Source organism: Pseudomonas sp. B14(2017) (assembly GCF_002113255.1).
In the GTDB taxonomy this organism is placed as follows: Bacteria; Pseudomonadota; Gammaproteobacteria; order Pseudomonadales; family Pseudomonadaceae; genus Aquipseudomonas; species Aquipseudomonas putida_Z.
Genome location: NZ_NEJY01000009.1, coordinates 115,344 through 171,296, shown reverse-complemented (window position 1 = coordinate 171,296; position 55,953 = coordinate 115,344). Strand labels below are relative to the sequence as shown.

General features: G+C 61.2%; 52 protein-coding genes, 1 tRNA gene and 1 pseudogene (2 of these 54 running past the window's edge). 30 read left to right on the top strand and 24 right to left on the bottom strand.

Annotated features, from left to right (window positions below):
• Positions 1–380 carry the 3' portion of a hypothetical protein gene (locus CAG34_RS11535; RefSeq protein WP_085590076.1) on the top strand. The gene continues 1 nt to the left of window position 1, outside the view, so 380 of the gene's 381 nt are visible here — the last part of the coding sequence; only part of the start codon is in view: it crosses the left edge, with 2 bases visible at positions 1–2; its stop codon occupies positions 378–380.
• Positions 381–519: 139 nt separating this feature from the next.
• On the top strand, positions 520–2,664 hold the full coding sequence (locus tag CAG34_RS11530; protein ID WP_085590074.1) for a TonB-dependent siderophore receptor: 2,145 nt from the start codon (positions 520–522) through the stop codon (positions 2,662–2,664).
• Positions 2,665–2,849: 185 nt separating this feature from the next.
• Here the strand turns inward: CAG34_RS11530 and CAG34_RS11525 are convergent.
• Positions 2,850–2,939, bottom strand: a tRNA-Ser gene (locus tag CAG34_RS11525).
• A 198-nt stretch (positions 2,940–3,137) separates the two neighbouring features.
• On the opposite strand from CAG34_RS11525, the gene CAG34_RS11520 reads away from it, so the two are divergent.
• From CAG34_RS11520 to CAG34_RS11510, 3 genes are all read left to right on the top strand, one after another.
• On the top strand, positions 3,138–3,827 hold the full coding sequence (locus CAG34_RS11520) for a crotonase/enoyl-CoA hydratase family protein (RefSeq protein WP_085590072.1): 690 nt from the start codon (positions 3,138–3,140) through the stop codon (positions 3,825–3,827).
• Between the two features lie 181 nt (positions 3,828–4,008).
• Positions 4,009–4,728, top strand: coding sequence for a 1-acyl-sn-glycerol-3-phosphate acyltransferase (locus CAG34_RS11515; protein ID WP_025338167.1), 720 nt, complete (start codon positions 4,009–4,011; stop codon positions 4,726–4,728).
• A gap of 64 nt (positions 4,729–4,792) precedes the next feature.
• Positions 4,793–5,764, top strand: coding sequence for a magnesium and cobalt transport protein CorA (locus CAG34_RS11510; protein WP_085590070.1), 972 nt, complete (start codon positions 4,793–4,795; stop codon positions 5,762–5,764).
• Between the two features lie 132 nt (positions 5,765–5,896).
• Here CAG34_RS11510 and CAG34_RS11505 read toward each other — a convergent pair whose 3' ends face one another.
• Complete coding sequence (locus CAG34_RS11505) at positions 5,897–6,628, bottom strand: amidotransferase (RefSeq protein ID WP_085590068.1); 732 nt, start codon at positions 6,626–6,628, stop codon at positions 5,897–5,899.
• Between the two features lie 219 nt (positions 6,629–6,847).
• Between CAG34_RS11505 and CAG34_RS27930 the strand changes: the two genes are divergently transcribed.
• On the top strand, positions 6,848–7,090 hold the full coding sequence (locus CAG34_RS27930; protein WP_128637193.1) for a hypothetical protein: 243 nt from the start codon (positions 6,848–6,850) through the stop codon (positions 7,088–7,090).
• A gap of 66 nt (positions 7,091–7,156) precedes the next feature.
• Positions 7,157–7,957, top strand: a complete 801-nt coding sequence (locus CAG34_RS11500) for a cytochrome c (RefSeq protein WP_085590066.1) — start codon at positions 7,157–7,159, stop codon at positions 7,955–7,957.
• 115 nt (positions 7,958–8,072) lie between these two features.
• On the opposite strand, the gene CAG34_RS11495 is transcribed toward CAG34_RS11500, so the two are convergent.
• The 4 genes from CAG34_RS11495 to CAG34_RS11480 form a co-directional block, all read right to left on the bottom strand.
• Entirely contained in the window at positions 8,073–8,405 is a 333-nt protein-coding gene (locus tag CAG34_RS11495) for a ribonuclease E inhibitor RraB (RefSeq protein ID WP_003260395.1), read from the bottom strand.
• Between the two features lie 176 nt (positions 8,406–8,581).
• Positions 8,582–8,818 carry a hypothetical protein gene (locus tag CAG34_RS11490; protein ID WP_025338164.1) on the bottom strand — a complete coding sequence of 79 codons (237 nt, stop codon included), beginning with the start codon at positions 8,816–8,818 and terminating at the stop codon, positions 8,582–8,584.
• A 207-nt stretch (positions 8,819–9,025) separates the two neighbouring features.
• Positions 9,026–11,101, bottom strand: coding sequence for an LTA synthase family protein (locus tag CAG34_RS11485; protein WP_085590064.1), 2,076 nt, complete (start codon positions 11,099–11,101; stop codon positions 9,026–9,028).
• Between the two features lie 241 nt (positions 11,102–11,342).
• On the bottom strand, positions 11,343–11,534 hold the full coding sequence (locus CAG34_RS11480; protein WP_012271091.1) for a PLDc N-terminal domain-containing protein: 192 nt from the start codon (positions 11,532–11,534) through the stop codon (positions 11,343–11,345).
• 124 nt (positions 11,535–11,658) lie between these two features.
• Between CAG34_RS11480 and CAG34_RS11475 the strand changes: the two genes are divergently transcribed.
• Positions 11,659–12,597 (top strand): ZIP family metal transporter, encoded by a 939-nt coding sequence (locus CAG34_RS11475; RefSeq protein ID WP_085590062.1) that lies wholly within the window; start codon positions 11,659–11,661, stop codon positions 12,595–12,597.
• A 122-nt stretch (positions 12,598–12,719) separates the two neighbouring features.
• On the opposite strand, the gene CAG34_RS11470 is transcribed toward CAG34_RS11475, so the two are convergent.
• Both CAG34_RS11470 and CAG34_RS11465 read right to left on the bottom strand, forming a co-directional pair.
• Positions 12,720–13,250, bottom strand: a complete 531-nt coding sequence (locus CAG34_RS11470; protein WP_075044091.1) for a hypothetical protein — start codon at positions 13,248–13,250, stop codon at positions 12,720–12,722.
• A gap of 60 nt (positions 13,251–13,310) precedes the next feature.
• Positions 13,311–13,835 (bottom strand): ankyrin repeat domain-containing protein, encoded by a 525-nt coding sequence (locus CAG34_RS11465; RefSeq protein ID WP_085590060.1) that lies wholly within the window; start codon positions 13,833–13,835, stop codon positions 13,311–13,313.
• Between the two features lie 265 nt (positions 13,836–14,100).
• Here CAG34_RS11465 and CAG34_RS11460 point away from each other — a divergent pair, with 265 nt between their 5' ends.
• Entirely contained in the window at positions 14,101–14,373 is a 273-nt protein-coding gene (locus tag CAG34_RS11460) for a DUF3509 domain-containing protein (protein ID WP_025338158.1), read from the top strand.
• A 123-nt stretch (positions 14,374–14,496) separates the two neighbouring features.
• On the opposite strand, the gene CAG34_RS11455 is transcribed toward CAG34_RS11460, so the two are convergent.
• The 3 genes from CAG34_RS11455 to aroC all read right to left on the bottom strand — a co-directional run bounded on the left by CAG34_RS11455 (position 14,497) and on the right by aroC (position 17,411).
• Positions 14,497–15,033, bottom strand: coding sequence for an oxidase (locus tag CAG34_RS11455; protein ID WP_085590058.1), 537 nt, complete (start codon positions 15,031–15,033; stop codon positions 14,497–14,499).
• Entirely contained in the window at positions 15,033–16,187 is a 1,155-nt protein-coding gene (locus tag CAG34_RS11450) for an MFS transporter (protein WP_085590056.1), read from the bottom strand. Before CAG34_RS11450 ends, CAG34_RS11455 begins: the two co-directional genes overlap by 1 nt.
• 132 nt (positions 16,188–16,319) lie before the next feature.
• The gene (aroC, locus tag CAG34_RS11445; protein WP_025338155.1) at positions 16,320–17,411 is read right to left on the bottom strand and encodes a chorismate synthase; all 1,092 of its coding nucleotides are present in this window, start codon (positions 17,409–17,411) and stop codon (positions 16,320–16,322) included.
• A 236-nt stretch (positions 17,412–17,647) separates the two neighbouring features.
• Between aroC and CAG34_RS11440 the strand changes: the two genes are divergently transcribed.
• Together CAG34_RS11440 and CAG34_RS11435 are read left to right on the top strand one after the other, a co-directional pair.
• Positions 17,648–18,610: an alpha/beta hydrolase gene (locus CAG34_RS11440; RefSeq protein WP_085590054.1), complete on the top strand. Its 963-nt coding sequence runs from the start codon at positions 17,648–17,650 to the stop codon at positions 18,608–18,610.
• 200 nt (positions 18,611–18,810) lie between these two features.
• The gene (locus CAG34_RS11435) at positions 18,811–19,593 is read left to right on the top strand and encodes a hypothetical protein (RefSeq protein WP_085590052.1); all 783 of its coding nucleotides are present in this window, start codon (positions 18,811–18,813) and stop codon (positions 19,591–19,593) included.
• A gap of 123 nt (positions 19,594–19,716) precedes the next feature.
• On the opposite strand, the gene prmB is transcribed toward CAG34_RS11435, so the two are convergent.
• The gene (gene prmB, locus CAG34_RS11430) at positions 19,717–20,625 is read right to left on the bottom strand and encodes a 50S ribosomal protein L3 N(5)-glutamine methyltransferase (RefSeq protein WP_015269350.1); all 909 of its coding nucleotides are present in this window, start codon (positions 20,623–20,625) and stop codon (positions 19,717–19,719) included.
• Positions 20,626–20,805: 180 nt separating this feature from the next.
• On the opposite strand from prmB, the gene CAG34_RS11425 reads away from it, so the two are divergent.
• From CAG34_RS11425 to CAG34_RS11405, 5 genes are all read left to right on the top strand, one after another.
• Positions 20,806–21,396: a cysteine hydrolase family protein gene (locus CAG34_RS11425; RefSeq protein ID WP_025338152.1), complete on the top strand. Its 591-nt coding sequence runs from the start codon at positions 20,806–20,808 to the stop codon at positions 21,394–21,396.
• Between the two features lie 86 nt (positions 21,397–21,482).
• Entirely contained in the window at positions 21,483–21,803 is a 321-nt protein-coding gene (locus CAG34_RS11420; RefSeq protein ID WP_024086500.1) for a hypothetical protein, read from the top strand.
• Between the two features lie 163 nt (positions 21,804–21,966).
• Positions 21,967–22,527, top strand: a complete 561-nt coding sequence (locus CAG34_RS11415; protein ID WP_024086499.1) for a Smr/MutS family protein — start codon at positions 21,967–21,969, stop codon at positions 22,525–22,527.
• 70 nt (positions 22,528–22,597) lie between these two features.
• A complete protein-coding gene (gene folE / locus CAG34_RS11410; RefSeq protein ID WP_013971502.1) occupies positions 22,598–23,143 on the top strand; it encodes a GTP cyclohydrolase I FolE in 546 nt (181 codons plus the stop codon).
• Positions 23,144–23,202: 59 nt separating this feature from the next.
• Entirely contained in the window at positions 23,203–23,574 is a 372-nt protein-coding gene (locus CAG34_RS11405; protein ID WP_075044087.1) for a glutaredoxin, read from the top strand.
• 130 nt (positions 23,575–23,704) lie between these two features.
• Here CAG34_RS11405 and CAG34_RS11400 read toward each other — a convergent pair whose 3' ends face one another.
• A complete protein-coding gene (locus tag CAG34_RS11400) occupies positions 23,705–24,307 on the bottom strand; it encodes a glutathione S-transferase family protein (protein WP_061302973.1) in 603 nt (200 codons plus the stop codon).
• 145 nt (positions 24,308–24,452) lie between these two features.
• On the opposite strand from CAG34_RS11400, the gene CAG34_RS11395 reads away from it, so the two are divergent.
• Complete coding sequence (locus tag CAG34_RS11395; RefSeq protein ID WP_084785075.1) at positions 24,453–25,643, top strand: benzoate/H(+) symporter BenE family transporter; 1,191 nt, start codon at positions 24,453–24,455, stop codon at positions 25,641–25,643.
• 144 nt (positions 25,644–25,787) lie between these two features.
• Here the strand turns inward: CAG34_RS11395 and CAG34_RS29435 are convergent, their stop codons facing one another.
• The 3 genes and pseudogenes from CAG34_RS29435 to CAG34_RS11385 all read right to left on the bottom strand — a co-directional run bounded on the left by CAG34_RS29435 (position 25,788) and on the right by CAG34_RS11385 (position 29,242).
• Positions 25,788–26,651: a methyl-accepting chemotaxis protein gene (locus CAG34_RS29435; RefSeq protein WP_371858040.1), complete on the bottom strand. Its 864-nt coding sequence runs from the start codon at positions 26,649–26,651 to the stop codon at positions 25,788–25,790.
• Positions 26,649–27,176, bottom strand: a pseudogene (locus CAG34_RS29430) (HAMP domain-containing protein); the annotation flags it as partial. The pseudogene CAG34_RS29430 and the gene CAG34_RS29435, both read right to left, overlap by 3 nt.
• A gap of 668 nt (positions 27,177–27,844) precedes the next feature.
• A complete protein-coding gene (locus tag CAG34_RS11385; protein ID WP_085590048.1) occupies positions 27,845–29,242 on the bottom strand; it encodes a PLP-dependent aminotransferase family protein in 1,398 nt (465 codons plus the stop codon).
• 226 nt (positions 29,243–29,468) lie between these two features.
• Here CAG34_RS11385 and CAG34_RS11380 point away from each other — a divergent pair, with 226 nt between their 5' ends.
• Positions 29,469–30,644: an MFS transporter gene (locus CAG34_RS11380; protein ID WP_085590046.1), complete on the top strand. Its 1,176-nt coding sequence runs from the start codon at positions 29,469–29,471 to the stop codon at positions 30,642–30,644.
• 59 nt (positions 30,645–30,703) lie between these two features.
• On the opposite strand, the gene CAG34_RS11375 is transcribed toward CAG34_RS11380, so the two are convergent.
• The gene (locus CAG34_RS11375) at positions 30,704–31,465 is read right to left on the bottom strand and encodes an SDR family oxidoreductase (RefSeq protein WP_025338144.1); all 762 of its coding nucleotides are present in this window, start codon (positions 31,463–31,465) and stop codon (positions 30,704–30,706) included.
• Between the two features lie 175 nt (positions 31,466–31,640).
• On the opposite strand from CAG34_RS11375, the gene CAG34_RS11370 reads away from it, so the two are divergent.
• Positions 31,641–32,648, top strand: coding sequence for an NADP-dependent oxidoreductase (locus CAG34_RS11370; protein WP_085590044.1), 1,008 nt, complete (start codon positions 31,641–31,643; stop codon positions 32,646–32,648).
• 464 nt (positions 32,649–33,112) lie between these two features.
• On the top strand, positions 33,113–33,388 hold the full coding sequence (locus CAG34_RS11365; RefSeq protein ID WP_038409084.1) for a DUF3077 domain-containing protein: 276 nt from the start codon (positions 33,113–33,115) through the stop codon (positions 33,386–33,388).
• A gap of 188 nt (positions 33,389–33,576) precedes the next feature.
• On the opposite strand, the gene pyrF is transcribed toward CAG34_RS11365, so the two are convergent.
• Positions 33,577–34,278: an orotidine-5'-phosphate decarboxylase gene (gene pyrF, locus CAG34_RS11360; protein ID WP_010952851.1), complete on the bottom strand. Its 702-nt coding sequence runs from the start codon at positions 34,276–34,278 to the stop codon at positions 33,577–33,579.
• A 181-nt stretch (positions 34,279–34,459) separates the two neighbouring features.
• Here pyrF and CAG34_RS11355 point away from each other — a divergent pair, with 181 nt between their 5' ends.
• On the top strand, positions 34,460–34,627 hold the full coding sequence (locus CAG34_RS11355; RefSeq protein ID WP_010952850.1) for a DUF2897 family protein: 168 nt from the start codon (positions 34,460–34,462) through the stop codon (positions 34,625–34,627).
• 245 nt (positions 34,628–34,872) lie between these two features.
• On the opposite strand, the gene CAG34_RS11350 is transcribed toward CAG34_RS11355, so the two are convergent.
• Entirely contained in the window at positions 34,873–35,208 is a 336-nt protein-coding gene (locus tag CAG34_RS11350) for a ComEA family DNA-binding protein (protein ID WP_085590160.1), read from the bottom strand.
• Between the two features lie 691 nt (positions 35,209–35,899).
• Here CAG34_RS11350 and wecB point away from each other — a divergent pair.
• The 9 genes from wecB (at position 35,900) to CAG34_RS11305 (ending at position 50,509) form a co-directional block, all read left to right on the top strand.
• Positions 35,900–37,042: a non-hydrolyzing UDP-N-acetylglucosamine 2-epimerase gene (gene wecB / locus CAG34_RS11345; protein WP_085590042.1), complete on the top strand. Its 1,143-nt coding sequence runs from the start codon at positions 35,900–35,902 to the stop codon at positions 37,040–37,042.
• Positions 37,039–38,301, top strand: coding sequence for a UDP-N-acetyl-D-mannosamine dehydrogenase (gene wecC / locus CAG34_RS11340; protein WP_085590040.1), 1,263 nt, complete (start codon positions 37,039–37,041; stop codon positions 38,299–38,301). The genes wecB and wecC overlap by 4 nt, the downstream gene beginning before the upstream one ends.
• A gap of 13 nt (positions 38,302–38,314) precedes the next feature.
• The gene (locus CAG34_RS11335; protein ID WP_085590038.1) at positions 38,315–43,645 is read left to right on the top strand and encodes a glycosyltransferase; all 5,331 of its coding nucleotides are present in this window, start codon (positions 38,315–38,317) and stop codon (positions 43,643–43,645) included.
• Positions 43,646–43,826: 181 nt separating this feature from the next.
• Positions 43,827–44,243: a hypothetical protein gene (locus tag CAG34_RS11330; RefSeq protein WP_085590037.1), complete on the top strand. Its 417-nt coding sequence runs from the start codon at positions 43,827–43,829 to the stop codon at positions 44,241–44,243.
• Between the two features lie 42 nt (positions 44,244–44,285).
• The gene (locus CAG34_RS11325; RefSeq protein WP_143516459.1) at positions 44,286–46,025 is read left to right on the top strand and encodes a hypothetical protein; all 1,740 of its coding nucleotides are present in this window, start codon (positions 44,286–44,288) and stop codon (positions 46,023–46,025) included.
• Positions 46,022–47,257: a glycosyltransferase family 4 protein gene (locus tag CAG34_RS11320; RefSeq protein WP_085590033.1), complete on the top strand. Its 1,236-nt coding sequence runs from the start codon at positions 46,022–46,024 to the stop codon at positions 47,255–47,257. Before CAG34_RS11325 ends, CAG34_RS11320 begins: the two co-directional genes overlap by 4 nt.
• Positions 47,258–47,264: 7 nt before the next feature.
• Entirely contained in the window at positions 47,265–48,482 is a 1,218-nt protein-coding gene (locus tag CAG34_RS11315; protein WP_085590158.1) for a glycosyltransferase family 4 protein, read from the top strand.
• A 70-nt stretch (positions 48,483–48,552) separates the two neighbouring features.
• Positions 48,553–48,936, top strand: coding sequence for a hypothetical protein (locus CAG34_RS11310; RefSeq protein WP_143516457.1), 384 nt, complete (start codon positions 48,553–48,555; stop codon positions 48,934–48,936).
• 484 nt (positions 48,937–49,420) lie between these two features.
• Entirely contained in the window at positions 49,421–50,509 is a 1,089-nt protein-coding gene (locus CAG34_RS11305) for a DUF6270 domain-containing protein (protein WP_085590028.1), read from the top strand.
• 167 nt (positions 50,510–50,676) lie between these two features.
• On the opposite strand, the gene rfbA is transcribed toward CAG34_RS11305, so the two are convergent.
• From rfbA to CAG34_RS11280, 5 genes are all read right to left on the bottom strand, one after another.
• Positions 50,677–51,558: a glucose-1-phosphate thymidylyltransferase RfbA gene (gene rfbA / locus CAG34_RS11300; RefSeq protein ID WP_085590156.1), complete on the bottom strand. Its 882-nt coding sequence runs from the start codon at positions 51,556–51,558 to the stop codon at positions 50,677–50,679.
• A gap of 5 nt (positions 51,559–51,563) precedes the next feature.
• A complete protein-coding gene (gene rfbD, locus CAG34_RS11295) occupies positions 51,564–52,460 on the bottom strand; it encodes a dTDP-4-dehydrorhamnose reductase (protein WP_061550844.1) in 897 nt (298 codons plus the stop codon).
• A complete protein-coding gene (rfbB, locus tag CAG34_RS11290) occupies positions 52,457–53,527 on the bottom strand; it encodes a dTDP-glucose 4,6-dehydratase (protein ID WP_085590025.1) in 1,071 nt (356 codons plus the stop codon). The genes rfbD and rfbB overlap by 4 nt, the downstream gene beginning before the upstream one ends.
• Positions 53,528–53,628: 101 nt before the next feature.
• Positions 53,629–55,626, bottom strand: a complete 1,998-nt coding sequence (locus tag CAG34_RS11285; RefSeq protein WP_085590023.1) for a nucleoside-diphosphate sugar epimerase/dehydratase — start codon at positions 55,624–55,626, stop codon at positions 53,629–53,631.
• 58 nt (positions 55,627–55,684) lie between these two features.
• Positions 55,685–55,953: the final stretch of a glycosyltransferase family 4 protein gene (locus CAG34_RS11280; protein ID WP_085590021.1), read on the bottom strand. It continues 745 nt past the right edge of the window; only the last 269 of its 1,014 coding nucleotides appear in the window; its start codon lies beyond the right edge, outside the window; it ends in the stop codon at positions 55,685–55,687.

The following is a 55,953-nucleotide window of genomic DNA, read 5'->3' as shown; positions in this document are numbered from 1 at the left end:
TGACAAGACTCACGGTGCAATCCGGCGATTTCTTGCAAGGCGAAGGCGAGTATCGCAACGGATCGCTCACACTCAAGACCCCGCGCAGCCCCTCCCCGGGCGAGCGGATTTCCCTGGCACGCATCAGCGAGCTGCGGCTGGCCAGCCTGGAATCCAGCCGTAGCCTGGGCAGTGCCCTGGGCTGGGGCGTGGCCGGGGCCCTGGTGGCCGGGCCGGTGGGGTTGCTGGCCGGGCTGTGGCTGGGTGGCAAGGAAGAGGAAGCCACCTTCCTGGCCACCTTCAAGGACGGGCGCAAGCTCATGGCCATTACCGATGGCAAGACCTGGTCGAAGATCGATGACAACTGGCGGCAGCACAGGCGGCCGGCCCGCAGAGGCTGACTGGATATCGCAGGGCCCGGATCGTTTTATGTTGAAGGCGGCTGTAAGATGCCGCCTTTTTCATGGCCTGTGCCGGCCTCTTCGCGGGTGAACCCGCTCCCACAGGGATATCACTGCACCTGAGGATAGTGATTTTCCTGTGGGAGCGGGTTTACCCCCGCGTCACCCCCGCCTGCCCCTGAGCCTGCTCAGCCTGGGCCTGGCCCTGCATTGCCCCCATGTGCTTGCCGAAGACAGCGTGCTACTGGCCCCGCTGCAGGTGTCCGACACCTACACCAACGACGGCTACCAGGCACGCCAGGCAGCAGTAGGCGGCTTCCAGCCCGCGCCCCTGCTCGACACCCCGGCCTCGATCAGCGTGTTCAGCCAGCAACTGCTGGAAGACCGCCAGGTGCGCCAGCTCAGCAAGGTGCTGCAAAGCGACGCCTCGGTGGGTGAAAGCTATGCCCCCATCGGCTACTACGAAAACTTCAACGTGCGCGGCTTCGAGCTGAATGCCGCCAGCAGCTACCGCATCAATGGCCAGACCATCGCCGGTGAGCAGAACGTGGCCCTGGAGAACAAGCAGCAGGTGGAGCTGCTCAAGGGTTTGTCCGGGCTGCAGAGCGGCGTGTCGGAGCCGGGCGGCCTGATCAACTACGTGACCAAGCGCGCCGAAGACGTGCGCAGCGTCACGGTCTCGACCAACGAACAAGGCGAACGCTATCTGGCCACCGACCTGGGCGGCTGGTTCGGCAACGAGCGGCAGTTCGGCCTGCGGGCCAACCTGGCCCATGAAGACATCCGCTCCTACGTCGACCACGCCGACGGCAAGCGCGACTTCGCCTCGCTGGCCTTCGACTGGCAGATCAACCCGGATGCCACCCTGCAGCTGGATGCCGAATACCAGCACCGCGAACAGCGCTCGGTGCCGGGTTACCAGCTGCTCGGTGGCAGCGAAGTACCCCATGGCATCGACCCCGACGACCGCCTGGCCTACCAGCACTGGGCCAAGCCAGTGCAGAACGATTCGCTGAACCTGGGTGGGCGCTTCGAGTACCGTTTCAACGAAGCCTGGACCGGGGCCTTGAGCGCCTCGCGCAGCAAGGTGGTGATCGATGACTACAGCTCGTTTGCCTGGGGCTCGGGCGAAGGCGCGTTCTTCGGCAGCAACGGCGACTACGACATCTACGACTTCCGCAGCCCCGACGACACCCGCCGTACCGACGAGGCGCAGGCCATGCTCAACGGGCGTTTCGATGCGCTGGGCGTGGGGCATGAGCTGACCGTGGGCACCAGTGCGCAGCGGCGCACACTGGATCAGCGCCCCAGCTATATGGAATGGGTAGGTACAGGCAACATCTACACGGGTGCACCGGCCTTTGACCCATCCGACAAGCCCATCAGGTCTAGCGAACGTCGCCTGGACAGCCGCCAGTACGGGTTGTTCGTGAGCGACCGCATCAGCTTCAACGAGCACTGGCAGACCGTACTGGGTGCCCGTGAAGTACGCCTGGACGAGAAAACCTGGAATGAGGACGGCGTTGCCGGTCGCCATACCCGGCAGTACGAGTTGCTGCCCAACGCCGCGCTCATCTACAAGCCGCAGCCGGATACCACGGTATATGCCAGTTATTCCAAAGGCCTGTCGGCAGGCGGCACCGCACCGTGGTTCGCCGAGAACAAATTCGAAATCCTGGCACCGACGACCTCGCACCAACTGGAACTGGGCCTCAAGCATGACTGGCAAGGCCTGAGCTTCAGCGCCGCACTGTTCCAGATACGCCAGGCATACCAGTACGCGCGCCCGGACGGCGCCGGCACTTTCACCTACGTGCAGCAAGGCCAGGAGAAGAACACCGGCCTGGAACTGGGCGCCAGCGGCTGGGTGACCTCGAACCTGCAGGTGCAGGCCAGCGCTGCGGCGATTCGGGCGCGGGTGCAGAACAGCGACACCGATGCCTATGAAGGCCACCAGGCGATCAACGTGCCCAGGTTCCGGGCGGCGCTGCAGGCGGAATACACCCTGCCGATACCGGGCTTGGCACTGCTGGGCGGGGCGCGCTACAGCGCCAGCAAGTATGCGAGCCAGGCGGGGAATGTGGAAGTTGGTGGGTATACGGTGTTCGATGTGGGTAGCCGCTACCGCACGCGCATTGGAGGGTATGACACGGTGCTGCGGCTGACTGTGGATAACGTATTCGACAAGCGTTATTGGCGTGATGTGGGGGATTACCTGGGGGATAACTACCTGTTCCAGGGGGCGCCGCGGACGGCTCGGCTGTCGGCTTCGGTTACCTTCTAGACTTTTTGGGGCTGCTTTGCAGCCCTTTCGCCGGCAAGCCAGCTCCCACCTCGACCGCATTGACCTTAAGCCATGCGCAACCCCTGTGGGAGCTGGCTTGCCGGCGATTGGGCCGCAAAGCGGCCCCAAAGGGCGTGAAAACAAAAAGCCCCCGGCTTCTCAGCTCGGGGGCTCTTCGTAGAATGTGGCGGTGAAGAAGGGATTTGAACCCTTGATACGATTTCTCGTATACACACTTTCCAGGCGTGCTCCTTCGACCACTCGGACACTTCACCGTTTCTCTTCAAGCCTTGCAGCCTGTCGAGGTGCGCTAATTTAGTGAAAGACTTTCCCTTTGGCAAGCATTTTTTTCAATTTTTTCATGCATTTGCACTTGAGCCCCGGCGAACGCTGACCGACCAGTCAGCCTTACTGCTTTACCTCGCCCCTGGCGCTGGGTAACGTCGTCGCCACGCCAACAAAAGGACTCTGCCATGAGCGAGCTGATTACCTACCACGCCGAAGACGGCATCGTTACCCTGACCCTGAACAACGGCAAGGTCAACGCCATCTCGCCAGACGTCATCGCCGCCTTCAACGCCGCGCTAGACCGCGCCACGCAGGAGCGTGCGGTGGTGATCATCACCGGGCAGCCGGGCATCCTGTCTGGCGGCTACGACCTCAAGGTGATGACCAGCGGCCCCAAGGAAGCAGTCAGCCTGGTCACCGCCGGTTCCACCCTCGCCCGCCGCCTGCTTTCGCACCCGTTCCCGGTGGTAGTCGCCTGCCCGGGCAATGCCGTGGCCAAGGGTGCCTTCCTGCTGCTGTCGGGCGACTATCGCATTGGCGTCGAAGGGCCGTACAAGGTGTGCCTGAACGAAGTGCAGATCGGCATGACCATGCACCATGCCGGCATCGAACTGGCCCGCGACCGCCTGCGCCGCTCGGCCTTCCACCGCTCGGTGATCAATGCCGAGGTGTTTGACCCGCAGGGCGCGGTGGACGCAGGCTTCCTCGACAAGGTCGTGCCGGCCGAGCAGTTGCAGGAAGCGGCACTGGCGGCGGCGCGAGAGCTGAAGAAGCTGAACATGCTGGCGCACAAGAACACCAAGCTGAAGGTGCGCAAAGGGCTGCTGGAAGCGCTGGACAAGGCGATCGAACTGGACCAGCAGCATATGGGTTAGCCGGGCCGGCCTCTTCGCGGGCTTGCCCGCTCCCACAGGGACAGCGCCAGAGCCGAGGGCAACGCTGTACCTGTGGGAGCGGGCAAGCCCGCGAAGAGGCCGCAGCAGGCTTGCACCAGGGTTTGCCCCAACCAGTGCACATCCGTACACTGCCCGGCGACTGTCTGGTGTGAGTCGTACCATGCTTTATTCATTGCGCATGTTCCTGCTGGCGCTGCATTTCCTTGTGGTTGGTACCCTGGGCCTGGTCATTGGCCTGTGCCGTCCCTTCAACCCCGACAACAGCCGCCTGTTCGCCCGCCTCTACAGCCTGCCGGCCACCTGGCTGATGCGTATCAGGGTCAAGGCCGAAGTCGGTCCGCTGTGGGATCAGCCGCCAGGCTGCGTGATCGTCGCCAACCACCAGTCCAACTTCGACCTGTTCGTGCTAGGCCAGGTGGTGCCGCAGCGCACCGTCGCCATCGGCAAGAAAAGCCTGGGCTGGATCCCGCTGTTCGGCCAGCTGTTCTGGCTGGGTGGCAACGTGCTGGTCGACCGCAAGAACGCCTACCAGGCACGCAAGGCCATGCAGAAGACCACCCGGGTGCTGCAGGACGATACCTCGATCTGGATTTTCCCCGAAGGCACGCGCAATCCCGGCGAGCACCTGCTGGCCTTCAAGAAAGGCGCGTTTCACATGGCCATCGAGGCCGGTGTGCCGATCGTGCCGGTATGCGTCAGCCGCTATGCCGGGCGCCTGAGCCTGAACAGCTGGCGCCAGCGCACGGTGATCGTGCGCTCGCTGCCACCGATCGCCACGGCGGGCATGACCCTGCAGGACCTGCCGGCGCTGATCGAACAGTGCCGCGGGCAGATGCAGCAATGCATCGACCGCATGGAAGGGGAACTGGCCAAGCGCTAGGTTGCTCTTGAGCCCACTACAGCCCAAGCTGTAACCCGTGTCCAACCGGAATAAGCGAACAACCATGGGTCGAGTCGTGGCATCGGCGGTGTACAGCGCCGGCAGAAAGGTCACCAACATCAGCATCGATGAAGGCAGCGAGTGGGCGCGCAAGCCGGGGCACTTTGTATGGATCGGCCTGGAGGAGCCCAACGCAGAGGAGCTGGCCAACCTGCAGTGCCAGTTCAACCTGCACGAACTGGCTATCGAAGACGCCCTGGAAAAGCACAGCCGGCCCAAGCTGGAAACCTTCGGCGACGCCCTGTTCATCGTCACCTACTCGCCGGTGCGCCACGAAGGCAAGCTGGAGTTCATCGAAACCCACATCTTCGCCGGCAACGGCTACATCATCACCTGCCGCAACGGCCACTCGAAATCCTATGCACTGGTGCGCCAGCGCTGCGAGGCGCGGCCGTTGCTGCTGGAGCACGGCGAAGACTTCGTGCTGTACGCCCTGCTCGATTTTGTCACCGAGAACTACCAGCCGGTCAGCGAGGCCATTCATGGCGAGATCGAAGAGCTGGAGCAGAGCGTTCTGGGCGGTTCGCTGCAAGAGGACGATATCCGCCGCTTGCACAGCCTGCGCCGCGACATCCTGCGCCTGCGCCGCTACGTGGCACCGATGGTGGAAGTGAGCGAGGAACTGCAGCGCCTGAGCTTCCCGTTCATCGACAAGAACATGCGCCCGTACTTCCGTGATGTGCAGATCCACGTGACGCGGCAGATGGAGGACCTGGCAGGCATCCGCGACATCGCCAGCCAGACCATCGAGATCGGCATGCTGCTGGAGTCGTCACGGCAGAGCATCGTGCAGCGCAAGTTTGCAGCCTGGGCGGCGATCCTGGCGTTCCCCACGGCAATTGCCGGGGTTTACGGGATGAACTTCGAGAACATGCCGGAGCTGGGGTGGCACTATGGGTACTTCGGGGTGCTGGGGGTGATTGCGGCGGGGTGTTCGGGGTTGTATGCCAGCTTCAAGAAATCGGGCTGGCTTTGAGATTGTCGGGGCGCTTTGCGGCCCTTTCGCCGGCAAGCCAGCTCCCACAAGGACCGCACAAGTCTCAGGCCTGTGATGCCCCTGTGGGAGCTGGCTTGCCGGCGATTGGGCTGCGAAGCAGCCCCCGGCCCCTCACGCCGCGTCGTGTTTGCTCACCGGCTGCTGGATAAACCGCAACATCCACTCCCCCACCAGGTCGCCCTGGTGCTCGGTGGCCAGGCTGGCCACGGCCTTGTGGTACACCTCATCACCCAGATACTGCTGGCGCGCATCGAGCAGTGCGCGGGAGTAGTCGTGCACGAACTCGGGGTGCCCCTGGAAGCACAGCACCTGGTCACGAATGTGGTACGCAGCGTTCGGGCAGAAATCGCTGGAGGCGATCACCGTGGCGCCTTCCGGCAGCTCGGTCACCTGGTCCTGGTGGCTGATCAGCAAGGTCAGCTCCGACACCTCCGGGTCCATCCACGGCGCATGGGCCGCCAGCGAATAGCGGTGGATACCCACGCCCCAGCCCTGCTCGGCACGCTCGGCCTTGCCACCCAGGGTCAACGCCAGCAACTGGTGGCCGAAACACACACCCAGCAGCTTCTCGCCACGCTCGTACAACTTCAGCAGGTAGGCCTTGAGGGTCTGGATCCACGGGTCGGTACCAAACGAGTCGGCCTTGCTGCCCGTCACCAGGTAGGCATCGAACACTTCGTTGTCGGCGGGGTAATCGCCATTCATCACGTTGTACACACGAAATTCGGCGGCGATCGGCTGACGCGAGAAGAGCTGCTCGAACATCCTGCCGTAGCCCTGGTACTGCGCGGTCAACTCCGGTCGCAGGACATCGGTTTCAAGGATGCAGATGCGTAACGACATAGGGGTAGTCCTGAACGACATGGGTGGGAATCTGCTGTAGAGACTGACGCGAAAGGCACGTACAAGCAAGTAGGCCGCACTGACGAACGGTCACATTTCGTCGGTGCCCTGCTGGCACTTGCGCCACCGTCTAGCCAGAGCATGCCAGCTGGCTGGCACTTGGCCTCATAGCCAGACGAAATCAACGAACTACAGTATTAGAACAAAGGGTTCTCAAACATGGATGACGCACACCCTACTGTTGGTTGTATATCCACTTTCAAGAGGCAGGCAGTTCAGGCGTCACGCAACGCCACTGCGATCGACCCGAAGCGCGACAGGGAAGCCAACGGGTATTCAGGAATAACAACAAGAAGGCGGTCCGCCATGTTCAGACAATCGAAAATTCGCCAAGCTGGGCTCATTCTCTTCGCCACGACTTTGCTGCTGATCCTGCCGAACCTCACACGTTTGTTCGGCTGACTGCCGCTGTGGCGCCAACAGGCAACGCACAGGTAACCTGCTGGCCTTGATGGTCGGAGATTATCCATGCGCCACTGCCTTGCACTGTTAGTGTTGCTTCTGAGCCTGCCGCTGTCGGCGGCGCAACTGCACCTTGAACTGGGCTCCACGACGCGCCAGTGGAGCAGTGCCGAACTGCTCGACCACCCGCAGGCCCGGGACATCAGCATCGACCAGGACGTTTCCTACAAGCAGCCCATGCATTATCGGGCGGTGCCGCTGGCCGCGCTGCTGGATGGCGTGAACGCCAGCGACCACCTGCAGGCGGTGGCGCTGGACGGTTTTGCCGCCGAAATGCCGGCGGCGCCACTGTTGCAGCACGGGCCGGCACAGGCCTGGCTGGCGGTGGAGGAGCCGGGCCGGCCGTGGCCACCACTGGGCCAGGGCAAGCCGAGTGCGGGGCCGTTCTACCTGGTGTGGACTGCACCGCAGGCAGGCGGCATCCGCCCGGAGCAGTGGCCGTTCCAGATTTCCACGATTCGCAAGCTGGCTTCTGTCGAGGCGCGTTTTCCGGCGCTGCTGCCCGACCCGAAGCTGCCGGCCGACAGCCCGGTGCGCCGGGGCTTTGCCTTGTTCCAGCAGAACTGCCTGGCGTGTCACCGGCTGAACGGCGCGGGGGATGCCCAGGTGGGGCCGGACCTGAATGTGCCGCATAACCCGACCGAGTATTTTCGGCCTGAATATCTACGCCAGCTGATTCGTGACCCACAGAGCCTGCGGCAGTGGCCGCAGGCGAAGATGCCGGGGTTTGCAGAAAGTGTCTTGAGTGAAACGGAGCTGGATGAATTGCTGGCCTATTTGAGGCATATGACTGGGCGCAGGCCTTGAGGGCCGTGTGTGCTTCTTCGCGGGCTTGCCCGCTCCCACAGGATCACCACAGGCTTGAAGGCCGTGAGATACCTGTGGGAGCGGGCAAGCCCGCGAAGAAGGCAACACAAAACTCTCAGGCTATGGGCCGCTCCTGCTTGACCCCCCACCCTTCCACCTCACCGCCATAAGGTGTCACCAGCTGCTCGAAGGCCTCTTCGAAGTCGCCAATACCGCCATGGGTGGCATACATGACCTTGCTCAGCTCCAGATGCCAGGCACCGTCGCCCAGCTCCTTCACCTGGGCATTCAGCGATTCACCGCGAAACTGCCCGGCCGCGCGGCGGGCCCCTGCTTCGTCGGGGAATATGGCGTAGAACTCGATGGGGTGGATCTGGGTGAAGTCGAAACCGCCTGCCTTCATCTGGCGCAGGACGTTGCTGCTGATATCGTCGTTCTGGCTGCTCATGAAACGTCCTCCTGAATAATGCGATGGATAGACTTTCCGTGCACTACGCACCTGCCGGCAGCGGCCGGGCAGTTCGAGCTGATGCAAGACGCGAAGGGATGCGGTGCCGACCCGCAGAATAGGCCGGCACCTTCTTGCAGCGTAGTGCCTGCCAGGGCACCACGCAAACGTGTGGTTCAGGGCGTTTCGTGGATGCTGGTGATGGTCACGCCACTCTGTTCCTTGAGCCAGCGTGCGGTGGGTGAAACAGTGCGGTCCTGGAAGTCGTTGAGGTCCAGCTCGTCCATCACCGGGAACAGGTGCGAACGGATGGCCCGCGCGGCGTCCTCCTCGCTGGGGCACTGGTCGCCGTGCAGCGTCAGGGTGGTGAGCACGCCCTTCTGGTCGGCAAAGATGACTTCCCACTCTTTCATTGAACGAACCCTCTAAGTCAACGAACACCGGGTGTGTGATGCCTGAAACAAGTGACCTTGAGGTGGGGAGAATGTTCAGTCTGAGGGATTTGTGTTGGGCCCATTCGCGGGCACGCCCGCTCCCACAGGGCCACCACAAGGTCCGAAACCTGTGCTGTACCTGTGGGAGCGGGCGTGCCCGCGAATGGGCCGTGAAACGGCCCCGATCTACTTCGGCGTGCCGTGCACTACACCGGCAGTGTTATCCAGCAAGCTCTTGGTCGCGGTCTGGATATACGCTTCCAGCTTCTTCAGCATTTCCGGCTGGTCCGGGCTTTCGATCAGCTCGGCCTTGAACTCGCTGCCCAACTGGTAGCGGTACATGCGCGGGGTCATGTCCTTGGACTCGATCAGGATGCGGTCGCCCTGCACCAGGCCGACGATCTGCTCGCTGCCCGATGGCTTGATCATGCCCACGCCCTGGTCGCCCTCAGGCAGGTTGAGCAGGTCGCGACCCCAGCACTGGTGACGGGCCTGGCCACCCAGGCGGCCCATGATGGTCGGCACGATGTCGACCTGGGTACCCACGGTGTGGTTGACCGCACCGAACTTCTCCTGGATGCCCGGGGCAATCAGCAGCAGCGGCACGTTGAAGCGGCCCAGGTCCAGCTCGGTGACCTGCTGGTGGTTGCCAAAGCCATGGTCGCCAACGATGACGAACAGGGTTTCCTTGAAGTACGGCTCCTTGCGCGCCTTCTCGAAGAACTGCCCCAGCGCCCAGTCCGAATAGCGCATGGCGGTCAGGTGCTCGTCCAGGCGGCCCTGGCCGGTTACCGGCTCTACCGGCAGGTCCTTGGGCAGCGCGTACGGGGTGTGGTTGGACAGGGTCTGCAGCAGCGCGTAGATCGGCTTCTTGCCATCGTGCTTGGCCAGCTCTTCGGCGCCGCGGTCGAACATGTCCTGGTCGGACACGCCCCAGGTCGGGTCGGAGAACACCGGGTTGACGAAGTCGTTACGGCCAATGAAGGTGGTCATGCCTTGGTTGCCGAAGAACCCGGACTGGTTGTCCCAGGCAAAGTCGCCGTTGTAGACGTACACGTCGTCGTAATCGCGGGCGCTGAGCAAGGCTGGCAGGCCGGACAGCTTGTGGCCGCCTTCCGGGGTCTGCATCAGGTATTCGAAGCCTGGCAGGTTGGGGAAGCAGGCCATGGTGGCGAACATGCCCTGGTGGGTATGGGTGCCGTTGGAGAAGAAGCGGTCGAACAGCAGGCCCTCTTTGGCCAGCTTGTCGAAGTACGGGGTGATGTTGTTGGGGCTGCCCAGCGCGCCCACCGAGTGGCCGGCGAAGCTTTCCATCAGGATCACCACCACGTTCTTGATCGGCAGGGTGCGCTCGGCCGGCGGCACGAAGTCGCGGCGGATGGCAGCCTCGTCGGCATCGACCAGGGTGTCGTTGGCGGTCAGCAGCTGCTCGCGCACGCTCTGCGTGGCCACGTCCTGCTCCAGCACCGGCTTCCAGATGTTGGCGCGGTCTTCGCCGAAGCGGCTCTTGGCAGCATCGATCAGGGTCAGGGTGCCGTTCAGGCCCAGCTGGTTGACGAAGTTGGAATCGGTGGTGAAGGCATCACCCCAGCGCATCGGCGGGCCCTGGCGCAGGGTGCCACGGGCAGCGACCACGGCCACCAGCAGGATCACCATGAACACCGCCAGGCGGTTGTACCACGGCGCCGCGCGGCGCTGCAGAGTGACCTCGCCTGCGCCATTGCCCCGGGTCATGCGGTCGATGCCCTTGAACAGCAGGCTCAGCAGCCAGGTGCCGAACAGCCAGGCCAGCAGGTAGCGCACCACCGGGAAGCCGTACCAGAGCATGCTCAGCACGGTTTTCGGGTCTTCCTTGATGTACTGGAACACCAGGCCGTTGAGGCGCTGGTGGAACTCGCGATAGAAGTCCATCTCCATCAGGCCGAGGAACATCACCACGCTCGACGTGATGGTCAGCCAGAAACGGAACAGGCCACGCCGGGCCATGGCCCAGGGGCTGAGGATGGCCAGCAGCAGCGGAATGCTGATGTACACCACCACCCGCAGGTCGAAGCGCAAGCCGTTGAGGAAGCCTTCGGCGACGGTCGCGTTGGGGGTATCGCCGATCATGTCGCTGTTGTAGACCAGCAGCGCCAGGCGCACGAGGCTGAGCATCAGCATGATCACCAGGCCGCTGAGCAGCGTGTAGGCCAGGTGGGATTTCAGGGTGGGCGAGAACGACGCTCGCGCGCCCCGTTGCTTCAAGGCGTCCGGGTTAGCCATGAATGGGAAGGTCCTAGGATTGCGGGTTTGCGGAGATGGCGCAGGTGTATACCAACGCAGCATTGTGCGGGTGCGGATTCTGTTTAAACCAATGTGAAAATTTTGTCACGGGGGTGTTGCCGCTTTTGTCTGTTACGGCCTCTTCGCGGGCACGCCCGCTCCCACAGGGGGATCACTGCCCTCGGTGCCGGTGATATCCCTGTGGGAGCGGGCGTGCCCGCGAAGAGGCCAGCACAGCCATTCAGATCCGCACATTCCCCCGCGGCCCGGCGATCGCCCAGATCACCAGGCCCACCACCGGTAGCAAGGCGATCAGCAAGATCCACAACACCTTGATGCCCACTTCGCTGCCACTCTTGATCACATTGAGGATGGCCCAGATATCCAGCGCCAGGATGATCAGCCCGACAAGGCTGTTGAACGTCGACCCCATGCCTAAACTCCTGTCCAGAGGCTTTGCCACAGCATAGCCAGCTATCACGTCGATAGAAGGGAATCCTTGGCCGTTTGCGCGGGTCACTGCTTAAACTGCTGTATCCATCGATTTCGAGGTTGCCATGCCCCCCGCTCATACCCACCCCGTTGCCCTGCCCTCGCCCGTCAGCGCCTGGCGCCAACAGATGCACGACAATCCATGGATAGGCGCCGGCCTGGCCCTGAGCCTGCTGGTGGTACTGGTGCTGCTGGGGGCAAGCCTGTGGAACGCAGTGAACGGCGACCACGCCGAGAACCTGCACCTGGCCGCACTGGGCGGGTTGTCCGGCTTTGGCGCCACGGCGCTGGGCGCGGTGCTGGCGGTGGTGCTGCGCGATGTCAGGGCGCGCACCCAGGATGTGATGCTGGGTTTTGCCGCCGGCATGATGCTGGCGGCCAGTTCGTTTTCGCTGATTCTGCCGGGCCTGGATGCCGCCCGCGAAATTACCGGCAACGGCCCGGCCGCGGCCTTTACCGTGGTGCTGGGCATGGGCCTGGGCGTGCTGCTGATGCTGGGCCTGGACCGCTTCACCCCGCATGAACACGAAAGCACCGGCCCGTGCGGCCCGGAGGCCGAGCGCATCAGCCGGGTGTGGTTGTTCGTGCTGGCGATTACCCTGCACAACCTGCCTGAGGGCATGGCCATTGGCGTGAGCTTTGCCAATGGCGACATGAACATCGGCCTGCCGCTGACCAGCGCCATCGCCATCCAGGACATCCCCGAGGGGCTGGCCGTGGCGCTGGCCTTGCGCGCTACCGGGTTGTCGAACCTGAAGGCTGCACTGGTGGCGATCGGGTCGGGGCTGATGGAGCCGCTGGGTGCGGTGATCGGCCTGGGGATTTCAACCGGCTTTGCCCTGGCCTACCCGGTGAGCATGGGGCTGGCGGCGGGGGCGATGATCTTTGTGGTTAGCCACGAGGTGATTCCCGAAACCCACCGCAATGGGCACCAGACAGCGGCGACCCTGGGGTTGATGGGTGGGTTTGCGGTGATGATGTTCCTCGATACCGCGCTGGGCTGAAGTTCTGGGCTGACTGTACCGGCCATATCGCCGGCAAGCCAGCTCCCACAGGTACAGCACAGGTTTCGAACTCTGTGGTGATCCTGTGGGAGCTGGCTTGCCGGCGATAGGGCCATCAGCCTTTAGATGTGTACAGCCACTTTCAATGCCTCCAGGGCAGGCTCGACCTTGATCCCCACCTCTGCCCCCAGCTCCAGCACCCGCGCCAGGTCTTTCTGCCCCACCATCACCATCTGCAGCTCGTCATCCAGCAACTGGCTGAAGTTGAGCAGCACATAACCACCGGCCTCTTTGTTCAGAGCGCCCATCTGCACCTGGATGCGGTTGAGTGCGGTCAGCGGCTCGGTGCGGGCCAGTTGCTTGGGCTTGAGGGTGAACGGCACACTCTGGTCGAACGAATCGCTGATCTGCTGGAACAGGTCCTGGTAGCTGTCGGCCTGGAACACCACGGTGTCCGGCAGGCTGCCCAGCACCACCCATTCGCCCAGCGGGATGGGGAAGCTGTCGTCGTAGTTGATGTCGGGGTTGGCGGCCAGGAAGGCGGCGGGGTCGGCGTAGGCCTGGGCGGCCTCGTCGGCGATGCGCTCGATGTCTTCCTCGCGCATGCAGCCAGCGCCAATGAGGCTGATGAATTCGAGCAACTGAGTTTTCATGAAAGGGGGCCTGCGACGGGTGAAAAGTCGCCAAGGATAGCCGCAAATGCCCCCTTGCGGTTAGCCGGCCAGCACTTGCAGGCGCGCTGCGGCGTCCACGGCCCCCATGGTTTGCGCTGCCATCAACGCGGTGGTACCACGGGCATCCTGACGGGCCGGGTCGGCCCCCTGGGCCAGCAGGTAGTCGAGGATTTCGCTGCGGTTGAACATGGCCGCCAGCATCAGCGCGGTGCGGCCATCCTGCGCGGCGGCGTCCACCGGTACGCCGTGCTCCAGCAACAGGCGGATCATGGCCAGGTCGCCCTTGAACGCGGCACCGGCGATGGGTAGCTGGCCGTTATCGTTGGCAATCAGCGGGTCGGCGCCATGCGCCAGCAGCACGCGCACTGCGTCGTGGTGGCCGTGGTAGCTGGCCAGCATCAGCAGGGTGTCACCCTTGTGGTTGCGCAGGTTGGCCGGCATGCCGCTGGCAAGCAGGCGCCCGAGCATCTCGGCATCGCCTTGGCGAGCACGTTCGAACACCTGCTCGGCGAAGGCGGCGGTTTCGTCGTCAGTCATGGTGGCAGGCGTGGGTTGGCTGGACATTTGGAACCTCCTGGCAGAAATCGTTGCCCAAGTCTTTGTCAGGCAAGGCTGCCGGGTCAAAGGTTCAGATTCTATCGGGCCGATAGCTGGCCACGGGTCGTGCAATATGCACTGTGCAAAATGCACGACCGTGCAGCTTGCACGACAGCGTTTTGGAAAAAAATGCGTAAACAACTGAATTTAAAGGGATTTTTCAGAAAAAAATTCCTGGCACGGTCACTGCAACAATCAACTCACGTCTGCCACGCAACAGCCAGGAGTTGATATGGACCTCATCCAGGAAAAGTTCGTTTCGGTATTTTCGGCCTACCAGGTAAATACCCAGGCCCGGCCCGACGGCGGTGTGCTGCTGACCCTGCGCGCTGCTGATGGCAAGGTCACCCGCCGGGTACTGACCTATACGCAATTGCACAGTGCCGAACAGCTTTCGTGGGCGATCAGTGCGATTCGCCGGGATCTGGCCGAACAGGCCAGTGAACTGCCGGTGATTTCGATGCTGCAGAGCCAGCAGCGGTTTGCCTTGCCGACTTATCGCTGAGTTTTGTGTTGGTTTATCTGGCCTCTTCGCGGGCTCGCCCGCTCCCACAGGGATATCGCCGAGCCTGAGGGCAGCGCTATCCGTGTGGGAGCAGGCGAGCCCGCGAAGAGGCCGGCAAAGCCATCACAACTCATCAATGCCCAGAAACGCCCGCGCAGTCACATCCCCGGTAAACCTCGGCTGCATCCCCTGCTCGCTGCCATACAACCGCAACGCCAGGCAAAACGGCGCATCGCCCAGCTCGACCCAGCGCCGGGTCCCCGCTGGCACCACCAGCTGGTCACCCTTCTCGCACAGCACCGAATACACCCAATCCCCCAAACGCAGGCCAACCTGCGCCCGCCCGCTGATCACGGCAAACACCTCGTCGGCGTCATGCACATGCTCATCGCGCACATCCACCTGCGCCGGGGCCTCGCCGTCACGGTTGAGCACCACGAAGGCTTTGCTGCCATGCGCCGTCATCAACTGGTCCAGGTGCCCGCGGCAGGCCTCCAGCACCTCGTCCTGGGCCGTGCCCGGGCGCACCCGCAGGCCATGCTCGGCCTGGGTAAAGCGCACGCCCTGCTCGGCCAGGGTGGCGGCGATGTCGTCGTGGTGGGTCAGCACCTTGTTCGGCAGTTCCGGGCTGGAGGGGTGGAAAACGCTGAGAATGCTCATCAGGGGCGGGTCCTGGTCGGTTGCGAACAAAGGGCAATGATAACGGCTGCAGCCAAGGCTGCGGCACTGGCCATACCAAAGGTGAAGGTGGGCCCCAGCAGTTTCCAGCTGTAACCCGAATACAACGCCCCCAGCGCACCGCCAGTGCCCGACAGCGCCGCATACAGCGCCTGGCCCTGGCCCTGCTGGCGGGCGCCGAAGCTTGCCTGGACGAAAGCGATGCTGGCGGCATGGAAGCAGCCGAAGGTGGCAGCATGCAGCACCTGGGCGAACACCAGCACCGCCGGCTCACCGGCCAGGTTGCCCAGCAACAGCCAGCGCAGCGCCGCCAGCACGAAGCTGGCCAGCAGCACCTGCTGCACCGAAAAGCGCGCGAAGATGCGGCTCATGGCCATGAACACCAGTACTTCGGCCACCACCCCCAGTGCCCACAGCAAGCCAATGGCACCCCGGGCATAGCCCAGGTGTTCCAGGTGCAGGGTGAGGAAGGTGTAGTACGGCCCGTGGCTGAGTTGCATCAGTGCCACGCAGGCGTAGAACGCGATCACCCCGGGCGCCCGCAGCTGCTGCAGGAAGCCGCCCGCGCCGCTGCGCTCGCCCTGCTCCACCGGCTGGGCATTGGGTACCCACAGGCTGGCGGCGACGATGCCGGCCATGATCGTGACCAGCGCCACCGGGTAGATATCCAGGCTCAGCCACTCGAACAGCCGGCCCAGGCCGACCACGGTAAGGATGAAGCCGATCGAGCCCCACAGGCGCACCTGGCTGTAGCGCGCGGTTTGCCCGTGCAGGTGGGCCAGGGTGATGACCTCGAACTGCGGCAGCACCGCATGCCAGAAGAACGCGTGCAGGGCCATGACCAGCGCCAGCCAGGCGTAGCTTTTGCCAAGGAAGATCAGGGCGAAGGTGGCCAGGGTCGACATTGCGCCCAGGCGCACGATCAGCAGGCGCTGGCCGGTGCGGTCACCCAGCCAGCCCCACAGGTTGGGGGCGATGCAGCGCATGAGCATGGGGATGGCCACCAGCTCGCCGATGCGTGCTGGAGAGAAGCCCAGGTGGTCGAAGTACAGCGCCAGGAACGGGGCGGTGGAACCGAGCAGGGCGAAGTAGAACAGATAGAAGCTGGACAGGCGCCAGTAGGGGATTGGTTGCATGGGGTGGCCTATGGGGTTGCCGGTACTGGCCCTATCGCCGGCAAGCCAGCTCCCACAGGTACCCCACAATGTTCAGGCTTGTGGTAATCCTGTGGGAGCTGGCTTGCCGGCGATAGGGCCAGTGCAAGCGAATCAGAGCTGGCCCAGCACCGGGGTATTCACCTTCACATCGGCATTCTGCGCGCGGTGGCGCAGCAGGTGGTCCATCAGCGCGATGGCCATCATCGCCTCGGCGATCGGCGTGGCGCGGATGCCCACGCACGGGTCGTGGCGGCCTTTGGTGATGACGTCCACCGGGTTGCCGTCGATGTCGATGGAGCGGCCCGGGGTGGTGATGCTGGAGGTCGGCTTCAGCGCCAGGTGGGCAACGATCGGCTGGCCCGAGGAAATACCGCCGAGGATGCCGCCAGCATTGTTGCTGAGGAAGCCTTCCGGGGTCAGTTCGTCACGGTGCTCGGTGCCGCGCTGGGCCACGCTGGCGAAGCCGGCGCCGATTTCCACGCCCTTGACCGCGTTGATGCTCATCAGCGCGTGGGCCAGTTCGGCGTCGAGGCGGTCGAAGATAGGCTCGCCCAGGCCCGGCATGACGCCTTCGGCGACCACGGTGATCTTGGCACCCACCGAGTCCTGGTCACGGCGCAGCTGGTCCATGTAGGCCTCCAGCTCCGGCACTTTGCTCGGGTCAGGGCTGAAGAAAGCATTCTGCTCCACCGACTCCCAGGTCTTGAACGGGATTTCGATCGGGCCCAGCTGGCTCATGTAGCCGCGCACGGTAATGCCCTGGGTGGCCAGGTATTTCTTGGCGATGGCACCAGCGGCCACGCGCATGGCGGTTTCGCGGGCCGAGCTGCGGCCACCGCCGCGGTAGTCGCGGATGCCGTACTTGTGGTGGTAGGTGTAGTCGGCGTGGGCCGGGCGGAACAGGTCCTTGATCGCCGAGTAGTCCTTGGACTTCTGGTCGGTGTTGCGGATCAGCAGGCCGATCGAGCAGCCGGTGGTGCGGCCTTCGAACACGCCGGAGAGGATCTCCACCTCATCGGCTTCCTGGCGCTGGGTGGTGTGCCGGCTGGTGCCGGGCTTGCGCCGGTCGAGGTCGTGCTGCAGGTCGGCGAGGGAAATTTCCAGGCCCGGTGGGCATCCATCGACAATGGCGACCAACGCCGGGCCATGGCTCTCGCCAGCGGTGGTGACAGTGAACAGCTTGCCGTAGGTATTGCCGGACATGGACGCTCCGCGAGATCTGCCTGAAGTGAACGAAAGCGGCAGTATACAGATGGATTGATCGCCTGTGCTGGCCTCTTCGCGGGCTCGCCCGCTCCCACAGGTACCCCACACGACTTGGGCCTGTGGTAAACCTGTGGGAGCGGGCGAGCCCGCGAAGAGGCCGAACCTGCCAGGCAAGGCCCGAGAACCTTCCCGCAAACACTGGGTCAAACCCTCATCTCCCCATGTAGTACCGCATGATGTCGCGCCTCGTCGCCCTCTTCTTTCTGCTGTGCACCGGTCTGGCCCAGGCCGCCGCCCCCACCGTGCTGCAACGCCCGATCGACCTCGACACCGACCAGGGCGTGCTGCACGGCAGCCTGCTGCTGCCGCAACAGCCCACCCCGCCACCGGTGGTGCTGATCATCGCCGGCTCCGGCCCAACCGACCGAGACGGCAACAACCCGGCGTCAGGCCGGGTCGACAACCTCAAGCGCCTGGCCCTGCTGCTGGCCAACGAGCACATCGCCAGCGTGCGCTACGACAAGCGCGGGGTGGCCGCCAGCCAGCCGGCCACGCCCGACGAGCGTGACCTGAGCGTGGAGCGCTACGTGGCCGACGTGGTCGCCTGGAGCCACAAGCTCAAGGCCGACCCGCGCTTTGGCCCGTTGATCCTGATCGGGCATAGCGAAGGCGCGCTGATCGCTAGCCTGGCCGCCGAGCAGGCCGGCGCCAGCGCGGTGATTACCCTGGCCGGCAGCGGCCGGCCGCTGGCCGAGGTGCTGCGCGAACAGCTGGCCCAGCGCCTGCCGCCGGCACAACTGGCCGGTGGCAGCGCCCTGCTCGACCGCCTGCAGGCCGGACAGACCAGCCTGGAGGTGCCGGCGCCGCTGCGCCAGGTGTTCCGCCCCAGCGTGCAGCCCTACCTGATTTCGCTGTTCCAGCAGAACCCGGCGGCGGCCTTTGCCCGCCTGCCCATGCCCGCGCTCATTGTGCAGGGGCGCAACGACGTGCAGGTGGGCGTGGTCGACGCCGAACGGCTGAAGGCTGCCAAGCCGGATGCCCAACTGGTGCTGATCGATGGCATGAACCACATGCTGCGCATCAGCCCCAAGGCGATGAGCCAGCAGCGCGACAGCTACCTCAACCCTGAACTGCCGCTGGCAAGGGAGCTTGGCGAGCAGATTGTGACGTTTATCCAGCATTTGCCTTCTGCCTGACCCTCAGGTCTTGGCCGGTACGGCCGATATTTCAGTATTAGCGGAATTTTGGGGCCGCTGGCGCGCCCCATCGCCGGCAAGTCAGCTCCCACAGGAACACAATAGGCCTGAATGCCCTGCGGTCCCTGTGGGAGCTGGCTTGCCGGCGATGGGCTGCGCAGCAGCCCCTGCCGCATGCCCGTACCCAAGGACAAGCCCTGATGACAACCGCCCCCGCCGCCGTAGAGCCGGCCGAAGAGCCCGAGGAAAGCACCGCCCTGCCCTGGGCCGAGCTGGCCGCCGAACATTTCCAGCTGTTGCGCCTGGCCGCCCTGCCCACCGACCGCAACACCGGCGCACGGCCGCTGCGCTTTGTGCAGTTCGGCTATGCCGAACGCCACGACAAGGCCCACAGCCTGTTGCGCATGGAAATCCAGCTGCCCGGGCAGAAGGTGCACAAGGAACAGAACCGCCTGGACATTCGCGTCGACCACACCGCGCGCCTGGTGCGCATTGGCAATGAACATGGCCTGCAACTGGAGCCGCTGAACCGTGGCATCGGCCGCTTCTTGCTGGCCCAGGCCGCGCAGTGGCTGCAGCGCAAGTGGTCGCACTACCAGATCGAGGGCATGGCGCTGCCGAGCAAGGATGCGCTGAACGAAGACTCGCGCCTGCGTCGTGACCACTGTCTGCGCGGGATGGGTATCGAGGTGGAGTACGAGGACAGCCAGCATCTGAAGGGCCGTACCGTGGAAATGACGGTGGGCCAGCTCAAGGGCGCGTGGAACAGCGAGCGCTTGCAGCGAGTGGGGATACTGGACGCTGCCGGCCTGCTGCAGCAGGCTGACCAGCTGTTGCAGGAGAAGGAAGGGCAACTGCGTGAGCGGGATGAACGGGTTGCCAAGTACCAGCGTGAAGATAGTGGGTTGCGCTTTACCATTACCTGCCTGGTGGCGTTTGCGGTGTTCCAGGCGGGGTTGCTGATCTGGATTGCCACGCGCTGAGACCGCGTTGCGGCCATCGCCGGCAAGCCAGCTCCCACAAGTCCACCACGATGCTCGGGCCTGTGATATTCCTGTGGGAGCTGGCTTGCCGGCGATTGGGCTGCAGAGCAGCCCCTTTCAGGTTCAGACCCGGGCCTTGAACAGTTCCTGATGCTGGCGGCACTGCTCGGCAGTCAGCATGAACACCCCATGCCCGCCGCGCTCGAACTCCAGCCAGGCAAAGTCCACTTCGGGGTACAGCGCCTCGACATGCACCTGGCTGTTGCCCACCTCGACAATCAGCAAGCCCTTGTCAGTCAGGTGATCCGCCGCTTCGGCCAGCATGCGCCGCACCAGGTCCAGGCCATCGTTGCCGCAGGCCAGGCCCAACTCGGGCTCGTGGTGATACTCGGCCGGCATGTCGTCGAAGTCCTCGGCATCGACATACGGCGGGTTGGACAGGATCAGGTCGAAACGCTGCCCCGGCAAACCGCCAAAGCCGTCGCCCTGCACGGTGTACACGCGCCCGTCCAGGCCGTGGCGTTCGATGTTCTGGTTGGCCACTTCGAGCGCTTCGAACGACAGGTCGGCCAGCACTACCTCGGCCTCGGGGAACACGTCGGCGGCAACGATGCCGATGCAGCCAGAACCGGTGCACAGGTCGAGAATGCGCGCCGGCTCGCTCGCCAGCCACGGCTCGAAGCGTTTCTCGATCAGCTCGCCAATCGGCGAACGCGGCACCAGCACGCGCTCGTCGACGATGAACGACATGCCGCAGAACCAGGCCTCGCCCAGCAGGTAGGCGGCCGGCACGCGTTCTTCGATACGGCGCTTCAGCAGGTGCTGCAGGCGTACCCGCTCGTCGTCCTCGAGCATGCAGTCCAGGTAGCTGTCGGCCACCTCCCACGGCAGGTGCACCGCCCCCAGTACCAGCAGGCGGGCCTCGTCCCAGGCGTTGTCGGCACCGTGGCCGAAGAACAGGTCGTGCTCGTGGAAGCGGCTGACCGCCCAGCGGATGTAGTCGCGCAGCGTGCGCAGGCGGGATGTGATCACGGGGTACTCCTAATTCAGACCGGACAAAAGTCTAACAGCCCCACCCGCACATTTGTTCCTTTGCCTTACCCAATGGCTAGCCACAAGCCAGTAACCATGCCGCTTGCGTTGTCAACCATTCCCATTGGCGCCAAGGCAGGGGAGAATAGGTATACAAAAGCCCTATCCAAGGAGCCCTTGATGTCCGTTCCAACCACGATGTTTCGCCTCACTGGCCGCGACTACCCGCCGGCCAAGCTGAGCCACGCCAGCCTGATCATCATCGATGCGCAAAAGGAGTACCTCAGCGGGCCCCTGGCGCTGTCGGGCATGGACGAGGCCGTGGCCAACATCGCCAGGTTGCTCGACGCCGCGCGCAAGAGCGGCCGTCCGATCATCCACGTTCGCCACCTGGGCACTGTCGGTGGCCGCTTCGACCCACAAGGGCCGGCCGGCCAGTTCATTCCGGGGCTGGAGCCGCTGGAAGGCGAAATCGTCATCGAAAAACGCATGCCCAATGCATTCAAGAACACCCAGCTGCATGAGACCCTGCAGGCGCTGGGCCACCTGGACCTGATCGTCTGCGGCTTCATGAGCCACTCCAGCGTCAGCACCACGGTACGCCGCGCCAAGGACTATGGTTACCGCTGCACCCTGGTGGAAGACGCTTCGGCGACCCGCGACCTGGCATTCAAGGATGGGGTGATCCCGGCCGCGCAGATCCACCAGTGCGAAATGGCCGTGATGGCCGACAACTTCGCTTGCGTGGCCCCCACCGCCAGCCTGATCTGATCGGCTGGGTACGACCGCCCGGCAGCCGGGCGGAACCCGATGGGCGGCTCCAGGTCGAATTCCGGATATCCACAGAGGAGAGCGGAATGAAGCTCAAAGGCAGTTTCGACGCCAAGCGCCTGCGCCCGCGCGAACCGCGTAACTGGGGCGCCCGCCTGGCGGCCGGCCTGTCGGCCATGCTGGCGACCCTTGGCGTGCTGCTGGCGATGGCCGGGGTCGCCGGCCTGCTGGGCAACTACCCTGCCCTGGCGGAGCTCAATGCCAACAAACCGCTGGCCGGCATCCTCACCGTGGCCGGCCTGCTGCTGCTGTGGCTGGGCGTGCGCTTCTGGCGGCGCAGCCGCATTCGCCTGCGCCGCGGGCGGGAACTGAACCTGTCGCCGCACCTGATGAAGAAGCATGACTGAAACCTGTGCCGGCCCTATCGCCGGCAAGCCAGCTCCCACAGGTACCCCACAAGTCCTCAGGCCCTTGGTAATCCTGTGGGAGCCGGCTTGCCGGCGATAGGGCCCACACAGGCTGCACAAGGCCCCACAGTCGCGTAAACTACGCCGCCCACGTGGAGGCATCATGCAAGACGACGATTTTTCCCTGTTCAAGGCCGAAGTGCGCGGTGTCAAACCGATCACGCACGACCGCGCCGAAGTCGGCAAGCCCAAGGCCGACCGCCAGAAGCTGGCCGGCCTGCGCCAGGCGGCGACCGTGCGCAGTGACAAGGCGCTGGTTATCGACGGCATGTCCGACCAGTTCGTCATCGACGTTGGCGCCGAAGACGAGCTGCTGTGGCGCCGCGACGGCGTGCAGGAAGGCCAGCTGCGCAAGCTGAAGCTGGGGCAGATCCCGTTCGAGGGCAGCCTCGACCTGCATGGCATGACCGTGGAAAAGGCCCGCGAAACCCTGTGGGACTTCATCGCCGAAGCCACCAAACTGGAAGTACGCTGCGTGCGGGTTACCCACGGCAAGGCCGCGCGCCTGGACGGCAAGCGCCCGATGATCAAGAGCCACGTCAACACCTGGCTGCGCCAGCACCCGCAGGTGCTCGGTTTTGCCTCGTGCAACGCCCGCCACGGCGGCACCGGCGCGGTGTATGTGATGCTCAAGCGAACCATGCTCGAAGGCCGCGACGAGTAACGCCGCGCTTGCAGCGCCGCCCTCACCGCCGTACCCTTCGTTTTTGCGATTTTTTCCCACAGGTAGATCCATGTCCCTGGAACAGAACTACACCGAGATCCTCAGCCAGATTGGCGAGGACGTCTCCCGTGAGGGCCTGCTCGACACGCCCAAGCGGGCTGCAAAGGCGATGAAGTACCTTTGCCGCGGTTATGAGCAAACACTGGAAGAAGTCACCAACAACGCGCTGTTCAGCTCTGACAACAGCGAAATGGTGCTGGTCCGGGACATCGAGCTGTATTCGATGTGCGAACACCACATGCTGCCGTTCATCGGCAAGGCGCACGTGGCCTACCTGCCCAAGGGCAAGGTACTGGGCCTGTCGAAGGTGGCGCGCATCGTCGACATGTACGCTCGCCGCCTGCAGATCCAGGAAAACCTCAGCCGCCAGGTTGCCGAGGCCGTGCAGCAGGTAACCGGCGCCGCCGGCGTTGCCGTGGTCATCGAAGCCAAGCACATGTGCATGATGATGCGCGGTGTCGAGAAGCAGAACTCGACCATGATCACCTCGGTGATGCTGGGTGAGTTCCGCGAAAACGCCGCCACCCGCAGCGAGTTCCTCAGCCTGATCAAGTGATTGGCTGCTGACCCCGAGCCGACCCTGCCGGGTCGGCTTTTTCATTTCAGGAGTTGCCCATGATCGTCAAAGCCCTGCGGGTTGGCCTCGGCCAGCTCATCGTGTTCGGCGACTGGATCAGCCGCCCGGCCAAGCGCAAGCGCGACGCCGCCGCCCAAGCCCGCGTCGAGCAAGCGGCCCAGGGCCTGGCGCTGTACCAGTTCCACGCCTGCCCGTTCTGCGTCAAGACCCGCCGTACCCTGCACCGTTTGAACGTGCCGGTGGCGCTGCGCGATGCCAAGAACGACCCGACGCACCGCCAAGCCCTGCAGGAAGGTGGTGGCCGGGTGAAAGTGCCGTGCCTGCGCATTGAAGAAGCGGGCAAGGTGACCTGGATGTATGAGTCCAAGGCGATCATTGCCTACCTGGATGAGCGGTTCGCTTCGGCCTGACAGTTTGCAGGTTTCCTGTACCGGCCCTATCGCCGGCAAGCCAGCTCCCACAGGGATCCCACAGTATTCAGCCCTGTGGTGAACCTGTGGGAGCTGGCTTGCCGGCGATAGGGCCAGTACAGGCTAAAGATCAGCCCACCATCGGCACATGCCGTGGATGGCTGCTGACCCGCTCCAGCCAGGCCCTCACTGCCGGGTAGTCGGCCAGGTCGAACCCGCCCTGCTGCGCCACATGGGTGTAGGCATACAACGCCACATCGGCAATCGAATACTGCTCGCCGACCAGATACGGCGTCATCTGCAGCTGGCGCTCCATGACCCTCAGAGCCTTGTAACCGCCCTTGTGCAGCTTGCGGTACTCCTCCAGGCGCTCGTCTGGCAACCCCAGGTAGAACTGGATGAAACGCGCCACGGCAATGTACGGCTCATGGCTGTACTGCTCGAAGAACTGCCACTGCAACACCTGGGTGCGCAGGCGTGGCTCGGTGGGCAGAAACTCGCTGCCATCGGCCAGGAAGTTGAGAATGGCATTGGACTCCCACAGGTAGCTGCCGTCTTCCAGCCCCAGCACCGGCACCTTGCCGTTGGGGTTCATCGCCAGGAACTCGGGCGTTTCGGTCTCGCCCTTGAGGATGTCCACCGGGTGCCATTCATATGGCCGGCCCAGCAGGCTCAACATCAGCTTGACCTTGTAACAGTTGCCCGACTGGTAGTCGCCATAGACCTTGTACATCACCCCTCCACTCCCAAGCAGTTCTGCATTTGCGCCCAATAGTTGGCGACTGTACGGCTAAAAGCAATGGCCGCTGTATGGCAAGGATCAACCTTGCTCGCTGTAGTCTGAAAAAACTGCTTACACCTTTACAAGGATTTTGTTCATGACCGATGCCACTTCCGCACGCCTTCGGCCCCTGGCAGACAGCTCCCCGTCGGCGGTGGTCGCCGGCTTCATCGCCATGCTCACCGGCTATACCAGCTCGCTGGTGCTGATGTTCCAGGCCGGCCAGGCTGCCGGGCTGACCAGCGCGCAGATTTCGTCATGGATCTGGGCGTTGTCGATCGGCATGGCGGTGTGCAGCATCGGCCTGTCGCTGCGTTACCGCACGCCGATCACCGTGGCCTGGTCCACCCCCGGCGCCGCCTTGCTGATTACCAGCCTGGGCGGAGTCAGTTATGGCGAGGCGATCGGCGCCTACATCACCTGCGCCGTGCTGGTGCTGATCTGTGGCCTGACCGGCAGCTTCGAGCGCCTGGTCAAGCGCATCCCGGCCTCGCTGGCCTCGGCGCTGCTGGCGGGCATCCTGTTCAAGATCGGCAGCGAAATATTCGTTGCCGCCCAGCACCGCACCTTGCTGGTACTGGGCATGTTCTTCAGCTACCTGCTGGTCAAGCGCCTGTCGCCGCGTTACTGCGTACTGGCCGCGTTGCTGGTGGGCACGGTGCTGTCCGGCGCCCTCGGCCTGCTGGACTTCAGCGGCTTCCGCCTGGAAGCGGCCACGCCGGTGTGGACCACGCCAAGCTTCTCGCTGGCGGCGACCATCAGCATTGGCATTCCGCTGTTCGTGGTGGCGATGACCTCGCAGAACATGCCCGGTGTGGCCGTGCTGCGCGCGGACGGCTACCAGGTGCCGGCCTCGCCGCTGATCTCGGCCACCGGCTTTGCCTCGCTGCTGCTGGCACCGTTCGGCTCGCACGGGGTCAACCTGGCGGCGATCAGCGCGGCGATCTGCACCGGGCCACATGCCCATGAAGACCCGGCCAAGCGCTATACCGCGGCGGTGTGGTGCGGGATTTTCTATGGCATTGCCGGGGTGTTCGGCGCGACCTTGGCGGCGTTGTTTGCGGCGCTGCCGAAAGAGCTGGTGCTGTCGATTGCGGCGCTGGCGCTGTTTGGCTCGATCATGAACGGGCTGACCGTGGCGATGAGCGAAGCGCGGGAGCGGGAGGCGGCGGTGATCACCTTCATGGTTACCGCTTCGGGGCTGACCTTGTTCTCGATCGGCTCGGCGTTCTGGGGGATTGTGGCGGGGGTACTGGCCTTGATGATCCTCAACCCGCGCAGGGCCTGAAGGTATTTGTTGCCTGTACTGGCCTCTTCGCGGGCACGCCCGCTCCCACAGGTACACCACTGCCCTCAGGTTCAGTGATATCCCTGTGGGAGCGGGCGTGCCCGCGAAGAGGCCGGTACAGGCAACACAAGCCCCGGACCCAGATCACAACCTGAAATGCCCCACCATCCCCTTCAGGTCGGTACCCAACTGCGCCAGCTCGATACTCGACCGGGCATTGTCCTGCATTGCCAACGCCGCCTGATCGGCACTACCACGGATCTGCGTGACGCTGCGGCTGATCTCTTCCGCCACCGAACTCTGCTGCTCGGCCGCCGCGGCAATCTGCTGGTTCATCTGCTGGATCAATGACACCGCCGCCGCGATGCTGCCCAGCGCGCTTTCCGTCTGCAGTGCATCAGCCACCGCCAAACGCACCAGCTCGGTACTGCCGCGAATCTGCGCCACCGACTGCTGGGCATTGCCACGCAGGCTGGCGACCAGGGTCTCGATCTGCTCGGTAGACTGCCGGGTACGCCGCGCCAGCGCACGCACCTCATCAGCGACCACGGCAAAACCACGGCCCTGCTCACCCGCCCGGGCGGCTTCGATAGCAGCATTCAGCGCCAGCAGGTTGGTCTGCTCGGCCACGCTCTTGATCACTTCCAGCACGTCGCCAATGGTGTGGATCTCGGCACTGAGGCTGTCGATGCCGGCGCTGGCCGTCTCCGCCGCCGACGCCAGTTGTTCGATGCGCTGCATGCTCTGGCGCACCACCTGCTGCCCGGAATCAACCTTCTCGTCCGCAGCCTGGGCCGCCTGCGCCGCCTCTTCGGCATTACGCGCCACATCGTGCACGGTGGCGGTCATCTGTTGCATGGCGGTGGCCACCTGCTCGGTCTCTTCCTTCTGGCTGCCCACCTCGCGGTTGGTCTGCTCGGTCACCGCCGATAGCGCCTGCGCATTGCCGGCCAGTTGCTCGATGCCCTGCTGCAAACCGCTGACAATGCCCGACAGGCCCGCCGCCATCTGCTGCATGGCCTGCATCAGCTGCCCTACTTCGTCACGCCGTGGTGCCTGGGCATCAAAGCTCAGCTCGCCGGCAGCGATGCGCTGGGCGCGGCCAATCACATGCTTGAGCGGGCCGACCACGGCGCGGGTGATCAGCCAGGCGGCCAGCACACCTACCAGCAGCGCCAATGCCGTAGCCAGGCCGATGGCCACGGCATTGCGTTGCAGTTCGCCCTGCAGGGCCTGCTCCTGCCCCAGGTAAGCCTGGTCGACCCGGCTGGTGACTTGTTCGGCACTGGCCTGCAACTGCGCCTTCAAGCCCTGCTCGCGGGCCAGCTGGTCAGTGTATTCGTTGAGTTTTTCCGAGAAGCTGCCGATGTGCCCCGCCACTTCGCCCAGCACACTCTGGTAGCCGGCATCGCTGACAGCTCCCTGCAACTGGCTGACCAGGCTGGCGGCCTCGACGGTCTGGGCGATGCGTTCCTGGCTGACGCCCTCTTCGCCCTTGCGGCTTTTTTCCAGGCGTACCCGCGCTTCGTCCATGGCCTGCAGCATCAGCCGCGACACCTGTGCCACCTGCCCGGCCTGCTCGAGGAACGCGCCACCCTGCTGGCCCTGGGACTGCTTGAGGGTATACACGCCGTCGTCTGCCAGGCCGGCCTGCAGCACATCGAGGTTGTTGGCCACGCTGGACACCGACCAGCTGGCCATGTCCAGCGCCAGCTCCTTGGCCTGCACCGCTTCGACAAAGGCCTCGAATGCCTGGCCGTAGGCGGCCAGGTCGGTTTCCGCCGCCGCCAGCGCCGGCAGGCCACGGGCGCGTTCGGCCAGGCCCTGCAGGCCACTGCGCAAGGCCTCGGCCTGCTGCAGGTCGGAGCGCAGGGCAAAGGCCTGCTCGTGCTGGCGCAAGCGCAGCAGGTCGGTATTGAACTGAGCCAGTTGGCGCAAGCTGTCGAAGCGCTGGCCAACGCTGTGCAGCGCGGCAATGCCAATGGCCGCCACCGCCAGGGTCAGCACCAGCACCAGGGCAAAGCCCAGGCCGAGTTTGCGGGCCATGCCCAGGTTGGCCAGCACACCGTGCTTGCTCGCGCCCATGCCGATTCCCCTTCTGCGTGCGAGGTTATCCCGAAGGCCAAGGGTGGCAACGTTGCCAGCCGATGAACAAGGGCCTGACGTCAGAATAGTGTCAAATAGCTATGAGCATGTCGCTATCAGCTTGGCAGAGGTCGCCCTGCGTGCTGAAGGAAGGCCTGGGCGCGAGAGTCCTGCCCGTAGGCGACATTGATGCGCAGCCAGGTGCTGGCCGTGCCCTGGTAATCGAAGGCGCTGCCGGGGGTGAGCAGCACATCGTGTTCCAGCGCCAGGCGCTCCAGGCTGGCGAAATCCCGGCCCGGCACGCAGGCCCAGACGAACATGCCGCCGTAGGGCTCGCAGAACACCTGCCAGCCCGCCTGCTCCAGCTGGCCGAGCAGCCTGGCCATGTGCTGCCCCAGGCGCACACGCAGCCGCTGCACGCTCTTGCGGTAGCTGCCGTTGGCCAGCATCTGCCCCACCACCTGCTCGGCAAAGCGCGAGGTGCCGATGCCGCTGACCATCTTCAACTCGGCCAGGCGCGCCAGCAACGCGGGGTCGGCGACCAGGTAGCCGACCCGCAGCGAGCTGCTGAGGGTTTTCGAGAAGCTGGCCATGTAGATTACCCGCTGTTCGCTGTCGAGGGTGGCCAGGCGGGTGGCCGGGCCTTCCTGGAAGTCGGCGTAGATATCGTCCTCGATGATGCGCAAGTCGTGCTCGCGGGCCAGCTCCAGCAGGCGATACGCCACCTTGGGCGTCAGGCTGGTGCCGGTGGGGTTCTGGTACAGGCTGTTGATGAACAGGCAGCGCGGCTTGTGCGCCGCCAGCAGGGCTTCGAGGGTGGCCAGGTCCGGGCCTTCGGCGGTGCGCGGCACCGGCAGCATGTGCACTTGGTGCTGGCGCAGCAGGTTGTACAGGTTGTAGTAGCCGGGGTTTTCCACCAGCACCGTGTCGCCCGGGCGCAGCAGGGTGCGCACCAGCAGGTCGAGGCCGTGGCTGGCGCCGTGGGTAGTGAGGATACGTTCGGGGCCGGCGGCGATGCCCAGCTGCGCCAGGCGCTTGTGCAACTGCTGGCGAAGGCTGGCCAGGCCCAAAGGTGGGCAATAGTCGAACAGGTCCTGTGGGTTGCCGCGGCTGACCTGGCGCACTGCCTGGGCCAGTTCGGTGGCGGCGCGCCAACTGCTGGGCAACCAGCCGCAGCCCAGCTTGAGCAACTCGTCATGGCCCTCGCGAAACTGCCGCCAGCTGCCGTCGCCGGCCTCGCCCCAGGGTTGGGCGTCTTCCACGGCCAGGCCGGGTTTGCGCTCGGCGACGAAAAAGCCAGTGCCGTGGCGAGCCTCCAGCCAGCCGCTGGCGACCAGGCGGTCGTAGGCTTCGATCACACACGACGCACTGACCGCCTGGCTGCGGGCCAAGGCCCGGATCGACGGCAGGCGCGCGCCGGGGCGCAGGCGTTGCTGGTCGATCCAGGTTTGCAGGTGGTCGGTGAGTTGCTGTACCAGCGGGGTGGTGCTGGTGCGGTCGAGGGGCAAGTGCATGGGGCAAGTGTTCGCTGGTTTTGAGCGAACAGTTAAGCATAAAAGGGGTGGCGGTGTGTCTGGTGATGGGAATGGGCTGGCATCAGAGTGGGCAGGCCCGGCCCTTTCGCGGGTGAACCCGCTCCCACAGAGATCGCACCCAACCCGAGAGCGGTGCAGTACCTGTGGGAGCGGGTTCACCCGCGAAAGGGCCGGTACAGCCACTACAGAACCAGGATCCCTACCCATGCCCTCCGCCCCGGCCCGCCTGGCCTTCGCCCTCTGCCTGATCACCCTGGCCGTCAACCTGCAGGCCCCGCTGTACATCACCTACGCCGACCTCTCCGGGCAAGGCGCCGCCGCCACCGCAGTGGCCTTCTCCGGCTATGTGCTCGGCGTACTACCCGTGCTGCTGGCCCTGGGCGGGCTGGCCGACCGGGTTGGGCGCCGGCCATTGGTGCTCGCCGCACTGGCCCTGTCGATGGTCGCCACCATGCTGATGCTGCTGGCCCCCAGCCTGCAAACCCTGGGCCTGGCGCGGCTGTTCCTCGGCCTGGGTACCGGCCTGGCCTCGGCCACAGCCACCGCCTACATGGGTGAACTGATGGGCGGCGCGGACAACACCCGCGCCGCCAATTGGGTTACCGCCAGCACCTCGCTGGGCTTTGGCCTGGGCGCGGCGCTGACCAGCCTGTTCCTGCTGCGCGGCCCCAGCCTGACCCCAGGCAGCTTCCACCTGCAACTGCTGCTGGCGGCGCTGGCCATGCTGCTGGTGTGGCGCCTGCCGGACCCACGCCCGGCAGCACGCAACCCCATGCTGCGCCTGCCCTGCTACCCCCGTGGCAGCGTGGCCTATGGCCTGGCCATTTTGCTGGCGTGGGCCTGCGTGGGGCTGGTGATCGCCCTGCTGCCGGGCATCCTGCGCCAGCATGGGCTTAGCGCCTGGTCGGGGTTCTCGACCTTTTGCGTGATCAGCTGCGGGTTGTTGTTCCAGCCCATGGCACGGCGCCTCAGCAGCCGTACGGCCACGTTGCTGGGGCTGGTGATATTGCCGTGCAGCTATGCCGTGCTGGCTTGGGGTGCGGACAGCGGCCAGCTGGGCGCGGTATTGCTGGGTGCGGTGGCGGCCAGTAGTGCGTGCTACGGGTTTATCTACCTGGGCGGGCTGGCGGCGGTGAACGAGCTGGCCGGCAGCGAGAAGATACGAGCCAGTGCCGGATTCTTCCTGCTGGCGTACCTGGGGTTCAGCCTGCCGGTGATCTTTACCGGGCTGTTGAGCGACCGGCTGGGATCACGATTGGCGTTGCTGGTATTTGGTGGGGTGTTGATGGTGGGGTGTGTGGTTGTAGGGCTGGCATTGTGGTGGTCTGCCAGGGCCTCTTCGCGGGTAAACCCGCTCCCACAGGGACATCACAGGACCTGAGGGCAGCGGGGTACCTGTGGGAGCGGGCAAGCCCGCGAAGAAGGCCACGCGGTTTCGGCTCAGATCGCCGTAGCCCCACCATCCACCGCCAGGCAATGCCCAGTAGTGAACGCCGCGCCATCACTGCACAGGTACAGCACGGCACTGGCAATTTCCTCGACCTTCCCTATGCGCCCCACCGGATGCATGGCAGCGGCAAACTCGGCCTTGCGTGGGTCGGCCTCATAGGCACGGCGGAACATGTCGGTGTCGATCACCGCCGGGCACACCGCATTCACCCGGATGCCCTTCTTGGCGTACTCGATGGCCGCCGACTTGGTCAGGCCGATCACCGCGTGCTTGGAGGCGCTGTAGATGCTCATCTTCGGCGCCGCGCCCAAGCCCGCCACCGAAGCGGTATTGACGATGGCCCCACCGCCCTGGGCCAACAGCAACGGCAGCTGGTACTTCATGCACAGCCACACACCCTTCACGTTGACGCCCATGATGGCATCGAACTCCGCCTCGCTGCCCTCGGCCAGGCGGCCCTGCTCTATCTCGATACCTGCGTTGTTGTAGGCATAGTCCAGCCGGCCGTAGGCAGCGATCAGGCGCTCGTGCAGTTGGCGCACCTCGGCGTCACGGGTAACGTCGCAGGCAATGAACAGCGCCTCCCCGCCCGCAGCGTGGATCAGGGCCACAGTGGCCTCGCCACCGGCCGGGTCGAGGTCGGCCACCACCACCTTCAGGCCCTCCCGGGCGAAAGCCAGGGCGGTTGCCCGGCCGATGCCGGCGGCGCCGCCAGTGACCAGGGCTACCTGGCCGGAAAAGGTCATGCTCATCGCGTGCTCCAAAGCGTGCTTGGTGGGGTTCAGAGCATAGTCAGCCACCACCCGCCCGGGCAGCATCATCACCCCACCGGTTGGGCTACCATGCTTGTCAGTGATGTTAAGGACCTGCCTACATCAACAGGGTAGATTTGACGCCTCCCCCTTCCATTGCCCACAAGGACCCGCCATGACCAACACCAACCGCCGCTTCCTGCTCGCCAAACGCCCGGTCGGCGCCGTGCGCCGTGACGACTTCAGCTTCGAGACCGTGCCCGCCGAACAACCCGGCGAAGGCCAGGTGCTGGTGCGCAACCTGTACCTGTCGTTGGACCCGGCCATGCGTGGCTGGATGAACGAAGGCAAGTCCTACATCCCGCCCGTGGCCCTGGGCCAGGTGATGCGCGCGCTGGGTGTTGGCGAAGTGGTTGCCTCCAACCACCCTGCCTACAAGCCGGGCGACCATGTAAGCGGCGCCCTTGGCGTGCAGGACTACTTCACTGGCGAACCCCAGGGCCTGCACAAGATCGACCCCAGCCTGGCGCCCCTGCCGCGCTATCTGTCGGCGCTGGGCATGACCGGCATGACCGCCTACTTCGCCCTGCTGGACGTCGGCCAGCCCAAGGCCGGTGACACCGTGGTCATTTCCGGCGCGGCCGGCGCGGTGGGCAGCATTGTCGGGCAAATTGCCAAGATCAAAGGCTGCCGCGTGGTCGGCATTGCCGGCGGCGCCGAGAAGTGCCAGTACCTGAAGGACGAACTGGGCTTTGACGGGGTGATCGACTACAAGGCCGAAGACGTGCTGGCCGGCCTGAAGCGCGAATGCCCCAAAGGCGTGGACGTGTACTTCGACAACGTCGGCGGCGACATCCTCGACGCCGTGCTGACCCGCATCAACTTCAAGGCACGTATCGTGATTTGCGGCGCGATCAGCCAGTACAACAACAAGGAAGCGGTAAAAGGCCCGGCCAACTACCTGTCGCTGCTGGTAAACCGAGCGCGCATGGAAGGCTTCGTGGTGATGGATTACGCCAAGGATTACGGCAAGGCCGCGCTGGAGATTGCCGGGTGGCTGGCCAGCGGGCAGGTGAAGAGCAAGGAAGATGTGGTGGAAGGGCTGGAGACCTTCCCCGAGACCTTGCTGAAGCTGTTCAGCGGGGAGAATTTTGGCAAGTTGGTGCTCAAGGTTTCAGATTGAGGTAGCCAACACTGGCCTCATCGCCGGCAAGCCAGCTCCCACAGGTACAGCGCCACCCTTGAGCCCGACGCTGTACCTGTGGGAGCTGGCTTGCCGGCGATTGGGCCGCACAGCGGCCCCGGCGATAACTGCCGCACCTCGCTCGCAGCGCGTCAGACTTTCCTGAACCTTGCCCCCACCGCTTCAGCTTGAAGCAACAAGCGAACTATCCTACGCAGCGGTCGGAAGCAGCTGAATTGTCGGGGAAATCCCTCACGGATAACTTCACCGGGTCGCCATGTTGGTGACCGGGTGTGAGAACCTGTTATGCACTGCTGCTCCACTGTTCAATGGCAGCCATTCGCGGGCAGGCTTTGGCTTGGCCGGCGTCAGTGCACCGGTTTCTCACCCCGCGCAATGGCTGCCACCTTTGTCCGTGAGAAAGATCCGGGTGGTTGCTCCTCGTCACGCACTGGATTTTCACCATGAAAAAGAACACCCCCTCCCCCATCCTCACCGCAGGCCTCGAAACCTTCCTCGAAGCCGGCAACCCCACCCTCGACCTGCTCCGCGTACAGCCCGGCGTGCCGATCGATGATGCCTACGAGCACGTGTCAGTGCTGCTGGGCTACATCAAGCACCTTGTGCGCGAAGGCGACATGGAAGATGACCACAAACTGCTGGGCTCCGCCGATTACCTGCTGGCCATGGCCAAGGCCCTGATGAACGACATCGAACTGGCCAAGAACAAGCTGCACTGACAGGCTTTGAGGGAACAACCCAAAATCCAAAAGCTGACTCACCCGCTCCCACAGGTCCAGCTCTGCCTGTGAGGCTGCGCTCTTCTGTGGGAGCCGGCTTGCCGGCGATCACCGCCAAAGGCGGTGCCATGTACCAAACAAAAAAGGCCAGCACTCTCATGCTGGCCTTTCTCTACAACGCGGGCTACTTACCCTCGAATCTCCGCCACCACCGCAGCCAACGCCTGCGCCGGATCGGCAGCCTGGCTGATCGGCCGGCCGATCACCAGGTAATCCGAACCCGCATCCAGTGCCTGGCGCGGGGTGAGGATACGGCGCTGGTCATCCTGCGCACTGCCCGCCGGGCGAATGCCTGGGGTCACCAATTGCAGCGACGGGTGCGCCGCCTTCAGCGCCGGGGCTTCCAGCGCCGAGCACACCAAACCGTCCATGCCAGCCTTCTCGGCCAGCGCCGCCAGGCGCAGCACTTGCTCTTGCGGGTCGACATCCAGGCCGATGCCGGCCAGGTCTTCACGCTCCATGCTGGTCAGCACGGTCACACCAATCAGCAACGGCTGCGGGCCGCTGCGCTTGGCCAGCTCTTCACGGCAGGCCGCCATCATGCGCAGGCCACCGGAGCAATGCACGTTCACCATCCATACACCCATCTCGGCGGCAGCCTTCACCGCCATCGCGGTGGTGTTGGGGATGTCGTGGAACTTGAGGTCCAGGAACACTTCGAAGCCCTTGTCGCACAGGGTTTCGACAATGCCCGAAGCACTGCTGGTGAACAGCTCCTTGCCAACCTTCACCCGGCACAGCGCAGGGTCAAGCTGGTCAGCCAGCTTCAGGGCGGCCTCACGGGTAGGGAAATCCAGGGCGACGATCAGGGGCGTCTGGCAGGCGGACATGGGCAGGGTCTCTTGGCAAGTCGAAAACGGCGCGCATTGTAAACGAAGTGGCACAGGCTTTGGGGCCCGCGGGTCACGGAATTGGCCCGACAGTGGCTGGCTCCTATAATTGAACCAACGGAACGGGCAATTGCTCAACATTTGTACAAGCGCTGCCCATCACCAGCAAAGGAGAACGAAAATGCCCTGGTATGCCTGGCTGATACTCATCATAGCGCTCGGCTCGATCGTCGGCGGGCTGATGCTGCTGCGCGACACGGCAAAGAAACTGCCACTGACCGAAGAACAGCTGCGCAAGGTGCATGAGCGCAATGCCGAAGCGGATGCCAAGGATGCGCAGGACCGCTAGCGCACCCCGGTCGCTGGCGCTGCCACGATCTGACCGGCTGTTACGGTTGATGTAGGAGCGGCCTTGCGTCGCGAAAGGGCCGCAAAGCGGCCCCCGGGGTTCAGCGGCACTGCAGGAATAGCTGGGGCTGCTTTGCAGTCCTATCGCGACGCAAGGCCGCTCCTACAGGGCGCGTCAACCAGCCAATTAGATCGCCTACTTCATGAAAGTCAGGGCCAGGACACAAACCCCAGCCCCCTCCCCCCTTATTCCACCATCACCTTGTCCCGGTTGCGCTCCAGCAACGCATTACCAATCCCCTTGATCTCCAGCAGCTCATCCACCGAGGCAAACGGCCCATTGGCCTCCCGGTAGGCCACGATGGCCTCAGCCTTGGCCTTCCCTATCCCGTTCAGCTCCTTCTGCAAAGTAAGCGCGTCAGCGGTGTTCAGGTCCAGCCGCTGCGGCTGCTGGGCCTGCTGCTGGCTTACCACCGGGACCGGCTCGGGCACCGCCGTGGCGCTGGCCGGGGCAGCGCTAAGGGAAAAGGACAGGCTGGCGAACAGCGGCAGCAGCAGGTACGACAGAACGTTGTTACGCATGGTGAACACTCCTGGGTTGGTCATTTTCCAGCAGCCGTTTTCCTTCGACTGCGCAATCAACCCTAGCGGCTCTGCCATTTTGCAAAAAGGCTCTTGACCTGGTTAATCGTTACCGAATCCGACATTAAAAAAAGCAACTTCGCCCACCCAAAAGCAATGGCGTTACGCCATATTTCAGGATAAGTTCATGAAACAAAGGCGATAGCAAATCGCCGCTAGGTAAATTCCCGTTTAACCTAGGTTTCATTCAGACCAAAAGCTGTTGTTTTTCCCACAAGCCTTGCCGGACAAGGCCCCATCCCATTCGTCGTATGCCTCGGTTGTATTGACTTTATTGGCATGATGCCTGAATAACATCAAACAATCGTTTTTCTTGATGCAACTTTCAAAAATAGGATCCAATCATCCGATAGATAGAGGCAAATTCGGACGATCAGGGGAAAAAAACGTGCCATACGGGATGTCATCTTGATGACGAAATGATAAATTTGCGGTCATTGGACAACCGCTATGCTTGAAGGATCCGAGCCACATGAATTTTTCTTCACCACCTTCAAAGCCCCCCGTTCGCGCTTGCGTGTGTGGAGCCCCCTAGGCCACTCCCCCCGGCCGATTTGCGTAATACCTGTGATCTGCACCCCGTAACACCAGATCCAATCGCCTTTACATCAATACACAGAAGACCGTCGCCGTGTCCCTCAAGACCCTCACCGTATTTGGCACCCGCCCAGAGGCCATCAAAATGGCCCCCCTGGCCCTCAACCTTGCCCAGGACGACCGTTTTGAGTCGCGTGTCTGCGTAACTGGCCAGCACCGCCAGATGCTCGACCAGGTATTGGAGCTGTTCGAGATCACACCCGACTACGACTTGAACATCATGAAACCCGGCCAGGATCTGACCGATGTGACCACTGCCATCCTGCAGGGTCTGAAGCCTGTGCTGGCCGAGTTCAAGCCTGACGTGGTACTGGTGCACGGCGACACCGCAACTACCCTGGCCACCAGCCTGGCCGCGTATTACCAGCAGATTCCGATTGCCCACGTGGAAGCCGGCCTGCGCACAGGCAACCTGTATTCGCCATGGCCGGAAGAAGGCAACCGCCGCCTGACGGGCGCGCTGGCCGCCCTGCACTTCGCGCCCACCTCCACCTCGCAGGAAAACCTGCTGCGTGAAGGTACGGACGCCGCGACCATCTACACCACCGGCAACACCGTGATCGACGCGCTGCTGGAAGTGGTCCGCAAGCTGGAAAGCCCCGAGCTGAAAAGCCAGTTCGAAAACCAGTTCAGCTTCCTGAACCCTGAGCGCCGCATGGTGCTGGTCACCGGCCACCGCCGCGAAAACTTTGGTGGCGGCTTCGAGCGCATCTGCCAGGCCCTGGTGCAAACCGCGCGTCAATTCCCTGATGTGGACATCGTCTACCCGGTACACCTCAACCCGAACGTGCGCGAACCGGTCAACCGCCTGCTGGCCGACGTCAACAACATTCATCTGATCGAGCCGCTGGACTACCTGCCGTTCGTCTACCTGATGACCCGTTCCTACCTGATCCTGACCGACTCCGGCGGTATCCAGGAAGAAGCCCCAGCCTTGGGCAAGCCGGTACTGGTCATGCGTGACACCACCGAGCGCCCGGAAGCCGTGGCTGCCGGTACCGTCAAGCTGGTGGGTACCGACGTGGAATCGATCACCGAAAACCTGGCGAAACTGCTGACCGACGATGCGACCTATCGCGAGATGAGCTTCGCCCACAACCCCTACGGCGATGGAAAAGCGTGCGCGCGAATCCTCGACGCACTTTCCAACTTCTCCCGTTCCAAGGAAGTAGCATGAGCTTCAACAAGATTTCCGTCGTAGGCCTGGGCTATATCGGCCTGCCAACCGCCGCCGTTTTCGCCGCCCGCAAGAAGCACGTGATCGGTATCGATGTAAACCAGCACGCAGTCGACACCATCAACCGTGGTGAAATCCACATCGTCGAGCCTGAGCTGGACATGGTGGTACACGCTGCCGTGACCGAGGGTTTCCTGCGCGCCTCCACCGTTCCGGAAGCTGCCGACGCCTTCCTGATCGCCGTGCCAACCCCGTTCATGGATGACCACCAGCCGGACCTGAGCTACATCGAGTCCGCCAGCAAGGCCATCGCACCCGTGCTGAAAAAGGGTGACCTGGTCATCCTGGAATCCACCTCCCCTGTCGGCGCCACCGAGCAGATGGCCTTCTGGCTGGCCCAGGCCCGCCCGGACCTGAGCTTCCCGCAAACCCACGGTGAAGACTCCGACATCCGCGTTGCCCACTGCCCTGAGCGCGTGCTGCCAGGTCACGTGTTGCGCGAGCTGGTGGAAAACGACCGCATCATCGGCGGCATGACCAGGAAGTGCTCTGAAGCTGCCGTACGCCTGTACCGCACCTTCGTTGAAGGCGAGTGCATCGTCACCAACGCCCGCACCGCAGAAATGTGCAAGCTGACCGAAAACAGCTTCCGCGACGTGAACATTGCCTTCGCCAACGAACTGTCGATCATCTGCGACAAGCTGGACATCGACGTGTGGGAGCTGATTCGCCTGGCCAACCACCACCCGCGCGTCAACATTCTGCAGCCAGGCCCAGGCGTGGGCGGCCACTGCATTGCCGTCGACCCATGGTTCATCGTCAGCCAGACCCCAGAGCAGGCGCGCCTGATCCGCACCGCCCGCGTGGTCAACGACAGCAAGCCTGAGTGGGTGATCGACAAGGTCAAGATGGCCCTGGCCAACTTCCTGATCAAGAACCCGGGCAAGTCGGCCCAGCAAGTGAAAATTGCCTGCTACGGCCTGGCCTTCAAGGCCGACATCGACGACCTGCGCGAAAGCCCTGCCCTGAGCATTGCCGAGCGCCTGGGCAACGAGCTGGAAGCCACCCTGCAACTGGTCGAGCCGAACATCGAAGCCCTGCCGCAGCGCCTGGCGCGCCACGAGCATGTGGACTTCGACTTTGCCCAGGACAGCGCCGACATCCACGTACTGCTGGTGAAGCACCGCGAATTCCGCGGCACCTTCAACGTGCGCGACGCGGCATTCGTGATCGACGCCGCCGGCGTTACCCAGGCTTGATGGAGCAAACCGCATGAACAACCCCACGCTTGAGAAACCTACCGTGAACACAGAGCTGCCTTCACCTTTGGCCGATATTCATGACCGTGTGATGGAAGCCTATTACGGCAAGCTGGGGGAGCAGTTCATGCGGGAAACGCAGTCCCGCATCCATTGGATCTGCGCCCAGGTCAAAGGGCGCCGGATCCTGGATGTCGGCTGCTCGCAGGGCATCGTGCCCCTGCTGCTGGCACGTGAAGGCTGCCAGGTCACCGGTGTGGATACCAGCCCGCAGGCCATCGCAGAGGCCAAGGGTTACCTGTCTGCCGAACCGGCCCACATCCAGCAGAACGTCACGTATATCAATTCAGACTTCCTCGCGCTGGACACGCTCGAGGTTGAACCGGAAACCATTGTCATCAGCGAAGTGCTCGAACACCTGGTGCGACCGGAACTGTTCGTCGAAAAGGCCCACGACCTGCTCAAGCAGGGTGGCCGCCTGGTGATTACCGTGCCGTTCGGGGTCAATGACTTCATTGACCACAAGCACACGTTCTACCTGATGGAACCGTTCCGGTTGCTGGCCGAGCACTTGCAGATTGTCGAAGTCAAGGTGCTCGGCAAGTGGCTGGGCATCGTTGCGGTGAAGAGCGAAACGCATAAGCCAGGTGTAATCGACTCGCTGACTGTTGATCGCGTTCGTGAACTGGAAAAGGCGTTCGAAGCCATCGAGCGCACTTTGCGGGGAAATCTCGGCGCAATTAGCAAGCGTCTGGATGAAGCGAACAAAAAGTATCGCAGTGCTACTGAGCAGATCGCCCAGCTCAAACCGGAAGCCCAAAAAGCTGACGCCCTTGCCAAACAGTTGCAAAACCGCGAGGCAGAGATTGCCACGTTGCAAAAAACCAACCAGGAATGCCTCGATACCAAGACTCAGATTGCCCATGAGCTTGAAGAGGTAAAGCAGTGGCTGGTGGAGGCCAACAAAAAGTATCGTTTAGCCACCGAACAGTATGGCCTACTGGAACAGAAATTCGTGGCGGTTGAGGAGGCTCGCGCAAAAAGCCTCGCAGACGCTGAACAGCAATACGATAAGCTCCAGAATCAACACGCCGAAACACAAAGGCAATTGACGGAGGCCTCTGAGGAACTGCGGGGCGCCGCAGAGAAGCAACTGGCGCAGGAAAAGCAGTTCAAGGCTGTAAACGATCAGTTGGCTCAGGCGAGGGAAGTCATTGATAGCCATATCGCCACCATCACCGATCTGCGCGCTCATCAAGCTGCATTGGAAGCTCAACTGCAGTTGATGAGCGACGCTCAAGCGCAGAGCCAGCGTGAGCAAAGCGCCCAGGCAAGCTCCATCAATGCCTTGGTTGAACAACGTTCCCAGTTGGAAGACCAGTTGCAGTTAATGTGCGACGCTCAAGCACAAAGCCAGCGTGAGCATAGCGCCCAGGCAAACTCCATCAATGCCTTGGTTGAACAACGTTCCCAGTTGGAAGACCAGTTGCATAACCTGTCACTCGCCAAAACTGAATCTGAAGAAGCGCGAGCGGCTCTGACAGAGGCCGTTGAGTCGCTTGGCCAGGCCAAAGACATGCTCGAAGAGCAATTGATGCTGGAAAGCACCAGCCGTCAGGCAGCCGAAGCCAGCCTCGCTGCCACCAACAAAGAGTGGCAGAGTCTCCGCCAACAACTTGAAACCGAGATCAACTCGTCCAAGGCAGGCCTTGGCGCGGCAAACATGAAGTACCGCGCCCTGACAGGCGAACAGATCCCGCAATTGAAGGCCAGCATCAGTCAGTTGCTTGAACGCAGCGCCGCTCAGCAACGTAAGATCGATGAACTCAACGAAGACCTCGGTCGCGCTAACGCCCAGCGCAACCTGGCAGAGCAGCGCCTGGTGAAAACCCGCGCAAGCATGACCTATCAGCTCGGCTACCAGATAAAGAACAGCGCCACCTCGCTGGGCGGCCTGGTAAAGCTGCCCGTACGCCTGCTGCGCCTGTACCGCAAAGCCAGCCAGCAACGCCAGCAAAACGAGCAGAAGCTGCTGGCCAACGAACCACGCAAGGCACTGCTGCCGCCAGCACCTGTCGTACAGGACGAGAACTACCTGAAGCTGCCAGCGGCCCTGCCGACCAGCGAACAGAGCCGCACTACTCTGCTACGCCAGGTCGATCAGCCTGTCAGCCGTCTGAAAGTGGCGTGCGTGATGGATGAGTTCACTTTCGGATCCTACCGCTTTGAATGCGACCTGATGCCGCTGACGCCAGCCAACTGGAAAGCAGAAATCGAAGGATTTGGTCCAGAGCTGCTGTTCATCGAGTCCGCCTGGCGCGGCAAGGATGACCTGTGGGGCAGCAAAGTAGGCCACAACGGCCAGGAACTGCAGGACATTCTGGCCTGGTGCCGTCAGAACAAGGTACCGACCGTGTTCTGGAACAAGGAAGACCCGGTTCACTTCGAGACCTTCCTGACCACTGCCAAGCAGTTCGATCATGTATTCACCACCGATATCGACTGCATTCACCGCTACAAAGGTGCGCTCGGTCACGACCGCGTCTACCTGCTGCCGTTCGCCTGCCAGCCAGCGCTGCATAACCCGATCGAATTGTACGAGCGCAAAGACGCCTTCTGCTTCGCTGGCGCCTACTACGCGCGTTACCCGGAGCGTACCCGCGATCTGGGCAACTTCGTCTGCGAGTTGCCGAAGTTCCGTCCGTTGGAAATCTTCGATCGCAACTTCGGCAAGAACGACGTCAACTACCAGTTCCCTGCGGAATACCAGCCGTACATCGTCGGCACCCTGCCCTTCGAGAAAATCGACACGGCTTACAAGGGCTATCGCTACGCGATCAACCTGAACTCGATCAAGCAATCTCAATCGATGTTTGCCCGTCGCGTCTTCGAATTGCTCGGCTGCAATACCCTCACCGTGAGCAACTTCTCTCGCGGCGTACGCCTGCTGTTCGGCGACCTGGTTGTTACCACCGACAACGGCGAAGAAATGCTCCGTCGCCTGCAACTGCTGGCGGAAGACCCGCTGAACACTGACAAGCTGCGGCTGGCTGCCCTGCGTAAAGTAATGCAAGAGCATACCTACACTCAGCGCCTGGAATACGTGATGAGCAAGGTTACCGGTACCGCAAAGGCCCAGCGCCTGCCGGAGATTGTGGTCATCGGCGAAGCGCACGACCGCCAGCAGTTCGATTTGTTGCGTGCGAACCTGGATCGCCAGACTTATAGCCAAGTACGAATGATCGTCATCAGCGATACCGACCAGAGCAGCATCGTCGGCGATGATCCACGCATCCAGGTGCTTAAGCCTGGCCAGCTGAAAAAAACCTCGCTGGGTGAACTGGTTGGTAATGCACCTTGGATCGCCGCTTTTGTGCCTGGCGATTACTACGGCCCGAACTACCTGCTGGATCTGGCGCTAGCAACCCGCTATAGCCGCGCCCAAGTTGTCGGTAAAGCGGCCCACTTTACCTGCACAGGCCAAAGTGCAGAACTGCTTTCGAATGAACAAGCCTACCGCCCAACCCAGACGCTGAGTGCCCGCCGCGCGCTGGTTGCGACCGGGATCGTTGCCAACCAGCAACTGCGCAGCTGGCTGAAGAGTCTGCCGACGCTGCAGTACAACCATGCTCAAGGCTTGGCCATCGACCCGTTCAACTACTGTGAGAACGGTGCTGCACACCCGGAGAGCATCAGCGCCAAGGTTAATGACCTTGAGCTGAATCTCGGCATGACCATCGATCAACTGCAAGCGCGTGCACAATCCATTGCCCCGCTAGAGATCAACCATGACGCGCCGGAAATCACGGGGCGCGGTTTGGCTGAGATGTTTGGCATCATCCGCAACAAGTTCGTTGACCTGGTCGTTGATGGCGATACCTGGCGCGTGCACTCCAAGCTGGCCGACGGCAAGCATGAGTACATCTACGCCCAGCAGGAAGTCCGTGTGGATGAACTGGGCTGTGAAGATGGGCGCCTCAAGCTGTTTGTTGACTGCACGCCAGGCCTGAACCTGCAGTTGGTCGTGCTGTTCCTTGATGCCGACAAGCAGCGCATCAGCCACGTGATGCAACATGCCAACCGTAACCAAACTTCCGATATTCCACCGGAAGCTGCCTACATTCGCTTCGGTCTGCGTGCCTACTCTGCGGGTAGCACCGAACTGAAGGCACTGGTCCTGGGACACCGCAACCTGCAGCCATCTGAAATGATGGGCCGCGGGGAGCACTTGCTATTGACCAACCACTATCCGGCCTACTCAGATCTGTACCGCAACAAGTTCGTGCACACCCGGGTCACGGCCTACCAAGAGCGTGGGGTCAACGTAGACGTATTCCGTCTGCGACCGAACGAAACGGTCAGCTACCACGAGTTCCAGAACGTCGATGTGGTTACCGGCTGCACTTCGACCTTGACAAAAATGCTCGAGAAGAATCGCTACAAGTCGATCCTCGTGCACTTCCTCGACGAGCAGATGTGGAACGCACTGCGTCCGTTCCTGAATAGCACGCGTATCACTGTCTGGGTACATGGTGCGGATATCCAGCCTTGGTGGCGTCGCGAGTACAACTTCACCACCGATGAGCAACTGCGTCTGGGTAAGCTCGCTAGCGAAAAACGCATGACGTTCTGGCGCGAACTGCTGCAACCGATGCACCCGAACCTGAAACTGGTATTTGTATCGCGCTACTTCGCGGAAGAAGTGATGGAAGACCTTGGCTTCCGCCTACCTGAAGGCCAGTTCGAAATCATTCACAACCCAATCAACACCGACCTGTTCGACCATCGCGAGAAGTTGGCCGAGCAGCGCAAGAAAGTGCTGTCCATCCGTCCATATACCTCGAAGACCTATGCCAACGACCTGACCGTGAAGGCGATCCAGAGCCTGGCGGGCAAATCATGGTTCAACGACATGCAGTTCTGCCTGATCGGCGACGGCCCGCTGTTTGAAGAAACCTTGGCACCGCTGCGCAGTTACGGCAACGTCAAGATCCAACAGGGCTTCCTCAACCACTCGGAAATTGCCGATACACACAAGGACTACGGCATCTTCCTTTGCCCAAGCCGCATGGATACCCAAGGTGTATCCCGCGACGAAGCCATGTCATCAGGCCTCGTTCCGGTAACTACTGCCGTGGCTGCCGTTCCTGAGTTCGTCGACAACACATCCGGGTACGTAGTCGAACCGGAGAGCTATGAGCAACTGGCAAAGGCGATCGAGGATATGTACCTCAATGGCAACACGTTCATAGAGAAATCCAAGGCAGCAGCCAAACGTGTTCGCGGGCAGAGTTCCGCTGAAAAAATGGCAGAGCGGGAAATCGCCGTGATTCAGAACCTTTGAAGACGTGATCAGTCCCACTGGAAGCATTTTGTTTTCACAAATGCTAGGTATCTGCATCAGGCCCTCTGAAAGCATGAACGGCTTTGGCCCCAGCCTGTTCACTCGATTTGGACTGCAACACACACGACTTGACGACCTGGGTCAACCGCCCAGGCCTGTCACTGCTGGAAGTGACCACATCATGAAGCTGTATGTTTTCATTATTGCGATCCTGACAACAATATTGTCCGGCTGTGAACAACCACCAACAGGTGATGTTACGACAACAGATAAGTCCGCCAATGTCCTGCACCTGAGTGACTCTATCTATGTTCTACTCAGGGGCACGCTTCAGAAGTCCTACAAGAAGCCCAATAATTCCGGCTTCCTCAATGTGCATGAGTTCGTGTACTCCGGGGTTGACAAGATAGCTGAAAATGATGTGTACGCCGTCCTGAAAGCCAACGGCTACAAGCGCAAAATCATCGTCAATGACGCCAACCAGTTCAAAGTCCAGTATTACAAAAGATCCGTTCCTGTGATTGGCGCGGCTTTTACCACACGAAGCCAAGAAAATGGTTACCAAACGCTCGCCAGTATTTATTGGCAGGAAAAATAATGGACGCTCGCACGCTATTTGCGCGTACGGTTTCGGCTTGATATGAAACTCCAGCAACAGATCAAAGATACTATCGGTTGGTGCATTTCCTTGGGCGTAAAATTCGTCCGAGTCGTACCGATAATTACGGTCTTAGTGCAGATCAGCACACTGGCCAGCCAGATACTTCTTCTTCTGGCCTTTTTCCTGCCTCTCAAGGTCATCATCCTGCTGGGATCAGAAAAAACCCCTGCCTATTTTCCGTCCATATTGCATACGCTGGACAAGGATCATCTGATCTATGCGCTGTCAGCTGCTGCAGCACTTTGCTACATAGCCTACTTGATCTTAGAACTGGTTACAGCTCTGCTTTGTCGCAAAGGAACCCGAACGCTTCTAGCGCGAACCTCGAAACTGAATTTGTTTGAGAACCAGGACAAATTTGCTACCAACGCCTACTCACGCTTTAACCGCGCCATGGCCGGGGCAGGCTTTTTCAGCCTCAGCGCGCTGACGCTGCTTTATGTATATCCTAGTTTGTTGGTAGCTATATTCTCCTACTTATTCATCGCAGGTAGCATCTGCATTCTGACGTACAATCACGTTAAAAAAGTCCGAGAGCGCTTCCATCAGCACTACGGAGCGATTCTCAATGCCTTAGCCGCGACCGGCTTTCTATTAAGCTTCTTTTTCCTCGTTACTGACTACTTGTACTCCCAGCACACCAAGGTCTTCAATGCAGTTATTGCTGTGCTTATCATGCGACAAGGTCTGCAAAGACTGGCAAGCATGATTCTTGACATCATCGGACTACGCATTCAACACCGACAAGTGAATGCATTGTTCTATCAGTCCCAACCACTCATTGAGGTTCGCGCACAGAGCAACGGCCTAGAATACATTCTGAATGTAGACAATAGAGAGAAGTGGGTAAAGTCACTTCTCGAAAAACTACACTTGGGCGCAGTCGAAAGCTACCAGATGCACTGGCATCAGATGGGGCTTGCCGATATTTACTCGTTTACACTACAGCTTGATGGACAGGACAATCCCAATACATTGCTGGTGAAGGTGTTTGGCAGTAATATTTCGTCCTCTGCATTGCAGGAGCGGACGCTACTTCTTACCCAATCCGGCCTACCCGGCCTGCCATTTATTGGCCACTATCGAGTCAGCGACATTGACTGCCATGTCTATGAATTCCAAGATGCTGAAAAATTAATCGGCGGCCGAAAAATTGGCGAGGGTGTCCTTGCGATTGCTCAGAGGCTCATATTACTCGAGCCTTCTGCAGACTTGATTGCGCAGTTTACGCGTACACGCTTGTACCTTGAGCAGCGCCTTGATGAAAGCACAATCAACTCGCTGCGTTTGGCATGCATCAGTGAGGATGACACGCGTAACGTCGAGCGTATCATCGAAAACTTACCAACCATCACCAGCCATCTCGCCGCGCTTCCCCGACAGATCGTACCTTTGGACATGACCAACAGTACAATTCTATCTTCACCTTCATCTGGTTTTGTCATCAGCCATTGGAGCAACTGGCGAATAGAAGCGATTGGTTGTAGCTGGCCTGTTACCCAGAAAGAAGCACTTTTCGAGATATTGAACTCCACAGTTCAACGTCAGGTGCTCGCTTCCGCGGCCCCTCAAAAGGTCTGGCTGGCAGCCCTGATGTACATGCTTGAAAAAAATATCATCCGTAAAGAATATTCGGCAGCTCTTGCATTGACACCCGACATCGTCAACTGCATTGAAATTTTCGATTCACCCGCAGCTGTAGAGGGCGCGACGCAATGACAAAAGTATCCATGATTGTCTGGAACGAGTTCCTGAACGACGCGCGCGTGATGAAGGAGGCTCAGACGCTGCAACGCGCGGGATACAAGGTAAGGGTATTCGCACTGCACACCCCTGGCGTTACACAAGAGCACACGGTACTGCCAGACGGTATCGAAGTAGTGCGGGTAGCACGCTCCCCTCTATGGAAACTTCGCAATAAGAACGTACGGCTTGCCACCAAAGCCGCTGGTAAGGCATCAGCTCCCTCCCCTATCAAGCCCAGCCTGAAGCTGCTTTTACTCAGGGCCATCGCGCGCGGATGGACGCACTTTGCATTGCTCCTCAAGATGCTTGAGTACCGCGCCCCCGTTGTTCATTCTCATGATGTGAATACTCTTCCCACTGCGTGGATGGCCGCAAAGCTGTCCCGTTCCAAGCTTGTATACGACGCACATGAAATCAGCACCAGTCGAGAAGGCTACAAAAGCCTGAGAAAGGTTGTGGGTTTCGTTGAGAAATGGTTGATGCCATCTGCCAACGGTACCATCACTACGACTGACGCACGCGCCAAATACTTCGCGAGGGCTTATGGGGTAGAACGGCCGTTGGTTTTGCAAAACCGCCCTAGACTTGTCGAGAGTCCTCGCTCCAATAAAATCAGAGATGAACTGGGGCTGGTTGAGTCGTGGCCAATCGTTGTTTATCAGGGCGGTTTGCAGCAAGGACGCGGCTTGGAAAAACTAGTCCGCTGTGCTCAGCATGTGTCTGATTGCTATTTTGTGTTAATTGGTGGAGGCCGATTGACTCAGCCCCTCATGGAACTAGCAGAGAAGTTAAATATACGGCATAAAGTCCACTTTATCCCGACTGTAGCCTTGGCTGAGCTTCCTGCCTATACGGCATCTGCAGACATTGGGTTACAGCCCATTGAGAACACCTGCCTCAACCATTACACGACCGACTCGAACAAACTCTTCGAGTATGTGATCGCTGGGTTGCCAGTGATCGCTACCGACTTCCCCGAAATACGCAAAATCGTCAGAAACAATGAAATCGGCATTCTGGTGCCTGCAAACGATGAGCAGGCACTGATCGACGCGATTGTGAAACTTCTGAATGATCGGGACCTTTGCGAACGTTTCTCGAACAACGCAAAGCGTACAGCACGGAATTTGAACTGGGAAACTCAGGAAAAGTGCCTGATCGATCTTTATGAGCGGGTACTACTTACCCCTGCTCAGGCCAGGTAATCCGACCGTGAAAACTCGAATTCTCTTTTTGAGCTTTTACTATCCTCCGGATTTGTCGGCAGGGTCTTTCCGTGCAGAAGCATTGGTAAAAGCGCTCCTGGATAATGTTGGTGACCACGTAGAAATCGACGTCATCACCACACAACCTAATCGATACCACACCTTCAAAGCCAATGCCTCTAGCTATGAGCAATTACCTAGCCTGACTGTTCGGCGTCTTACTGTACCCACACATAAAAGCGGTTTCATAGACCAAGCATTTTCATTTGGCAGTTTTGCCATGCAAGTGTGCAAAGCAGTAAAACACAAGCGCTACGATCTGGTATTCGCGACATCGTCGCGGTTGATGACAGCCTCACTGGGCGCCTACATCTCCCGTAGAACAGGCACGAAACTGTACCTGGATATCAGGGATATTTTTGTTGACACCTTGCAAGGGGTGCTTCCGCCGACACTTGGGAAAATAGCCTCCTTTGTTTTTTCATCAGTAGAAGCTATCACTATCCGGCAAGCCGCCAAAGTGAATCTTATTTCACCTGGTTTTATCCCGTATTTTACCAAACGCTACCCAGAAAAAGCGTTTACGCTGTACACCAACGGAATCGATGAGCTTTTCCTGACACCTCCCCCTGCGGCAATTGCGACGCAAAGCGCCTCAGCACAACCACGCCGACTGAAAATTGTATATGCGGGGAATATTGGTGCCGGCCAAGGTTTGCACTTGATAGTGCCGCAACTGGCCAAACACCTAGAACACGAAGCAGACTTCCATATCATTGGCTCCGGCGGCGCAATTAGCCTACTCGAAAAGGCACTTGAGCGCGAAAAAGTCAGCAACGTCTATCTAGCTCCGCCGATGAAACGTGACTCTTTACTTCGACTTTATCGCGAAGCAGATGCTCTATTCCTGCATCTGAATTACATGAAAGCTTTCCGTCGCGTCCTGCCCTCAAAGCTATTCGAATATGCAGCCACGCAAAAACCTATATTGGCGGGCCTGTCAGGCTACCCTGGCCGCTTTGCCAGTAGATACATTCAGAATACGGCTGTATTCAACCCATGCGATATCGAAGGCGCAATAAAGTCCTTCAGAAGCCTAGAGTTTCGTCCGACTGCCAGAAGTGAATTCATACAAAGATATTCACGGACATCTATCAAAAAAGAGATGGCCCTCGATTTACTCAGAACATCACCAAAGCATGCGGAGTTTGAGCAGACAGAATAGTAACCAACCGCAATTTTCTAGAATAAATCTTTACACTTACACACCAACAGTCCTAGGCTTACAGTTTAATATGAAAAGAACCACCTGCATTGCAGTTTTGTCCTGCCTACTCGCTTTGGGCGGCTGCAATGAAGAAAAAGGCGTTGACATTCAGCTTCCTACGGGTGAAAAGTTGACCCTAGAAGGCAACATGACTAAGAACACTAGCAAACCTATTGAAAACGGTACATTAAAAAGCTTTGAAGTTCAGCTTACGCTCGCACAAGACGCCGCCAAAGCGAAAGTAAACGAACACTTCCGCGCGCTGGGTTATATTGCCTCCGAACAGCAAAATCCTGCGTCGACAGCCCTGAAAACTCACTACATAAAAAAAGATGCTCCTACCATCGGCGTTGTGATCAACGACAAAACACCGGCCGTAGTCAGCATTTACTGGCAGGAAAAGCAGCAATAATCAGTATCTTTCTCAAAGATCAGCTTACGTTGGATTTTTTAATACTCCCGCCATGAGCACCTTCGTAGCGGGAGTACAACCTCTCAGATAACAGCTTTTTTCAAAACACAGCCCCTTCAAATTCGGCCGTGTATGTCCGCATTTCCGTCAAACATGGCCGTGAACCAAGGTCGGGCGGCGCGACAACCTTATACCAAATTAGTTCAAAAACTTTCTACCAAGATATCGGATCCAATTCTGGCTGAGCCCTTATGCCCGCCCAGAAGCCCAATCGGGATGCTTCCTGATCGTGGAGCTCGCGTTGCATTCCTAATGCCGTCTATGGATAATGAAAGCTCAGTTACCGGTAAGCGACATCTTGGAGATCGCCAAGCTGCCTCCACATTATTGGGCGCGAAGCGAACTGTAACTAGGTGAGAGGCCTGACGGAACAGGACCCGCATCCATTTATGTGAAGCTAGAATAGAGAAGGCTGAAGAAGATAGTGATCAAGAACTTGATGATTTACGGTAGCTGTGTATCTAGAGATATATTCAACCTAGAAGACAGCCGAGTATTTAAGTTAACCGATTACTTCGCAAGGTCTTCCATGGCTTCGCTATGCAGTGCTGCATACGAAAATGAGGAGGCACTCAACCGTATACCGTCTGCATTCAGACGGCGCATGGTTGCGTACGATTTTTCCAAGCAAATCCTCACAAATACAGATGCGTTCCACAACGCCGATCTAATACTAATCGATCTAATCGATGAGAGATTCGACCTTGTCGCCCTACCATCCGGACAAATAATTACAAAATCTAGTGAGCTAGTTGAGAGCGGCCTGCTGACTGACGGCAGCGCCAATGGCTTTAGACTAATTAAGCCCGGCTCATCTGAGCGCCGAGCGCTATGGATTCAAGGAATGCACAAGTTCCTCGAGATCCTAGAACAGCATAAGAAACTCGACCGCGTCATCGTCAACAAGGTACATTGGGCCTCACACTTTGAGAACTCAAGCGAGACGACTTTCCCAGTTTCTTTAGATGCGATTGAAAAAGCCAATCGAGAGTTGGATTGGATGTATGGTGAACTGGAAAAAAAGTTACACAAAAATCAATTTCTGCACTTCCCACCTCAACTTTTCGCATCAGACGAACATCACCGCTGGGGAATATCCCCCTTTCACTATTGCGAGCGATACTACAAAGAAGCCCTCTCGCAACTGAATTCAATAACATCTGCAAACAACGCCATTAAATCTGTACCCGAAGAGCCTACCCAGAAGGATTCGCTGCTTATTTCTGAAGGAGCAACGATTACCGCTACTGCCAGGAAGTCGGAAGATGGGATTTTTGCGCACTGCTCATTGGTAATGAATGGAAGAATGTACGAGAGCGGGAGCTTCGCATTCTATTTGCTAGTAGATGGAAACAAACATGACGTTCGTTGGTACCAAGCGTCACAAAGTGCTCGTTTCTCTATTCCTGACACGCCAGGAGAGTTGAGCATTATGGCCTTCTATCAGGATTCTCTAGGCGAAAGAATTTCTTGTAAATGCACCGTAAGGTCTTTGGATCACTTAAGCGAGTAGTCGTTTCAGCCTTATGCATGGCTTGGCCATGCATAAGGCAATTACCATTGGCGACTACGAAGGCCAGAAGCCATGGAGATACACGTCCTGCTGAATTATTAAGCGCTCTGTCACTAGCTTGGAGCAATTAACGGAGGGTTTTTCCACTCAAGACATCTGCATATAATTCAATAAACCCTATCCCCCACCAACCTCTTCAAATACTGCCCATACCCATTCTTAGCCAACGGCTCCGCCAACTTCAGCAACTGCTCCGCCCCAATCCACCCCTGCCTGTACGCCACCTCTTCCGGACAAGCCACCTTCAACCCCTGCCGCCGTTCAATGGTCGCGATATACCCACTAGCCTCGAGCAACGAGTCATGCGTCCCGGTATCCAGCCAGGCATACCCGCGCCCCATGATCTCCACCGACAACCGGTTCTGCTCCAGGTACACCCGGTTCAAATCGGTAATCTCCAGCTCACCCCGCGCAGATGGCTTGATGCCTTTGGCAATCTCGACCACGTCCTTGTCGTAGAAGTACAACCCGGTCACGGCATAACTGGACTTCGGCTTGGTCGGTTTCTCCTCCAGGCTGATCGCCTTGCCCTTCTCATCGAACTCGACCACGCCGTAACGCTCGGGGTCGTGCACGTGGTAGGCGAACACGCTGGCGCCTTCGTCGCGATCCATGGCGTTGCGCAGCAGTTGCTGGAAGTCGTGGCCGTAATAGATGTTGTCGCCCAGCACCAGTGCCGACAGGTCGTTGCCAATGAAGTCTTCACCAATCAGGAAGGCCTGCGCCAGGCCGTCTGGCGAGGCCTGCACGGCGTAGCTGATGTTGATGCCCCACTGGTGGCCGTCGCCCAGCAGTTGCTCGAAACGCGGGGTGTCCTGCGGGGTCGAGATGATCAGGATGTCCTGGATACCCGCCAGCATCAGGGTGGTCAACGGGTAGTAGATCATCGGCTTGTCGTAAACCGGCAGCAGCTGCTTGGAAATAGCCAGGGTCGCGGGGTGCAGACGGGTACCCGACCCGCCCGCCAGAATGATGCCTTTACGCTTCATAGTGGTCATTTCTCGTGTATTTCCGTAAGCATGCGAGCCACACCCAGGCGCCAGTCTGGCAGGTTCAGGGCAAAGGCTTGCTGCAGTTTATGGGTGTCCAGACGCGAGTTGGCCGGCCGCTTGGCCGGGGTCGGGTAGGCGTCGGTGGTCAACGGGTTGACCTGTTCGGCGTGGGCTTTCAATGGCACACCCAAGGCCGCTGCCTGCTCCAGCACGTAACGGGCGTAGCCGCACCAGGTGGTTTCACCGGCCGCCGCCAGGTGATACAGGCCAGCCAGGGCCGGGTCGCGGCGGGTGGCGGTGATGGCGTGGGCGGTGATGTCGGCGATCAGTTCGGCGCCGGTCGGGGCGCCGTGCTGGTCGTCGATCACGCCCAGGCTGTCGCGTTCCGCAGCCAGGCGCAGCATGGTCTTGGCGAAGTTGTTGCCGCGTGCGGCATACACCCAGCAGGTTCGGAAGATCAGGTGCTGGCAACCGGCGGCCTGGATGGCCTGTTCGCCGGCCAGCTTGCTTTCGCCATAGGCATTCAGTGGGCCGACGCTGTCGTCTTCGCGCCAGGCTTGAGTGCCCTGCCCTGGGAACACGTAATCGGTGGAGTAATGCACCAGCAATGCTCCGCAGTCGGCGGCGGCGCGGGCCAGCACGCCGACGGCTTCGGCGTTTACCTTGAAGGCTTGTTCACGGTCGCTTTCCGCCTTGTCCACGGCAGTGTAGGCGGCGGCGTTGACGATTACATCGGGGGCGTAGGCGCGCACTGTTTCGGCCAGGCCCGGCAGGTTGGCCAGGTCGCCGCAGTGTGCCTGGCTGCGGGAATTGAGCGCCAGCACCTGGCCCAGCGGGGCGAGGCTGCGTTGCAGCTCCCAACCTACCTGGCCGTCCTTGCCCAGTAGCAGAATCTTCATGCCGAGCGCCCTGCGTAGTTCTTCTCGACCCAGTCGCGGTAGCTGCCGGACTGTACGTTCTGCACCCACTCCTGGTTGTCGAGGTACCAGGCCACGGTCTTGCGAATGCCGGTTTCGAAGGTTTCGGCAGGCTTCCAGCCCAGTTCGCGCTCGAGCTTGCGGGCGTCGATGGCATAGCGGCGGTCATGGCCCGGGCGGTCGGTCACGTAAGTGATCTGCTCGGCGTAGGGCTTGCCGTCGGCGCGGGGGCGCAGTTCGTCCAGCAGGGCGCACACGCGGTTGACGATTTCCAGGTTGGGCTTTTCGTTCCAGCCGCCCACGTTGTACACCTCGCCGGTCTTGCCGGCTTCCAGCACGCGGCGGATGGCGCTGCAGTGGTCCTTGACGTACAGCCAGTCGCGAATCTGCTGGCCGTCGCCGTATACCGGCAGCGGTTTGCCGGCCAGGGCGTTGACGATCATCAGCGGGATGAGCTTCTCCGGGAAGTGGTAAGGGCCGTAGTTGTTCGAGCAGTTGGTGGTCAGCACCGGCAGGCCGTAGGTGTGGTGGTACGAGCGCACCAGGTGGTCGCTGGCGGCCTTGCTGGCCGAGTACGGGCTGTTGGGCTGGTACTGGTGGGTTTCGGTGAAGGCCGGTTCATCGGCGGCCAGCGAACCATACACTTCGTCGGTGGACACATGCAGGAAGCGGAAGGCCTGACGCGATTGCTCATCCAGGCCGCCCCAGTAGGCGCGTACGGCCTCCAGCAGGCGGAAGGTGCCGACGATGTTGGTTTCGATGAAGTCTTCCGGGCCGTGGATCGAGCGGTCGACGTGGGACTCGGCGGCAAAGTTGACGATGGCGCGTGGCTGGTGGGTTTTCAGCAGCTGTTCCACCAGCGCGGAATCACCAATGTCGCCATGCACGAAAATGTGCCGCGCGTCGTTCTGCAGGCTGCTCAAGGTCTGCAGGTTGCCTGCGTAGGTGAGTTTGTCGAGGTTGACCACGGGCTCGTCATTGCCGGCCAGCCAGTCCAGCACGAAGTTCGCGCCAATGAAGCCCGCACCACCAGTTACCAGAATAGTCATCGTTCAGTTCTTCCCAATTCCCGCGTTCAAACTTCACAGCGTTTGAAGTTCATGTAGGCGTTCCTGTATCGGCAACGCCGTTCATTTTGTAAGTGCTGCGTTCAGGGCTCCATGCGCCGGCGCTGGTACAGCCAGTCCACAATGTCGCCGCCAGGCACGTAGCCGCTTACGGTGTCACGCAGCAGCTGTCGCACGGTGGCAAAGTCATCTTCCGCAGTCGCCGCGCGCAGGGCGTCAAGGCGCTGCTTCAGCACATCCCAGGGCAGGTAGTCCTCGTGTGCGCTCATGATCATGGGGTGGCGGGTGGCAATCACGTTGTCGCCGATCAGCAGCTCTTCGTACAACTTCTCGCCCGGACGCAGGCCGGTGAAGTTGATGGCGATGTCGCCCAGCGGGTTGCGCTCGGAGCGGATGCTGAAGCCGGACAGGTGAATCATCTTTTCCGCCAGTTCCACGATCTTCACTGGTTCACCCATGTCCAGCACGAACACATCGCCGCCCTGCCCCATGGAACCGGCCTGGATCACCAGCTGCGCGGCCTCGGGGATGGTCATGAAGTAGCGGGTGATTTTCGGGTGGGTCACGGTCAGCGGCCCACCGGCCTTGATCTGCTTGTGGAACAGCGGAATGACCGAGCCCGACGAGCCCAGCACGTTGCCGAAACGCACCATGGTGAAGCGGGTCTTGTTCACCTGTGAGACATTGCCGGTTTCGCCCATCAGTACCGGCGCCAGCTCACGGCTAAGGGCCTGCAGCACCATTTCGGCCAGGCGCTTGGTACTACCCATCACGTTGGTGGGGCGCACGGCCTTGTCGGTGGAAATCAGCACGAAGTTGGCAACGCCGGCCTGCAGCGCCGCCTGGGCGGTGTACAGGGTGCCGAACACGTTGTTCGTCAGGCCTTCGGCAATGTTGTGCTCGACAATCGGCACATGCTTGTAGGCAGCGGCGTGGTACACGGTGTCCACCTGCCAGGCACGCATCACGTCGAGCATCTTGGCCTGGTCGCGGACCGAGCCGAGGATGGGGATCAGCTGCACCGCCAGGCCTTCGCGAATGATGCGCTGCTCCAGTTCGCCGGCAATGGTGTACAGGTTGAATTCGCTGTGATCGAACAACAGCAGGGTGCGCGGTGTCTGCCCGAGGATCTGGCGGCACAGCTCGGAGCCGATAGAGCCGCCGGCACCGGTCACCATGACCGTCTGGTCGATGATGCAGTGCTGTAGCAGGTCGCCTTGCGCCGGCACCGCGTCGCGGCCCAGCAGGTCGGCAATGTCCACCTCCTGGATGTCGTCCACCTTGACCCGGCCGCTGGCCAGGTCCATGAAGCCGGGCACACTGCGCACGTGCAGCGGGTAGCCTTCCAGCAGGTTGAGGATTTCGCGGCGACGGCTGCGGCTCACCGAGGGCAGCGCCAGCAGGATTTCTTCGGCGCCGGTATCGTCGATCATGCGTTGCAGTTGTTCCGGCTGGTACACCTGCAGGCCGGCGATCACTCGGTCAGTGATGCTGGCATCGTCGTCGATGAACGCTACCGGGCGCATGGCCTTGCCCATGCGCAGCGCCGCCACCAGCTGGTTACCGGCCGAGCCGGCGCCGTAGATGGCCACCCGTGGCAGGCCGTCGTCGCGGTTGGCAAAGGGCACGTGCTGCACGGCAGTGGCAAACCAGTCGCCGAGGAAGTACTGGCGCATGGCCAGACGCAGGCCGCCGACCATGATCAGGCTCAGCCACCAGTAGTTGAAGGTGATCGAGCGCGGCACCACGTTCTGGTGGTTGCTGGCCCAGTAGATGATGAAACCGAGGATCAGCGCCGACAGGGTCACCGCCTTGATGATCGCGATCAGTGCGTCATTGCCGAAATAGCGCATCACCGCCCGGTAAAGACCAAAGCGGATGAACAACGGGATCGAGATGATCGGCGCCGTGATGAACAGCCAGGTGTGATCACGGACAGGGTTGGCCAGGTCATCGATGCCCAGGCGCACGACAAACGCCAGCCACAGCGCGAACCAGACCAGAATTACATCGGTCGCTACCTGGATCAGCCGTTTGTGGCGTCGAGGTAGTCCAAGCAGTCTTGAGCGCAGCTTATCCATAGAACCTCTGAGAGTGTTGCAAAGTGACATGTCTAGCGTCTTCTTTCTATCACTCTAGCTAGTGTTCGAGTTCACCGGCGCGCCAGCGCACGGCCAGAAACGCCAATGGCAGGTAGGCGATGATCACGCCCAACACGCCGTCCAGGCCCAGCAACAGCACACACAAGGCCACCGGCAGCAGCCAGAACAGGTTGAGCCCGGCCACAGCCAGGGTCACCGGCAGGTGCTTGCCATAGTGGCGCGAGGCGAACTGGTAGGCGTGGCTGCGGTGCGCTTCGTACACCTTGTCGCCGCGCAGCAGGCGGCGGATCAGGGTGAAGGTAGCGT

What these genes read in the sequence shown, in the direction of transcription:
- CAG34_RS11375 (WP_025338144.1), bottom strand. Translation starts at nt 31,465, where the DNA reads ATGAGCATGACCTTTTCCGGCCAGGTAGCCCTGGTCACTGGCGGCGCC.
- CAG34_RS11330 (WP_085590037.1), top strand. Translation starts at nt 43,827, where the DNA reads ATGAAGCTGTATGTTTTCATTATTGCGATCCTGACAACAATATTGTCC.
- CAG34_RS11470 (WP_075044091.1), bottom strand. Translation starts at nt 13,250, where the DNA reads ATGAAAACTCAGTTGCTCGAATTCATCAGCCTCATTGGCGCTGGCTGC.
- CAG34_RS11485 (WP_085590064.1), bottom strand. Translation starts at nt 11,101, where the DNA reads ATGGCTAACCCGGACGCCTTGAAGCAACGGGGCGCGCGAGCGTCGTTC.
- folE (WP_013971502.1), top strand. Translation starts at nt 22,598, where the DNA reads ATGTCCCTGGAACAGAACTACACCGAGATCCTCAGCCAGATTGGCGAG.
- CAG34_RS11355 (WP_010952850.1), top strand. Translation starts at nt 34,460, where the DNA reads ATGCCCTGGTATGCCTGGCTGATACTCATCATAGCGCTCGGCTCGATC.
- CAG34_RS11285 (WP_085590023.1), bottom strand. Translation starts at nt 55,626, where the DNA reads ATGGATAAGCTGCGCTCAAGACTGCTTGGACTACCTCGACGCCACAAA.
- CAG34_RS11490 (WP_025338164.1), bottom strand. Translation starts at nt 8,818, where the DNA reads ATGAAAGAGTGGGAAGTCATCTTTGCCGACCAGAAGGGCGTGCTCACC.
- CAG34_RS11465 (WP_085590060.1), bottom strand. Translation starts at nt 13,835, where the DNA reads ATGTCCAGCCAACCCACGCCTGCCACCATGACTGACGACGAAACCGCC.
- CAG34_RS11505 (WP_085590068.1), bottom strand. Translation starts at nt 6,628, where the DNA reads ATGTCGTTACGCATCTGCATCCTTGAAACCGATGTCCTGCGACCGGAG.
- CAG34_RS11440 (WP_085590054.1), top strand. Translation starts at nt 17,648, where the DNA reads ATGATGTCGCGCCTCGTCGCCCTCTTCTTTCTGCTGTGCACCGGTCTG.
- CAG34_RS11310 (WP_143516457.1), top strand. Translation starts at nt 48,553, where the DNA reads ATGAAAAGAACCACCTGCATTGCAGTTTTGTCCTGCCTACTCGCTTTG.
- CAG34_RS11365 (WP_038409084.1), top strand. Translation starts at nt 33,113, where the DNA reads ATGAAAAAGAACACCCCCTCCCCCATCCTCACCGCAGGCCTCGAAACC.
- CAG34_RS11510 (WP_085590070.1), top strand. Translation starts at nt 4,793, where the DNA reads ATGGGTCGAGTCGTGGCATCGGCGGTGTACAGCGCCGGCAGAAAGGTC.
- CAG34_RS11415 (WP_024086499.1), top strand. Translation starts at nt 21,967, where the DNA reads ATGCAAGACGACGATTTTTCCCTGTTCAAGGCCGAAGTGCGCGGTGTC.
- CAG34_RS11335 (WP_085590038.1), top strand. Translation starts at nt 38,315, where the DNA reads ATGAACAACCCCACGCTTGAGAAACCTACCGTGAACACAGAGCTGCCT.
- pyrF (WP_010952851.1), bottom strand. Translation starts at nt 34,278, where the DNA reads ATGTCCGCCTGCCAGACGCCCCTGATCGTCGCCCTGGATTTCCCTACC.
- CAG34_RS29435 (WP_371858040.1), bottom strand. Translation starts at nt 26,651, where the DNA reads ATGGCGGCGGGCCTGTCGGGCATTGTCAGCGGTTTGCAGCAGGGCATC.
- rfbB (WP_085590025.1), bottom strand. Translation starts at nt 53,527, where the DNA reads ATGACTATTCTGGTAACTGGTGGTGCGGGCTTCATTGGCGCGAACTTC.
- CAG34_RS11455 (WP_085590058.1), bottom strand. Translation starts at nt 15,033, where the DNA reads ATGAGCATTCTCAGCGTTTTCCACCCCTCCAGCCCGGAACTGCCGAAC.
- CAG34_RS11460 (WP_025338158.1), top strand. Translation starts at nt 14,101, where the DNA reads ATGGACCTCATCCAGGAAAAGTTCGTTTCGGTATTTTCGGCCTACCAG.
- CAG34_RS11450 (WP_085590056.1), bottom strand. Translation starts at nt 16,187, where the DNA reads ATGCAACCAATCCCCTACTGGCGCCTGTCCAGCTTCTATCTGTTCTAC.
- CAG34_RS11435 (WP_085590052.1), top strand. Translation starts at nt 18,811, where the DNA reads ATGACAACCGCCCCCGCCGCCGTAGAGCCGGCCGAAGAGCCCGAGGAA.
- rfbD (WP_061550844.1), bottom strand. Translation starts at nt 52,460, where the DNA reads ATGAAGATTCTGCTACTGGGCAAGGACGGCCAGGTAGGTTGGGAGCTG.
- aroC (WP_025338155.1), bottom strand. Translation starts at nt 17,411, where the DNA reads ATGTCCGGCAATACCTACGGCAAGCTGTTCACTGTCACCACCGCTGGC.
- CAG34_RS11500 (WP_085590066.1), top strand. Translation starts at nt 7,157, where the DNA reads ATGCGCCACTGCCTTGCACTGTTAGTGTTGCTTCTGAGCCTGCCGCTG.
- CAG34_RS11400 (WP_061302973.1), bottom strand. Translation starts at nt 24,307, where the DNA reads ATGTACAAGGTCTATGGCGACTACCAGTCGGGCAACTGTTACAAGGTC.
- CAG34_RS11325 (WP_143516459.1), top strand. Translation starts at nt 44,286, where the DNA reads ATGAAACTCCAGCAACAGATCAAAGATACTATCGGTTGGTGCATTTCC.
- CAG34_RS11405 (WP_075044087.1), top strand. Translation starts at nt 23,203, where the DNA reads ATGATCGTCAAAGCCCTGCGGGTTGGCCTCGGCCAGCTCATCGTGTTC.
- CAG34_RS11320 (WP_085590033.1), top strand. Translation starts at nt 46,022, where the DNA reads ATGACAAAAGTATCCATGATTGTCTGGAACGAGTTCCTGAACGACGCG.
- wecC (WP_085590040.1), top strand. Translation starts at nt 37,039, where the DNA reads ATGAGCTTCAACAAGATTTCCGTCGTAGGCCTGGGCTATATCGGCCTG.
- CAG34_RS11475 (WP_085590062.1), top strand. Translation starts at nt 11,659, where the DNA reads ATGCCCCCCGCTCATACCCACCCCGTTGCCCTGCCCTCGCCCGTCAGC.
- CAG34_RS11425 (WP_025338152.1), top strand. Translation starts at nt 20,806, where the DNA reads ATGTCCGTTCCAACCACGATGTTTCGCCTCACTGGCCGCGACTACCCG.
- CAG34_RS11370 (WP_085590044.1), top strand. Translation starts at nt 31,641, where the DNA reads ATGACCAACACCAACCGCCGCTTCCTGCTCGCCAAACGCCCGGTCGGC.
- CAG34_RS11385 (WP_085590048.1), bottom strand. Translation starts at nt 29,242, where the DNA reads ATGCACTTGCCCCTCGACCGCACCAGCACCACCCCGCTGGTACAGCAA.
- CAG34_RS11495 (WP_003260395.1), bottom strand. Translation starts at nt 8,405, where the DNA reads ATGAGCAGCCAGAACGACGATATCAGCAGCAACGTCCTGCGCCAGATG.
- CAG34_RS11520 (WP_085590072.1), top strand. Translation starts at nt 3,138, where the DNA reads ATGAGCGAGCTGATTACCTACCACGCCGAAGACGGCATCGTTACCCTG.
- CAG34_RS11380 (WP_085590046.1), top strand. Translation starts at nt 29,469, where the DNA reads ATGCCCTCCGCCCCGGCCCGCCTGGCCTTCGCCCTCTGCCTGATCACC.
- CAG34_RS11420 (WP_024086500.1), top strand. Translation starts at nt 21,483, where the DNA reads ATGAAGCTCAAAGGCAGTTTCGACGCCAAGCGCCTGCGCCCGCGCGAA.
- CAG34_RS11515 (WP_025338167.1), top strand. Translation starts at nt 4,009, where the DNA reads ATGCTTTATTCATTGCGCATGTTCCTGCTGGCGCTGCATTTCCTTGTG.
- CAG34_RS11395 (WP_084785075.1), top strand. Translation starts at nt 24,453, where the DNA reads ATGACCGATGCCACTTCCGCACGCCTTCGGCCCCTGGCAGACAGCTCC.
- CAG34_RS11350 (WP_085590160.1), bottom strand. Translation starts at nt 35,208, where the DNA reads ATGCGTAACAACGTTCTGTCGTACCTGCTGCTGCCGCTGTTCGCCAGC.
- CAG34_RS27930 (WP_128637193.1), top strand. Translation starts at nt 6,848, where the DNA reads ATGGATGACGCACACCCTACTGTTGGTTGTATATCCACTTTCAAGAGG.
- CAG34_RS11480 (WP_012271091.1), bottom strand. Translation starts at nt 11,534, where the DNA reads ATGGGGTCGACGTTCAACAGCCTTGTCGGGCTGATCATCCTGGCGCTG.
- rfbA (WP_085590156.1), bottom strand. Translation starts at nt 51,558, where the DNA reads ATGAAGCGTAAAGGCATCATTCTGGCGGGCGGGTCGGGTACCCGTCTG.